The organism is Halomonas sp. MMSF_3323 (genome assembly GCF_030733595.1).
Lineage (GTDB): Bacteria > Pseudomonadota > Gammaproteobacteria > Pseudomonadales > Halomonadaceae > Halomonas > Halomonas litopenaei.
The window spans coordinates 1-56,778 of record NZ_JASHIT010000019.1; the positions used below are offsets into that span (position 1 = coordinate 1).

Below are 56,778 nucleotides of genomic sequence, written 5' to 3' on the forward strand. Positions count from 1 at the left end.
CCCCCCGCTTTTTTGTGCATCTTTTGCGCTTGAGGGGCGTGCCTTCTTGCGAGGGCACGCCTGTCGCCATCAGTCGATGTAGTCGAATACCTTGACGATACGCTCCATGCCGCCGGCGTTGGATACCACATTGACCGCACGGTCGGCCTCGGCGTGGGTCACCAGGCCCATCAGGTAGACGGTAGCGTTCTCGGTGACCACGGTGATGCGGCCGGAGTCGACCTGATCGCTGGTGGCGAGGGCGGTACGTGCCTTGGTGTCCAGCCAGGCGTCGTTGAGGCGCTGACTGGTGGGCAGGTTGGCCGCCACGCTGAGTTCATTGTGGACCCGGCGAACGTTGCGCACCTGGCTGACGATCTCTTCGGCGCGCTGCTTGAGCTCTTCGCTGGGGACCTGGCCGGTCAGCAGTACCACGCCGTTGTAGCTGTCGACGTTGATCCTGGCGTCCTTCAGGCGTGCATCGACGCGTCCCAGGTTGTGGGCGGCCTTGGTCTCGATGCTCTCGTCCTCGACGGTCGCGCCCAGGGTGCGCTCGCCGTAATCCTCGTCGATGGTGCCGGGGTTGGTCACCGAGGTTACGGTGGTGCAGCCGGCCAGCAGGGCGGACAGCAGCAGGGCGGTAATCAGGGGGCGTGTCGAACGGGAATCGCGTTGCGTCATGTTATTCACTCGCACCAAAGAGTTGTTCGTCGATAAGGTCACACAGGCAGTGGATCACCAGCAGGTGAACCTCCTGAATACGGGCCGTGGAGGTGGCCGGCACCCGGATCTCGCAATCGTCCTGTCCCAGCAGGGAGGCCATGTTGCCGCCGTCCCGTCCAGTCAGGGCCACCACCGTCATGTCACGGTCATGAGCGGCCTGGATGGCCTGGATGACATTGGCCGAGTTGCCGCTGGTGGAAATCGCCAGCAGCACGTCGCCAGGCTGGCCCAGGGCGCGCACCTGCTTGGAGAACACCTCGTTGTAGCTGTAATCGTTGGCGATGGAGGTCAACGTCGAGGTGTCGGTGGTCAAGGCCAGGGCCGGCAGACTGGGGCGCTCGCGCTCGAAGCGATTGAGCAGTTCGGAGGAGAAGTGCTGGCTGTCGCCGGCGCTGCCGCCGTTGCCACAGGCGAGAATCTTGCCGTCGGTGACCAGGCTCTGGACCATCATCTGGCTCGCGACCTCGATGAACGGTGGAAGCACTTCGCTGGCGTAGGTCTTGGTGTCGATACTGTCGTTGAACTGTCCGAGAATTCGGCTCTGGAAATCCATGCTGCCTTCCTGGTCCATGGGGGCTCGCCGGGAGCCCGCTGTGTCAGTTTGCTTCGAATGCACCGGCGATCCACTGGATGTCGAGGCTCGGTGACGAGCCGGTAACGGCCAGGACATCGAAGCGGCAAGGACATGATAGCCCGTTGCGGTGGAGATAAAAACGCGCCGCCCGGATCAGGCGGCGTTGTTTGGTGATGGTGATTGTTTCTGCAGGATGGCCGTGGCGGATGCTGCGGCGGTGGCGCACCTCGACGAACACCAGGGTCTCGCCGTCGCGCATCACCAGATCGATCTCGCCTCCCTTGGCGCGCTGGTTGCGCGAGATCGCTATCAGTCCACGCTGGCACAGCCAGGCCTCGGCGTGACGCTCGATGGCCTGGCCGCGGGCGACGGCGTCTATGGCGTCAGGGCGCCGCATCACCGAGGCCGTCACTGAACACGGGAGCCGGCACGCCGCTGCTGAACTGCGCCCATGGCAGTTCGCGGTAGATGCGGCCATCGCCGGCGGCGCTCAGGGTGCCGGTAGCGCCCTGCATGCGTGAACCCGGCAGGGCCTGGATCTGCGGCATGCGGCGTGCCAGTTCGTAGGCGTCGACGCCCATCGCCATCAGGCGGAAGATGGCTGGCTTGTCCTCGGCCTTGAGCTCTCGATAGGTGTCGTAGAACGGGAGAGCCTCGGCACCGCCCACGGCGGCGTCGGGAATGTTCCAGGGGACATCGGGGAACTGCACGCCGTCGAGGTCGCGGTCCAGGCGCGACTGAGGGGTGCCTTCGTAGAGGTGTGAGGTGGCGTACACCGGCAGATCGGAGGCCGAATAGTATTCCAGTGTCGGTGGCACCTGGCGGGCGAAGTCCGGCAGGGCCAGCAGGAACAGCATGTCCGGACGCGGGTTGCTGATGGCGCGGCGGGTGCTGTCGGTGGCCGAGGCGCCGGGGTTGTAGCGCACCGCCGTGGCGATATCGCCGCCCAGTTCGCTCCAGGTGTTCCAGAAGGCCTCGCCGACCCGCTGACCCCAGTCGTTGTCCGGTACCAGCATGGAGGCGCTGCGGTGGCCGTCCTGCCAGCCGCGGCGGGCCGCCTGGCGGGCTTCGTCTTCTGCCGACAGGCCGTACTCGTAGAGGTTCTTGGTCTGGTTGGAGGCGGACTGGCCGTAGTTCAGCGCCAGGGTCGGCAGGGGCACCTCGGCGCGGCTTTCGAGTCGGGTCACGTCGCTCTTGTCCAGCGGGCCGATGACCACCTGGGCGCCGCTGCTCTGGGCCTGCTGATAGAGTTCGTCGAGATTGCCGTTGGAGGCGTCGAAGAAGCTGAGCTGGGCCCCGTTTCCGCCGCCGTTGACCACATTGGCCTGGTGGCTGCGAATTCCCTTTTCGATGGCGTCGGCGACGCCGGAAAGCGGGCCCGACTCGGGCAGCAGCACCGCGATGCTCTGCACGCTCTTGCCACGCAGTTCACGCAACTGGGTGATCTGGGTAGGCAGGCGACGGTTGGCGGGGTGGTCCGGATTAGCCACGCGCCAGTCATCGAGACGAGCGAATAGTCTCTGGATGTCACCGCCGCTCTGGTTGACCAGGCGGGTCAGCTCGAGCCAGCCGGTGACGATGGCATTGCCGGGCTCTTCAAGTGCCTCGAGCTGGCGGCCGTTGAGTGCGCTCAACTGGTCCCAGATGGCGTCGTTGATGTCCTCGCGGCCGGTGGCGCTCTGCACCTGCATCAGCAGGCGAGCCGACTCGAGTGGTTCGCCCAGCTGGCCCAGCGCCAGCCCCTGGCGCAGGCGCAGCAGATTGGCTTCATCGTTGGGCAGCTGCATCTCGTCGAGCACGCTGGCGGCTCTGACGACCGCCTGGGGATCGCCCTCACTGTCCCCCAGTTCGGACAGCAGCAGTGCCCACTGACGCCGGCTGTCGCCGGAGAGCTGGCTGTCGTCCAGGCTGTTGAGGACTTCCAGTGCCTGGGGGCGGCGTCCGGAGCGTGCTAGGATGTCGGCCGCCCTCAGCCGGGTCTGCGCCGCTTCGGTGCCTTGTTGCTGGGCGGCTTGCGCCAGTAGTTGGTCCGGGTCGTCGTCCATGGCCCGCTGTACGATGCTCGGCGTGAAGCTGCAGCCGGCCAGCGTGATGGCCAGTACAGCGGCGGCCACGGGGCCGCGAGTCAAAGTCCTCATGAATCCTTCCTTGTCCGTGTTCCGGATGGCAGCCCAGGGAGCCAAGATGTCAGAAGCGAAAGCTGGTTCATTGTACGTGGTCGCCACGCCAATTGGGAATCTGGAAGATCTCAGTCCCCGCGCCGCCCAGGTGCTGGGCCTGGTGGCGTTGGTCGCGGCGGAGGATACCCGCCACAGTGGCCGCCTGATGCGTCATCTCGGTCTGTCGCCGGCGATGATTTCCGTGCACGACCATAACGAGGCGTCCCGAGTCGAGACGCTCAGGCAGCGGCTCGCCCAGGGCGACGACGTGGCGCTGATCAGTGATGCCGGGACTCCCTTGATCAGCGATCCCGGCTACGTCGTGGTGCGTGAGCTCAGGGCGGCGGGTTTTCGGGTGGTGCCGATCCCCGGTCCCTGCGCCCTGGTCACTGCGCTGTGTGCCGCCGGGCTGCCTACCGATCATTTCAGTTTTCATGGCTTCCTGCCGGCCAAGGGTGCGGGGCGGCGAGCGCGCATCGAGGCCTGGAGGAATTCACCCGTCACCCAGGTCTGTTACGAGTCTCCCCATCGTATCCGCGACACCCTGGCCGATCTGGCCGCCGTACTGGGCGAGCGCAGAGTGGTGCTCGGGCGTGAGTTGACCAAGACCTTCGAAACCTTCCTCGACGGCAGCGCCGCGGAGCTGCTGACACTGATGGAGTCTGACCCTGATCAGGCGCGTGGCGAATTCGTGGTGATGGTGGCCGGGGCCTCGGGGCCGGCACCGGACCAGCGAGCGGTGGATGATGAAGCGCTGCTGTGCGCGCTGCTGGCCGAAGGAGTGGGGGTCAAGCAGGCCGCGGCCGTGGCCGCGCGCGTGCTCGGCGGGCCGAAGAAGCAGTGGTACGCCCAGGCGCAGGCGTTGAAGGACGCCGATTGAATCCAGTCCCGGTTCGCTGCCAGGCGGTCGTTAGGACGAGCTATGGGGTGTCCCGGGCCCGTCACGGCAAGGCGGGGATTGAGGGCGTCGAGAGGGCGTCGAGAGGGCATCAGGAGTGATCGCCTGAAGAGGCTGGGGGTTGTCCCGGGCCCGTCACGGCGAGGCGGGGATTGAGGGGGTGGCAGGGCACTGGTATGCTTGCCGCGGGAGTTGGCCAGACAGTCGCCGCCGCTTGATGCGGGGGAGGAAAGTCCGGGCTCCATAGGGCGGAGTGCCAGGTAACCCCTGGGCGGCGTGAGCCGACGGAAAGTGCAGCAGAGAGTAGACCGCCTACGTCTCCCTCGGGAGGCCGGCAAGGGTGAAAGGGTGCGGTAAGAGCGCACCGCGCGCCTGGCAACAGTGCGTGGCACGGTAAACCCCACTCGGAGCAAGACCAAATAGGAACCCGTTGGCGTGGCCCGCGCTGGGTTCGGGTAGGTTGCTTGAGGGCAGTGGTGACACTGCTCCTAGAGGAATGACTGTCCTCGACAGAACCCGGCTTATCGGCCGACTCCCCATTTTTCTTGCGCGCTCGGGCCTGGCTCGAGCGGCGCGATCACTAGTTTGTGCGGCCAGGAGTCCAGTGGCGTGAGGGTTTTCCACCGCTGACGGCGCTGATGGCTGGCCGCGCGTAGGAACACCGCCGTCGAACGAGACCCGCATGCCGTCACCTTCCCCTGAATCCTCCGTGCGCGGCTTCGCTCATGAAAGCGTCCTGCTCGACGGTGCCGTCGACGCCCTGGTGCATGATCCCGCTGGCGTATATCTGGATGGCACCTTCGGACGAGGCGGTCATTCCCGCGCCATCCTTTCCCGCCTTGCACAAGACGGTGGCCTGCTGGCCCTTGATCGCGACCCCCAGGCGATCGCCGAGGCGGCCAGCATCGATGACCCACGCTTTACCATCGAACGTGCCGAGTTTGCGCGGCTGAGAGAGGTCGCCCGCGATCACGGTCTGGATGGCAAGCTGTCCGGTATCCTGCTCGACATTGGCGTGTCCTCCCCTCAGCTTGACGATCCCGATCGCGGTTTCAGCTTTCTGCGCGACGGCCCGCTGGACATGCGCATGGACCCGACCCAGGGCGAGAGCGCGGCCCAGTGGATTGCGCGTGTGGGCGAGGCCGAGATGGCTTCGGTGTTCAAGCGTTACGGCGAGGAGCGCTACGCTCGTCGGCTGGCGCGGGCCATCATCGCTCGGCGCCAGGAACGGCCTTTCACCCGCACGGCCGATCTTGCCGAGGTGGTCAAGGCCGCCCATCCCGCCTGGGAGAAGGGCAAGCATCCCGCCACTCGCGTGTTCCAGGCCATGCGTATCGAGATCAACGGTGAGCTCGATCAGCTCGATCAGGCGCTGGAAGCCGCGCTGGAGGCACTGGCGCCCGGCGGACACCTGGTGGTGATCAGCTTCCACTCGCTGGAGGATCGACGGGTGAAGCGATTTATCCGCGATCACGTCAAGGGCGATACCCAGGTGCCCCGGGGAATACCGCTGCGCGACGATCAGATCGCGCGACGGCTGGAGTCACTGGGCAAGGCGATGAAGGCCAGCGCCGAAGAGGTCGAGGCCAATCCACGCTCCCGCAGCGCCGTCATGCGCATGGCGCGCAAGCGCTACTGAGGACCTTCCATGGCTCAAGGACGACTGGATATCAACGCCTTTGGCTGGCCGCTGCCGCGCACCATGTCGCCGCGCCTTTTGCTGGTGGTGGCGCTGCTGCTGGCATGCCTGGTGTCGGCGCTGGCGGTGATCAGCGTCAGTCACCAGACTCGCCAGCAGTATGCTCGGCTCCAGGAGCTGGAGCGTGAACAGCAGCAGTTGCAGACGGAGTGGGGGCAGTTGCTGCTGGAGGAGAGCGCCTGGTCGACGCCGTCGCGTGTCGAACGCCTGGCGGTGGAGCGTCTGGAGATGCGGCTGCCCGATATCCATGACATCGAGGTGATCACGCCATGACCGCGGAACTTCCCCGGGGCGTGACACCTCGCCGCCCGCCGCCGATGGAACCGATGGGGCGGGCGCGCTACGTGGTGATGATGACGCTGATCCTGCTGGGCCTGGGTCTGCTGGCCGGGCGGATCGTCGATCTTCACGTCATCGATCGCAACTTTCTTCAGGTGCAGGGGGACGCCCGTACCCTCAGAACCGATCCGATCCCCGCCCACAGGGGCATGATCACCGATCGTCACGGCGAACCGCTGGCGATCTCGACCCCGGTGGTGACGCTGTGGGCCAACCCCCAGGACCTGCCCGCCGACGACATCCAGCGGTTGCGTCTGGCCCAGGCGTTGGGCCAGGACCTCGATGCCCTCAACGAGCGTATCGCCCGCTACAGCGAACGGGAATTCATGTACCTGCGTCGGCGCATGACCCCGGCCCAGGCCGAAGAAGTGCTCAAGCTGCGGGTGCCTGGCGTCCACGCCCGGGAAGAGTACAAGCGCTACTATCCTGCCGGCGAGGTGACCGCCCAGTTGCTGGGGGTCACTAACGTCGACGACCAGGGCCAGGAAGGACTGGAGCTGGCCTATCAATCCTACCTGTCCGGTGAGCCCGGCAAGCGCCGCGTGCTCAAGGACCGCCGTGGACGTCTGGTGCGCGACCTGGAGGTGCTGCAGGAGGCAGAGCCAGGCGGCAACCTGACGCTGTCCATCGATCAGCGACTGCAGTACATGGCCTACCGTGAGCTCAAGGCTGCCGTGGATGAGAACGACGCCGACGGCGGCGTACTGGTGATGATGGACGCGCGCAGCGGCGAGGTGCTGGCGATGGCCAATCAGCCCTCCTACAACCCCAACAACCGCGCCGGCCTGGACCCCCAGGGGCTGCGCAACCGGGCCATGGTCGACGTGTTCGAACCGGGCTCGGTGATGAAGCCGCTGGCCATGTCGGCGCTGCTCGAGACCGGTCGCTTTCCACGTGACACCGTGGTGGATACGTCGCCTGGCTGGATGCGAATCGACCGCTACACCATCCGCGACGTCTCCAACAATGGCGAGCTGACCCTGGCCGGGATCCTGCGCAAGTCCTCGAACATCGGCATGGCCAAGCTGACCCTGCAGCTCGACGACCCGGTGGTGCCAGATCGCTACCGCGCGCTGGGCTTCGGCCAGGCCCCGGGCACCGGCTTCCCCGGAGAGGCCACCGGCAACATGCCGGCGCCGGCGGTGTGGTCGAGCAGTCAGTGGGCCGCGCTGTCCTACGGTTACGGTCTGTCGGTCACCGCCTTGCAGCTGGCCAGTGCCTATACCTCCATCGCCAATCATGGCGAACGCCTGCCGCCGTCGCTGCTGCGCCTCAACCGCGCCGCCCAGGGCGAGCCGGTCATCGAGCCCGAGGTCGCCGACCGCGTCCTGGCCATGATGGATGAGGTGGTGGCTCCAGGCACCGGCGCCCGACGCGCGCTGGTGCCCGGCTACAGTGTGGCCGGCAAGACCGGCACCGTGCGCAAGAGCGGCAGCGGGGGCTACGAGCAGAACGCCTACCGGTCGTTGTTTGTCGGGATTACCCCGGTCTCCGACCCGCGCATCATCACCGTAGTAATGATCGACCATCCCCGGGGCGACGCCTACTACGGCGGCGCCATCGCTGCCCCGGTGTTCTCGCGGGTGGCGGGCAGTGCCCTGCGCATCCTCGACGTACCGCCGGATCGCCCCGAACAGGAGGGCGACAGCCCATGACGCAGAAGGCGACGGAATCCGCCATGACCTTATCCCTGGCGCGTCTTGACGACGTGCTGACCCAGTTCTGGAGTGAGCTTGCGCCGAACGCCGCGGTCGCCGGCGAGGTGGCGACCTGGCTCACTACCGACAGCCGCGAGGTGTCGCCCGGCGCGACCTTTGTCGCGATCCCCGGCGTCGCCGCCGATGGCCGCGACTACATCGACAAGGCACTGGATGCCGGCGCCTGCCTGGTGCTGGCGGAAGGTCCGCAAGATGCCCCGCCGCGGGTCGATGGTCGCGTGCTGTGGCTGCCCGGGCTGCGCGCCCGACTCGGCGAGCTCGCGCGCAACCTGTATCAGGTGCCCGATGGGCTCGAGCTGATCGGTGTCACCGGCACCAACGGCAAGAGTTCGGTGACCCACTATATTGCCGAGCTGTCCCGCGCGACGGGCAGCGACTGTGGCCTGATCGGTACCCTGGGTCACGGTCGCCCGGGTGCCTTGACCCAGGGCATGCTGACCACCCCCGAGCCACTGGCGCTGCAGCGCCAGCTGGGTGAGCTCGCCGACCAGGGCATCACTCGGGTAGCCATGGAAGTTTCCAGTCACGCCCTGGAGCAGGAGCGGGTGGCGGGCTGTCGCTTCACTGCCGCGGTATTTACCAACCTGAGCCGCGACCACCTCGACTATCACGGCAGCATGATCGCCTACGCCGCCTCCAAGGCGAAGCTGTTCAAGCGCCCGGAGATCAGTCTGGCCGTGGTCAATGGCGACGATCCCCTGGCCCGCCTGATGCTGGCGGGCATCGGCGAGGGCACCCGGGTGCTGGCCTGTGGTGAAGACGATGCCGTCTCGCTCAGGGTGCTGGATGTCGAGCCCGACGTCGGTGGGCAGCGTGCGCTGATCGCCACGCCGGAAGGCGAGAAGGTGGTGGTGTTGCCGCTGCTTGGTCGCTTCAATCTCGACAACGTCCTGCTGGCCATGGCCACCCTCTACGGTCTGGGTGTCGGCATCGACGAGCTGGTGACTGCCGCCGCGACCCTGACGCCGGTGCCGGGACGGATGCAGGCGTTGACGCGGCCCGGGGCTCCCACCGTGGTGATCGACTACGCCCACACGCCGGATGCGCTGGACAACGCCCTGGCGGCGCTTCGCGCCCACCTGCCCGGACGCGGGGCGCTGTGGTGCCTGGTCGGCTGCGGCGGTGATCGCGATAGCGGCAAGCGCCCGCTGATGGCCCAGGCGGCAGCAGGCCAGGCCGATCGCTTGGTGATCACCGACGACAACCCCAGAAGCGAGGACCCGGACGCCATTCGCCAGGCGATGCTCGCGGGGCTGGAGGGCCAGGCCCGCCAGCAGGCATGGAACATCGCCGGGCGCGGTGACGCCATCGCCCGTACCATCGCCGAGGCGAGCGCCGATGACGTGATTCTGATCGCCGGCAAGGGGCACGAGGCCTACCAGGAGATTCAGGGCGTGCGCCACGACTTCTCCGACCTGGCCGAGGCCGAAGCCGCCCTGGACCAGCGTCGACAGGGGCGGGACCAATGAGCGCGCCAGGGCTCGCGTCGCTGGGGTCGGTGTGCCGGGCGCTGGGTGTCGATGAAGAGGGCCGCGGCCTTCAGGGGCTTTCCAACTCGCCGATAGCCGCCATCGTCACCGACACCCGTCGGGTGGCGGCGGACACGCTGTTCGTGGCCTTGAAGGGCGAGCGCTTCGATGCCCATGACTTTATTGCCAAGGCCCGCGAAGGCGGTGCCGTGGCGGCGGTGGTCGAGCACCCGGTGGACGATCCCTTGCCCCAGTTGGTGGTGGGGGATACCCGCATGGCGCTGGGGCTGCTGGCCCGCGAGCGGCGCCGGGCCTGGGGCGGTCCGCTGGTGGCGGTAACCGGCAACAGTGGCAAGACCACGGTCAAGCAGATGCTGGCGACATTGCTGGCTCGTCAGGGCGAGACCCTCGCCACCCACGGCAACCTCAACAACGATATCGGCGCGCCCTTGACGCTGCTGGCGCTTGCCTCGGATCACCAGAGAGCCGTGGTGGAGCTCGGCGCCAATCACCTGGGCGAGATCGCCTGGACGGTAGCGCTGGCCGAACCCCAGGTCGCCATCATCACCAATGTCACCGGGGCCCACGTCGGCGAGTTCGGTGGCATGGGGCGCATCGCCCAGGCCAAGGGGGAGATTCTCGGCGGACTCGGCCCCGAGGGCGTCGCCGTACTCAACCGTGACGACCGTTACTTCTCGCTGTGGCAGAGTCTGGCGTCGCCCCGTGAGGTGATCGATTTCGGACTGACGCCCGAGGCGCGCCTCCATGCCGGGGAGCTGGTCTGCGATACGCTCGGGCGCTATGCTTTCACGCTGACTTTCGACGCTCAGGTGCTGGGGCGTGTCGAGCTGCCGCTGATGGGCCGTCACAACGTGTCCAATGCCCTGGCGGCTGCGGCAGGGGCGCTGGCCATGGGACTGCCCGCCGCCGACGTGGTGGCGGGGCTTGGCGAGGTGGTGCCGACGCCGGGACGCCTGACCGTGGAGGAGGGGTTACGCGGTGCGCGGCTGCTCGATGATACCTACAATGCCAACCCGGGGGCGATGAAGGCGGCCATCGACGCCCTGCTGGGACTGCCCGGCCCGCACTGGTGCCTGCTCGGCGCCATGGGAGAGCTGGGTGAAGCGTCTGCCGATCTGCACGCAGAGATCGGACGCTACGCGCGGGAACGCGGCATCACATTTCTCGGTACTCTGGGCGAGGCGGCCGAGACCGCCGCCCGAGCCTTCGGCGAAGGCGGGTACCATTTTTCTGATCAGGCGGCGATGGTCCGCCATGTGCGTCAACATCTGCCCGAGGCGGCCAGCGTGCTGGTCAAGGGCTCCCGCGCCGCGGGGATGGAAGGCGTCGTGGCGGCCTTGCGGCCGGATGTTTCAAGGTGAACCTGATACATGTTGCTTTTCCTGGCTGAATTGTTGGCGAACTATCAAAGCGCCTTCAACGTCTTTGGATACCTCACCCTGAGGATGATTCTGGCGACCATCACCGCGCTGGTGCTGTGTCTTTGGTTTGGCCCCCTGATGATCCGCCGTCTGGTGGAGCGTCAGATCGGCCAGGCGGTGCGCGACGACGGTCCCCAGTCCCACCTGTCCAAGGCCGGTACGCCGACCATGGGCGGCGCCATGATCCTGATGGCCATGGCCGTCAGTACCCTGCTGTGGGGCGATCTGACCAACCATTATGTGTGGGTGGTGCTGGTCGTCACGCTGGGCTTCGGCGCCATCGGCTGGGTCGACGACTATCGCAAGGTAGTGGAAAAGAACCCGCGCGGACTGCCGGCTCGCTGGAAGTACTGCTGGCAGTCGGTGATCGGCCTGGGGGCTGCCGTGGTGCTCTACCTGACCGCTGCCTCGCCGGTGGAAACCAGCCTGATCCTGCCGCTGCTCAAGGACTTCGTGCTGCCACTGGGTGGCTTCTACATCCTGCTGACCTACCTGGTGATCGTCGGCTCTTCCAACGCAGTCAACCTGACCGACGGCCTCGACGGCCTGGCGATCATGCCCACGGTGATGGTCGCCATGGGCCTTGGCGTCTTCGCCTACGCCAGCGGCAACGCGGTATTCTCCGAGTACCTGCAGATTCCGATGATCCCCGGTGCCGGCGAGCTGGCGGTATTCTGCGCCACCATTTCCGGCGCCGGACTCGGCTTTCTGTGGTTCAACACCTATCCCGCCCAGGTGTTCATGGGTGACGTCGGCGCCCTGGCGCTGGGTGCGGCCCTGGGCGTGGTCGCGGTGATCGTGCGCCAGGAAGTGGTGCTGTTCATCATGGGTGGCGTCTTCGTCATGGAGACCATCTCGGTGATCCTGCAGGTCGGCTCCTACAAGCTGACCGGTCGTCGTATCTTCCGCATGGCGCCGCTGCATCACCACTTCGAGCTCAAGGGCTGGCCCGAGCCTCGCGTGATCGTGCGCTTCTGGATCATCACCGTGGTGCTGGTCCTGCTGGGTCTGGCCACCCTCAAGATCCGCTGAGGTGGCCATGGACGCCAGTCAGGATGTGCGACTGCCGCAACGCCATGTCGTGCCCGCCCACCTGAGCGTGGTGGTAGGGCTCGGCCTGTCGGGGATGGCGATCTGTCGCCATCTCAAGCGTGAAGGCCGCGATTTCATGGTGGTGGACACCCGCGAGGCGCCGCCGGGACTCGACGTCTTCCTGGCGGACTTTCCGGGGGTGCCGGTGCGCCTGGGGCCGCTCGATGGATTGGTGCTGGACGACGCGCGGGAGGTGATCCTGAGCCCCGGCATCGACCCCCATCAGGCGTGCTTCGAGACGCCGGCCAGGCGCATCGATCCAGACACCGGCGAGCCCCGTCTGGTGGGTGAGATCGCGCTGTTCCGGCGGGCCTGTCGCGCGCCGCTGGCGGCTATCACCGGTGCCAACGCCAAGTCCACCGTGACCACCCTGGTCGGCGAGATGGCCCGCGAGGCGGGGCGGCGGGTGGCCGTGGGGGGTAACCTCGGTACCCCGGCGCTGGACCTGCTGGTGCAGGAACCCGAGGCGGATCTCTTTGTGCTGGAGCTGTCCAGCTTTCAGCTCGAGACGACCCCGTGTCTGGGGGCCGACAGTGCTGCCTTCCTTAACCTCAGCGAGGACCACCTCGATCGCCACGGCGACATGGCCGGCTATCGCCGCGCCAAGCTCGCGATCTTTCGTGGTGCCAGGCACGCGGTGGTCAACGCCGAGGACCCCCTGACCTGGCCGGACGAGGCGTTGCCTGCACTGTCGCGCTTCGGCGTGACGGCGCCGCAATCCGGCGACGACTGGGGCGTGGTGGAGCACCAGGGCGAGCCCTGGTTCTTCCACGCGGACCAACCGCTGTTGCCGGTGGCTCGCATGCGCCAGAGCGGCCGTCACCACCAGGCCAATGCGCTGGCCGCCCTGGCCATGGGCCAGCGGCTGGACTTTCCGCTGGAGGCCATGGCCCGGGTGCTCGAACGTTTCAGCGGGCTTGCCCACCGCAGCGAGTGGCTCGCCACCATCGACGACGTCGACTGGATCAACGACTCCAAGGGCACTAATGTGGGCGCGACCCTGGCCGCCATCGCCGGTCTCGGCCCGACCCTGGATGGGCGTCTGGTACTGCTGGCCGGCGGTGTCGGCAAGGGTGCCGATTTCTCGCCGCTGGCCGCCCCCCTGTCGCGCTACGCCCGTGAGGTGGTGCTGTTCGGCCGCGACGCCGAGGCGATGGCCCAGGCCCTGAAGGGCGCGGTCGCCATCACCCGCGTCGACGATCTGGACACCGCCATGTGTCGCGCACGGGAGGTGGCCAGGCCCGGTGATGCGGTGCTGCTGTCACCGGCCTGCGCCAGTCTCGATCAGTTCGTCAACTATCAGGCCAGGGGAGACGCCTTTCGCGCCTGGGTGCAGGATCTTTCCAGCGGAGCCAAGCCATGAGCCGTCTCGCCCGATCTCGCCAGCGCCTCGGTGCCCTGCGCGAGCGTCTTTCCACCCGCGACCATGCCTTCGATGGCTGGCTGGTGGTGGCTACTCTGTCGCTTCTGCTGATCGGCTGGGTGATGGTGACGTCGGCCTCCACCGAGGTGGCGTCGAGCCTGACCGGCAACGCCTGGTACTTCAGTATTCGCCACGGCATCTTCGTGCTGGGCGGGTTGACCGTGGGGTGCCTGGCGCTGCGCGTCCCCCTGGCCTGGTGGAAGGCCAATGGCCCGCTGTTGCTGGTGGTGGGACTGGTGCTGCTGTTGCTGGTACTGCTGGTGGGGCGCGAGGTCAACGGCAGCCGCCGCTGGCTGTCGATCCCCGGGGTGCCCTTCAATCTACAGGCCTCGGAGGTCGCCAAGCTCTGCTTGATCGCTTACATGGCGGGCTATCTGGAGCGCTTTCTGCCACAGGTCAGGCGTCAGTGGGGGGCCTTTCTGCGCCCGTTGGTAGTGGTCGGAGTGGTGGCCGTGCTGCTGATCCTCGAGCCCGACTACGGCGGTGTGGTGGTCATGACCAGCTGCGTCATGGGCATGTTGCTGATGGCCGGGGCGCCCTGGGGGCGCTTTCTGCTGTTGTTCGTGCTGGTGGGAACCCTGGGTGCCATCCTGGCGGTGGCCGAACCTTACCGCATGGCGAGACTGACAAGTTTCATCGATCCCTGGGCGGACCAGTTCGCCAGCGGTTACCAGCTGACCCAGGCGCTGATCGCCTTCGGTCGCGGCCACTTGATCGGCATGGGCCTCGGCAACAGCGTACAGAAGCTGTTCTACCTGCCGGAGGCCCACACCGACTTTGTCTTTGCGGTGCTCGCCGAAGAGCTCGGCATGGTCGGCGCGATCGCGGTGGTCGGCCTGTTCGCACTGCTGGTGTGGCGGGCCATGGCGGTTGGGCGTCGGGCCGAGCTTGCGAGGCTACCGTTTGCCGCCTACCTGAGCTATGGCATCGCCCTGGTGATCGGCGCCCAGGCCTTTATCAACATCGCGGTGAGTACTGGCATGTTGCCGACCAAGGGGTTGACCCTGCCGCTGTTGTCCTACGGTGGGTCGAGCCTGGTGGTGAGCTGTATCATGGTAGCGTTGTTGCTGCGGGTGGACATCGAGACGCGCGAGCGCCAGCGTCGGCAGTCGCCGGCGGCGCGGCGTGACCAGGCCCGCGAAGCGCCCAGGAGAACCAAGGCTGCAGGAGTGAAGCCGTGAGTGACACACAGGGAAGGCGAGCGCTGATCATGGCCGGCGGCACCGGGGGGCACGTCATCCCGGCGCTGTCGCTGGCCAGGGGATTGCAGCAGCAGGGCGTCGAGGTGGCGTGGCTGGGTAGCCCCAGAGGTATCGAGAATCGCCTGGTGCCCGAGGCCGGCATAGTGCTTCACCAGATCGCCATCAGTGGCCTGAGGGGCAACGGTCTGGCGGGCTGGCTCAAGGCGCCGGTGCGCCTTGGACGCGCCGTGTGCCAGGCGAGAAGCGTGATTCGCGAGTTCGACCCACAGCTGGTGGTTGGGCTCGGAGGCTTTGCCAGCGGCCCCGGCGGGCTTGCCGCCCGACTGTGCGGCAGACCGCTGGTCATCCACGAGCAGAACGCCGTGGCCGGGCTGACCAATCGTGCACTGTCGCACCTGGCCAAGCGAGTCTACGCCGCCTTTCCCCAGGCCTTCGGTGGCCGCGCCGAGGTCGTCGGCAATCCGGTCAGGGATGACATCGCCGCCCTCGGCGAGAGTGCACGCGTGGCCGACCAGATGCGCGGACGACGCCTGCGGCTGCTGGTGGTCGGCGGCTCCCTGGGGGCGCTGGCGCTTAACCAGCAGATGCCCAGAGCGCTGGCCGAGCTACCCCCCGAGTCGCGTCCCGAGGTGCGCCACCAGGCCGGTAGAGACAAGGACCAGGCGACCCGCGAGGGCTATCAGGCTGCCGGCGTTGACGCCGAGGTCAGCGACTTTATCGCTGACATGGCCGACGCCTACGATTGGGCGGATCTGGTGGTCTGTCGCTCCGGCGCGCTGACCGTGGCGGAGCTGGCGGCGGCGGCCAAGCCGGCGCTGTTCGTACCCTTTCCCCACGCCGTGGATGATCATCAGACGGCCAACGCCCAGGCGCTGGTCGGTGCCGGTGCCGCGGCGCTTATTCAGCAGCGTGACATGAATCCGACGTCCCTGGCCGAACGCCTGGGGACCTTGCTTGAGCCCGACACCCTGGCGGCCATGGCGAGCAAGGCAAGGGCCGAGGCCCACCTTGACGCTGTGGAACGGCTGGTGGCGGGCTGTATGGAGACAGGTTTTGAGTAATTCGACCCAAGGGCCGGTCCCCGGCCAACTGAGCTCATCCGCTGCCACCAGGCCCGGTCTCGGCATGCGGCGCATTCGTCGTATCCACTTCGTCGGCATCGGCGGCGCCGGCATGTGCGGCATCGCCGAGGTGCTGGCCAATCAGGGCTACCAGGTCAGCGGCAGCGATCTGCGTCATTCGTCGGTGGTGGCGCGACTCGAACAGTGCGGCGCCCAGGTGTTCATCGGACACGCTGCCGAGCACGCTGCCGGTGCCGATGTGGTGGTGGTATCCACCGCCGTGGACGCGGACAACCCGGAGCTTGTGTGGGCCCACGAGCATCGCGTGCCGGTGGTACGTCGCGCCGAGATGCTGGCCGAGCTGATGCGCTTCCGTCACGGCATCGCCGTGGCCGGGACCCATGGCAAGACCACCACCACCAGCCTGACCGCCACTCTGCTCGGCGAGGGCGGGCTGGACCCGACCTTCGTCATCGGCGGCAAGCTGACCAGCGCCGGTACCAACGCCCAGCTTGGGCAGGGCGACTACCTGGTGGCAGAGGCGGACGAGTCCGATGCCTCCTTTCTGCACCTGCAGCCGATGGTCAGCATCGTCACCAATATCGATGCCGACCATATGAGCACCTATGGTGGCGACTTCGAGCGTCTCAAGCACACCTTCATCGAGTTTCTGCATAACCTGCCGTTCTACGGACTGGCGATACTGTGCATCGATGACGACAACGTGCGTGGCCTGCTCGACCGCATCAATCGCCAGTTCGTCACCTACGGCTTCTCCGACGACGCCGACTATCGCATCGAGAACTTCACCCAGAGTGCCGGCGAAGTCCGCTTTACCGCAGTGCGGCCCGGCAACCTCGAGGATCTCGATGTCAGTCTGGCCATGCCGGGCCGTCACAATGCGCTCAATGCGCTGGCGGCGATCGCCGTGGCCAGCGACGCCGGGGTCGACGCCGAGGCGATTCTGCGGGGACTCGCGAGCTTTGCCGGGGTTGGCCGTCGCTTCCAGGTACACGGTCACTTCGCCGCGCCGAACGGTGAAGGTGAGGTGATGCTGGTGGACGACTATGGTCATCACCCCCGCGAGGTGGAGATGGTCATCAAGGCGGTGCGCGATGGCTGGTCCGAGCGCCGGCTGGTGATGGTCTACCAGCCCCATCGCTACTCACGCACGCGCGATCTCTACGAGGACTTCGTCAGGGTGCTGTCCGGCGTCGATACGCTGGTACTGCTCGACGTCTACAGTGCCGGCGAAGCCGCGCTGCCCGGCGCCGATGGTCGCAGCCTGGCGGGTTCCATCCGTCAGCGTGGCGAAGTCGATCCGATCTTTGCTCAGGACAAGGCGGAATTGCCGGCGCTGCTGGCCAAGGTGCTCAGACCCGGCGATATCCTGATTACTCAGGGCGCCGGTGACGTGGGTGGCATCTCCCAGCGTCTGGCGGATGCCCAGCTTCAGTTCGACGAGGTGATCCTGTGACACGACAAGTACAGTCCTACGGCCATGTGGTGGTCATCTACGGTGGCCATAGCGCCGAACGAGAAGTGTCGCTGAACAGCGGTGCCGCCGTGCTGGCGGCGTGTCAGCGCCAGGGCCTTGAAGTGACCGGCTATGACCTTGCCGAGGGCGGCGTTGCCGGGCTGCAGGCGCTGAACCCCGATCTGGTGTTCATTGCCTTGCACGGCAGGGGAGGGGAGGACGGCTGTCTGCAGGGGGCCCTTGAGCTGGCGGGAATCCCCTATACCGGCAGCGGTGTTCTGGCCTCGGCGCTGGGCATGGACAAGCTCAGGACCAAGGCGCTGTGGCAGACCCTGGGTCTGCCGACGCCCGAGAGCGTGCTGCTGTCGCCCGAAGCCGACTGGAACGAGGTGGCCGACCGACTGGGTCTGCCGCTGGTGGTCAAGCCGGTCCATGAAGGTTCGACCATCGGCATCAGCATCGTCAACAGCCGTGATGAACTCGAAACCGCCTATCGTGAGGCCGCCACCTTCGATACTCGGGTGATGGCCGAGCGTTTTGTGTCGGGAGACGAATTTACCTTGTCGGTACTTGGCGACAGCGCGCTGCCGGCCATTCGCGTCGAGGTGCCCAGCGGCTTCTACGACTACGAGGCCAAGTACCTGTCCAACGAGACGCTTTACCACCTGCCCTGTGGTCTGGATACCGAGCAGGAGACCGCGCTGGGCGAGCTGTGCCTGGCGGCGTTCGAAGCGGTGGGCTGTCAGGGCTGGGGCCGCGTCGATGTGATGCGCGACGCTGAAGGTCGGTTCTGGCTGCTCGAGGTCAATACCGTGCCCGGCATGACAGATCACAGTCTGGTGCCCCAGGCGGCGGCCCATGCAGGCATCGACTTCGACGAACTGGTCCTGCGTATTCTCGATACCGCCAGGGAGCGCGGCTGAGATGGCCAGGCGCGGCACCTGGCTTGGCGTCGTGCTGCTGGCTGCCCTGGTGGGCGCCGGTGGCAAGGCGCTGTGGTTGTGGCTGGATCGGCCCATCGAGCGGGTGTCCATCGGTGGTGAGTTGCACCACGTGGACGCCAGCTATCTCAAGGGCCAGCTGGCGCCGCTGGTCAGGGGCCGCACCTGGCTGTCGGTGGACCTGGAGGCGCTGCGTGAGCAGGCATTGCAGGTGGGCTGGCTCAAGGAGGTGCGTATTCGTCGCGAGTGGCCCAATGAACTGACCTTCGAGCTCGAGGAGCAGCGCCCGGTGGCGCGCTGGAACGACGATCAACTGCTCAACGGCGATGGCGAGCCCTTTGTCTATGCCCCGGTGGAGCCGCCCATGGGACTACCGGATATGGCGGGACCCGGTGGCGCCGGTCCCGAGGTGCTGGCCTACTTCGATGACCTGGGGCAGCGGCTGGACAAGATGGGGCTCGGGATCGACCAGCTACGTCTGGAAGCCCGCGGCGCCTGGCGCTTTCAGCTGGACAGCGGCGTCTGGATCATGCTCGGCCGTGGAGATCTGGACGCCCGCCTCGGGCGCCTCGAGGCGGCCTGGCGGCGTGAACTGGGTGAGGTCGCGTCGCACATTCGCTACATCGATCTGCGCTACCCCAACGGCGTCGCCGTGGCCTGGCATGGCGAGACGGAGCCGGTCGATGATGAGGCCGCGACTCGCGGTTAACGAAAAGACGGCATGGATCAGACGCGAGAACGGAATTATATGGCGACACTTTTCCGGCCATCGGCAAAGTTTTCTCGGTTTCTTTTGTTTAAATGTGTCCGTATCGTGGAATGAATGTACGCCCCGGGCTGGTCGAACAAGCGCTATTGTTCCTATAATCGTCCCAGGTTTTTTTATAACAGAGGCAGGTTCCGAGGTAACGGAATCCGTTCAAGGAGATTTCCCGGCTCATGGCAGGTCCATCCAACGTGTCCAATATGGTAGTCGGGCTGGATATCGGAACATCCAAGGTCGTCGCGATCGTGGGGCAACCCACCGACGATGGTGGTATCGAAATTGCCGGTATCGGCTCTCATCCCTCCCGTGGCATGAAGAAGGGAGTGGTGATCAATATCGAATCCACGGTCCAGTCGATTCAGCGTGCGGTTGAAGAAGCTGAGTTGATGGCCGGTTGCGACATACATTCGGTTTATGTGGGCATTGCCGGCAGTCATATCAGTTCCATGAATTCCGATGGGGTCGTGGCGATCAAGGAGCGCGAAGTTGCGCCTTCCGATATCGAGCGAGTGATCGACTCGGCGCGGGCCAGGGCCATTTCCGAAGGGCAGCGGGTGCTGCACGTGTTGCCCCAGGAGTTCGCCATCGACACCCAGGGCGGTATCCGTGAGCCGCTGGGCATGTCGGGTGTGCGTCTGGAGGCGCGAGTTCATCTGGTGACCGCCGCGCTCAACGCGGTACAGAACATCGAGAAGTGCGTGCGTCGCTGTGGGCTCGACGTCGACGCCATCATCCTCGAGCAGCTGGCTTCCAGTCATGCCGTGCTGACCGAGGATGAGCGTGAGCTGGGCGTCTGCATGGTCGACATTGGCGGGGGCACCACCGATATTGCGGTATTCACCGAGGGCGCCATTCGCCACACTGCGGTGATACCGATCGCCGGTGACCAGGTCACCAACGATATCGCCATGGCGCTGCGTACCCCGGCTCAGTATGCCGAGGAGATCAAGGTCAAGTACGCCTGTGCGCTGACCCAGCTGGCTTCCAGCGACGAAATGATCAAGGTACCGAGTGTCGGCGACCGTCCCGCCAGAGACCTGTCTCGACAGTCGCTGGCCGAAGTGGTTGAGCCGCGTTACGAGGAATTGTTCACCCTGGTGCGCGACGAACTGCGCCGCAGCGGCTTTGAGGATCTGGTCGCCGCAGGGGTGGTGTTGACCGGTGGCACATCACGCATGGAAGGTGTGGTGGAGCTTGCCGAAGAGATATTTCACATGCCGGTCAGGGTCGCTTGTCCGCAGAATGTGAGGGGCCTGGCTGACGTGGTGCGAAATCCGATTTATTCGACGGGTGTCGGTTTGTTACATTACGCTCTACATGAGGCCCGTCAGGGTCGTGTCCACCAGGGGCAGGGTGGCACCATCTCGTCGCAATCGAGACGCGAGGACGTCTCCCGGCGTGGACCAGAGGAAAGGACTCCGGCGCTGGAAAAGATCAAAGGCTGGTTCAAAGGAAATTTCTGAAAGGGCCGCACAAGCGGCTCAGGAGACGGGGCAAATGTTCGAAGTCGTAGATAGCGCGCCCTCAAGCAGCGCGGTCATAAAGGTCATCGGCGTCGGTGGCGGCGGCGGCAATGCCGTCAATCACATGGTCGAGAGCAGCATCGAAGGGGTGGAGTTCATCTGCGCCAATACCGATGCCCAGGCGCTCAAGCGCGTCTCCGCCAAGACCGTGTTGCAGCTCGGCAGCGAGATCACCAAGGGGCTTGGCGCCGGTGCCAACCCCGAAGTGGGTCGTCAGGCCGCGATGGAAGATCGTGAGCGGATCGCCGAGTTGCTCGGTGGCGCCGACATGGTCTTCATCACCGCCGGCATGGGTGGTGGTACCGGCACCGGCGGGGCACCGGTGGTCGCCCAGGTCGCCAAGGAGCTGGGCATCCTGACCGTCGCGGTGGTCACCCGCCCGTTCCCCTTCGAAGGCCCCAAGCGCATGCGCGCAGCGGAAGAGGGCATGAAGGAGCTGTCCGAGCATGTCGACTCGCTGATCACCATTCCCAACGAGAAGCTTCTGTCCGTGCTTGGCAAGAGCGCGACACTGCTGACTGCCTTCAGCGCCGCCAATGACGTCCTGCTGGGTGCCGTACAGGGTATCGCCGAGCTGATCACCAGCCCGGGCATCATCAACGTCGACTTCGCCGACGTGCGCACCGTGATGTCAGAGATGGGCATGGCGATGATGGGCACCGGTGGTGCCACCGGCGAAAATCGCGCACGCGAGGCCGCCGAGAAGGCGATCCGCAGCCCGCTGCTCGAGGATATCGATCTGCACGGCGCTCGCGGCATCCTGGTCAACATCACCGCTGGGCCGGATCTGTCGATCGGTGAGTTCAACGACGTCGGCGCCACGGTGCAGGAGTTCGCCTCCCAGGACGCCACCATCGTCGTGGGTACCTCCATCGACATGGACATGACCGACGAACTGCGGGTCACCGTGGTCGCGGCGGGTCTCGACAATCAGGTGTCACGCCAGCAGAAGCCGGCGGCGCAGCAGCAGGTTCGTCGTCCCGAGGCGCGCCAGCGTCCTCAGCAGAGTGCGATCAATCGCGCCCAGGGCGGCGCCGGTGTGGCCGCAGCGAGCAAGCCAGAGGCGCAGGAATCACCGCGACCGCAGGCCGAGAAGCGCAAGTCTCAGGAGTTGGACGATTATCTCGATATTCCCGCCTTCCTGCGGCGTCAGGCGGACTGATCGAGAGCAGAGTGCGCGAAATTTCCGGGGTGCAGGGATCGAAAGGCGATGTTTTTTTGTTGAAACGTCCGTTTGGTGTTATAGTGAACGGTGTTTGATAACCAACGACTGCCTGGCGACTGCACAATGATCAGACAACGTACCCTCAAGAATGTCATCCGCGCCACGGGCGTGGGACTGCACTCCGGCAAGAAGGTCTACCTGACGCTTCGCCCCGCGCCGGTGGACACGGGCATTGTGTTCGTGCGCACCGACCTCGAGCCGGAGGTCCGCATTCCCGCCCAGGCGTTGAATGTGACCGACACCACTCTCTGCACCGCCCTGTCTCAGAATGGTGAGAAGGTCGCGACCGTGGAGCACCTGATGTCCGCCTTCGCGGGTCTCGGCATCGACAATGCCTACGTCGATGTGAGCGCGCCCGAAGTGCCGATCATGGACGGTAGTGCCGGACCCTTTGTGTTCCTGATCCAGTCCGCCGGGATCCAGGAGCAGAGCGCGGCCAAGAAGTTCATCCGCATCAAGCGTGAGATCAAGGTCAGCGAAGGCGACAAGGAAGCCGTCTTCCTGCCCCATCAGGGCTTCAAGGTCTCCTTTGCCATCGACTTCGATCACCCGGTGTTCGAGGACCAGAAGCAGACCGCCATGGTCGACTTCTCCACGACGTCCTTCGTCAAGGAGGTGTCTCGCGCGCGGACCTTCGGCTTCATGCGTGATCTCGAGTACCTGCGCTCGAACAACCTGGCGCTTGGTGGGAGCCTCGACAATGCCATCGTGGTGGACGACTACCGCATCGTGAACGACGGTGGTCTGCGCTACGACGACGAGTTCGTCAAGCACAAGGTGCTGGACGCCATCGGTGACCTTTACCAGCTCGGTCACAGCCTGATCGGCGAGTTCCGTGGCGTGAAGTCCGGTCACGCGCTGAACAACCAGCTGTGTCGTGCGCTCATCGAGCAGCCCGAGGCCTGGGAGATCGTGACCTACGAGAGCGAAGCCGAATCGGCGCCGATTTCCTACGCGGCACCGGCCATGGCGTGATGCGAGCCTCGGTGATGGCCAGGCCAAGGTTAGCCCCGCAGATCGCCAGTCTTCCGTAGCAACTTGTCTTCGGCCATCACTCGCTTGAACGCCGCCCCTCGGGGCGGCGTTCTGCTGTCTGGGGTTTCATATTCGCGTCATGTTCACGTCGTGTTCGGCGTCACCAAGCGGCGCGGGCAGGGTCGGGAGGCCGCGGCGCTGCCTTGTGGGTACCCCCGTGAGTGGCCCGGGAGCGGCGATTCATGCGCGGGGAGCGCCGATGGGGCTAGGCGTCGTCTTTCCCTGAAGGCGACTCGGCGTGGGCCGCCAGGCGCTCCAGGGCGCGCTTGAGTCGCGGATCCTCGACATCGGCGGCGCAGCTCGAGAGCTCGTCACCGGCCTGGGCGGGCAGGCGCCTTACCTGGCGCGGCGCCACCTTGGCCGGGCGCACCGGGCGTACCTTGAGGTGGAAGCCGGTCACCGCCTGGAACTCCGGCAACTGGTGCAGGCAGTCGAGCAGACGTGGCTGTTCGTAGCGCAGACGGGTCAGCCAGGCTGCGCCATCGGTGATCAGGGTCAAACGGCCGTCACGGAAGCCACCGACAAACAGGTGTTCCGCCAGAGTGGGCGAGAGTTCATTGCGCAGATGCTCCTGAGCGCGCTCGATCAGGCGCGCCATGCGCATCAGTCCGCCCAGTTCGCCGCGGCCCTGAAGAAGCCCTGTCATGGACTGGGCGCGGAACCGCTTAACCTTTATACTCATGTGCTTGTGTCTTGGGATGCCCCAGGATCAATGAATTTGTCGCTCGGCGGCGTTCGTCTGTGGAACGCAGGTGTCATGGCCGTTTGCATGATGGCCGCTCGAGTGATGGGCAGCCGGCATGGCGCCGGCCCGAGACTAGCACGCCAGGGAGTTCCCCGACAGCATGACTGCCATCGACCCACATCGCTGCTGCCCCCGCGAGGCTCGTGCCCGTCGGGTGGCCAGATGGTGGTTGGCAGGGCTGCTGGTGGGCTGCCTGCTGCCGGCGAGCCTGAGCGCCGCCGAATCTCCTCGAGCCACCGAGCGACTGGTGCAGATCTGCATCATGGCGCCGGCGGTCATCCGGGCCCATACCATGCTCAAGGCCTGCCGCCATCGGCTGGCCCGACATCCCCTCAAGACCCTGCCCAAACCATCGTCCCCGTCGGTGGCCTGGTCGGCGCCGATACTGGTGCCGGTGGCCGCCCTCGACGTGGTGTCTCGCCGGGGTCCTCCTGACATCGCCTGAATTCGATGAAGCGTGACGGTCGCCAATGCCTGGCGGCCTCTTTTTCAGGTTCCAGATTTCAGGAAGTTTCATGATCAATTCTCTGCTGCGTAAAGTCGTCGGCTCCAAGAACGACCGCGACGTCAAGCGCATGTCCCGCCAGGTTCGCGCCGTCAATGAGCTCGAGCCGAGCCTCGAAGCCCTCGATGACGCTGCGCTGGCCGCCCGCACCGCTGAGTTCCGTGAGCGTCTGGCGGCCGGTGAGTCGCTCGATGCCCTGTTGCCCGAAGCCTTTGCCACCGTGCGCGAGGCCAGCAAGCGGGTGATGGGCATGCGTCACTTCGACGTACAGCTGATCGGCGGCATGACCTTGAACCGCGGCCGGATCGCCGAGATGAAGACCGGTGAGGGCAAGACCCTGGTCGCGACCCTGGCGGTGTACCTCAACGCCTTGCCCGGCAAGGGCGTGCACGTGGTCACGGTCAACGACTACCTGGCCCGGCGTGACGCCAACTGGATGCGCCCCCTGTACGAGTTCCTCGGCCTGTCGGTAGGCGTGATCTACTCCGGCCAGACCTCCGAGGAGAAGCGTGACTCCTACGCCTGCGACATCACCTACGGCACCAACAACGAGTTCGGCTTCGACTACCTGCGCGACAACATGGCGTTTTCGCTGGAAGACAAGGTTCAGCGGGAACTGCACTTTGCCATCGTCGACGAGGTGGACTCCATCCTTATCGATGAGGCGCGCACGCCGCTGATCATCTCCGGTGCGGTGGACGAGAACACCGAGCTGTACAAGGTGGTGGATCGGCTCGCCAGGGAGCTCACCCCCTGCACCGACGAGGAAGATCCCGAAAGCGGCGACTTCACCCTCGACGAGAAGCAGAAGCAGGTCGAGGTGACCGAGCGCGGCCACCACAAGGTCGAGGAGCTGATGCGCGCCCAGGGGCTGCTCGGCGAGGACGACTCGCTCTACGCCGCCCAGAACCTCAACCTGTTGCAGCATATGCACTCGGCGCTGCGTGCGCGCCACCTGTACCACCCTGACGTCGACTACATCGTCAGCGAGGGACAGGTGGTCATCGTCGACGAACACACCGGGCGTACCATGCCGGGACGTCGCTGGTCAGAGGGCCTGCACCAGGCGGTGGAAGCCAAGGAGGGTGTGACCGTCCAGCGCGAGAGCCAGACCCTGGCCTCCACCACCTTCCAGAACTACTTCCGCCTGTACGAGAAGCTGTCCGGGATGACCGGTACCGCCGATACCGAGGCCTTCGAATTCCGTCAGATCTACGGGCTCGATGTGGTGGTCATCCCCACCAACAGGCCGCTGGCGCGCAAGGACATGAACGACCTCGTCTACCTCAGCGCCGAAGAGAAGTTCGAGGCGATCATCGAGGACGTCAAGGTCCAGGTCGAGGCCGGCCGTCCGGTGCTGGTGGGTACCGCGTCCATCGAGACGTCCGAATACCTGGCCGAGTTGATGCGCAAGGCGGGCATCGACTTCAACGTGCTCAACGCCAAGCAGCACCAGCGCGAGGCCGAGGTTATCGCCCAGGCCGGGCGCCCAGGTGCGGTGACCATCGCGACCAACATGGCCGGTCGTGGTACCGATATCGTGCTCGGCGGCAACTGGGAGGCCGAAGCGGCCAAGCTGGAAAACGCCAGCGACGCCGAGGTCGAGGCATTGAAGGAGGCCTGGCGCGAACGCCACGAGGCGGTGCTGGCCGCCGGTGGTCTGCACGTCATCGGCTCCGAGCGCCATGAGTCACGGCGCATCGACAATCAGCTGCGTGGTCGTAGTGGCCGCCAGGGCGACCCGGGCTCGACCCGCTTCTTCCTGTCGCTGGAAGACAACCTGATGCGTCTGTTCGGTTCCGAACGGGTGCAGAAGCTGATGCAGGCGCTTGGCCTGGAGCGGGGCGAGGCCATCGAGCACAAGATGGTGTCCAACGCCGTCGAGCGTGCTCAGAAGAAGGTCGAGGGACGCAACTTCGATATCCGCAAGCAGCTGCTCGAGTACGATGACGTGGCCAACGATCAGCGTCGCGTGATCTACGAGCAGCGCAACGAGATCCTGGCCGCCAGCGACGTCTCCGACAACGTCATGGGCATTCGTGAAGAGGTGCTGGACGAGGCCATCAGTGCCTACGTGCCGCCCCAGAGCCTGCCCGAGCAGTGGGACCTGGCGGGGCTCGAGGCTCACCTCAAGAGCGAGTACCAGTTGGACGCGCCGGTGGTGCAGTGGGCCGAGGAGGACGAGCGCTTCCACGAGGAGCAGCTGCGCGAACGCCTGCAGACCCAGCATCGCGAGACCTACCAGGCCAAGGTCGCCATCGCTGGCGAGGAGCTGATGCGGCGCTTCGAGAAGCAGGTCATGCTGCAGGTGCTGGACACCCGCTGGAAGGAACACCTGCAGTCCATGGACCATCTGCGTCGTGGTATCCATCTGCGTGGCTACGCTCAGAAGAATCCGAAGCAGGAGTACAAGCGCGAATCCTTCGAGCTGTTCCAGAACCTGCTGACCAATATCAAGGCCGACGTCACCCGTATCCTCAGTCACGTGCAGGTGCGTGCCCCCGAGGAGGTGGACGCCCTGGAGCGTCAGCGTCGCGAGGCCCTTGCCCGCGAGAGCGCCCAGGCGGCCAGTCGCCACGACGCACCTGCCGCGACGGACGCCGAGATGGCCGACGAGGGCGGCGAGCGTCACGTCAACGAGGTTGCCGATCAGCGCCCGGTGCGTCGAGACGCCCCCAAGGTTGGCCGCAATGATCCCTGCCCCTGCGGCTCCGGCAAGAAGTACAAGCAGTGCTGCGGCAAGCTCAGCTGAGCAAGCCTCGCAACCCATGACGACGGCGACCCCGGGCTTCAAGGCCTGGGGTCGTCTTTGACGCAAGGAGAAAACAATGGCAGTCGGTGACAGCATTTTTCCGGCAATGGGGCCGATTCCCGGGGTTCGCCTGGGCAGTGCCATGGCGGGCATCAAGAAGCCGGGCCGGCGTGATCTGGTGGTGATCGAGGTGGCCACGGGCGCCAGGGTGTCCGGCACCTTCACCCGCAACGCCTTCTGCGCGGCGCCGGTCCATGTGGCCCGCCAGCATCTGGCCGCGGGCGACGCGGTTCGCTACCTGGTCATCAATACCGGCAATGCCAACGCCGGCACCGGCGAGATCGGCATGCGCGACGCCCACGCCACCTGTCAGGCGCTGGCCGAACTCGCCGAGGTGTCGGCCGACCAGGTGCTGCCGTTCTCCACCGGCGTGATCGGCGAACCGCTGCCGATGGAGCGACTTCTCGGTGGCCTGCCAGAGGCGCTCGATCAGCTCGACGACGGTGGCGACGCCTGGGCTCGGGCGGCCGAAGGCATCCTCACCACCGACACCCGGACCAAGGGCGCGACCCGCCAGGTGGCGCTCAAGCAGGGCACTGTCACCCTCAATGGCATCGCCAAGGGGTCGGGCATGATCCGTCCCGACATGGCCACCATGCTGGGTTTTGTCGCCACCGACGCGGCGATCGAGTCCGAGCGTCTTGATGCCCTGCTCAGGGAGGGCGTCAAGCGCTCGTTCAACAGCATCACCGTGGACTCCGATACCTCGACCAACGACGCCTGCATGCTGATCGCCACCGGCCAGGGCGCAGCGCTTGCCGATGACGATGACGAGCGGATATTTCGTCAGGCCCTCGATGAGGTGCTGGTGGAACTGGCCCAGGCGATCATTCGCGACGGCGAGGGTGCGACCAAGTTCGTCACCCTGGATGTCAGCGGTGCCCTGAGCGTCGAGGAGGCGCGCGAGGTAGCCTTTACGGTGGCCCATTCGCCGCTGGTAAAGACCGCTCTGTACGCCAGTGACGCCAACTGGGGCCGTATCCTCGCTGCGGTGGGGCGTGCCCGGGTCGAGGACTTCGATGTCGATCGGGTGACCATCGATCTGGGTGATGTGCGCCTGGTCGAGAACGGTGGGCGTGCAGAGGGCTACAGTGAGGACGCCGGCAGTGCGGTGATGGCGGCAGAAGAGATCACCATTGCCATCGATCTGGGGCGTGGTGACGCTGCCGCGCGGGTGTGGACCTCCGACCTGTCCCACGACTATGTATCGATCAACGCCGACTACCGCAGTTGATTCCGCATGGGTTCGTCGGCGGCAGATGAATCTCGGCCAGTGAATCGGTATCCTGTGTCGTCTTTTTTGCCTGTCCGGCGGGTAGCGGTGGAGCCGATCCATCGGCGATGCATCAGCGGCAGATGAATCTCGGCGAGCGAATCGGTATCCTATGCCGACTTTTATCGCCCTCCCGACTGAAAACTGGTGCGGGCGTGGCCCGCGAACCGAAGCTGGTATTGTTGAATGAACACTATGGTGAAGAGAAGGGTGCACGTGGCGGCGGCCGCCATCATCAGCCCGAACGGTGACGAAGTGCTGCTGGCCCGGCGTCCTTCCAATGTGGACCACGGCGGCCTGTGGGAGTTTCCCGGTGGCAAGCTGGCGCCCTACGAGACCGGGCTTGAGGCGCTCAAGCGCGAGCTGCACGAAGAACTCGGCATCGAGATTCGTCGCGCCCAACCGCTGATTCGCATCCACCACGAGTACTCCGACAAGCACATTCTGCTCGACGTCTGGCAGGTCAAGGACTTCTCCGGTGAGCCCTTCGGTCGAGAAGGACAGGCGGTACGCTGGGTGCCCATGGGCGAACTGATTGGCTATCCCTTCCCGGCCGCCAACCTGCCGATCCTGCGTGCGGTGATGCTGCCCTCGGAATACCTGATCAGTGACGAGGAAGCCGACGAGGACGCCTTCGACGCCAAGCTCGAGCGGGCCCTCGAGGAAGATGGCGTGCGTCTGGTTCAGCTGCGCGCCAAGACCCTCGACGAGGACGCCTACGTGGCCCGTGCGGAGCGTGCTCTGGCGCTGTGCCGTCGTTACGGTGCCAAGCTGATGCTCAACGGTGAACCGGAGCTGCTCGAGCGGATCGATGCCGATGGTATCCATCTGACCAGCGAGCGGCTGATGGGCCTGGAGCGTCGCCCCATCGCCGAGGCCAAGTGGTTGGCGGCCTCGACCCACGACAAGGCCCAGCTCGACCAGGCCCACGCCATTGGCTGCGACTTCGTGACCCTGTCACCGCTGCGCACCACTCCGTCCCATCCGGAAGTGGCACCGATCGGCTGGCATGACTTCCAGCAACTGGTCGAACGCGCCGGCATGCCGGTCTACGCGCTGGGGGGCATGACGCGCCACGACGCCAGCCATGCCCGCGCCGTGGGGGCCCAGGGGATCGCGTCCATCCGTGACTTCTGGCGCTAGGGCATTGGCGAAAAGGGCCAGCACCGGCCGTTAGCTACCAGATGCAAGAAACCCCGCCAGGGAGACCTGGCGGGGTTTCTTGCGTTCAGGGGCATGTCGTTCCATTGCCGCGTGGCTCTGTTCTCAAGCTCGACGAGCGTCGGCGCTTTTCGTACAAGCCCTGGGCTTTATGCGAGAAGTCGACGAAGCCCGGCTCTTTGGCGGCAAGCCCTAGTCGCGGTAGCGGCGGGTCAGATCTCCATAGGCGTCGATGCGCCGGTCCCGCAGGTAGGGCCAGATCCGCCGCACGTTTTCGCCATGGTCCAGATCCAGGGTCACCAGCAGGGTCTCGGGCTCGGTGCCGGCGTGGGCCAGCAGCTCACCCTGGGGCCCGGCGACAAAGCTGCCGCCCCAGAAGTCGATGCCTTCGCTGACCTTCGAGTGATCCTCCTCGTGGCCCACCCGGTTTGCGACCAGCACCGGGACACCGTTGGCCACGGCGTGGCTGCGCTGGATCAGCGTCCAGGCGTCCTTCTGGCGCGTCTTTTCGGCGTCGTCGTCGCCCGGCGCCCAGCCGATGGCGGTGGGGTAGAGCAGCAGTTCGGCACCGGCCAGGGCCATCAGGCGCGCGGCCTCCGGGTACCACTGATCCCAGCACACCAGTACCCCGAGCCGGCCCACCGAGGTGTCGATGGGGGTAAATCCCTGCTTGAGGCCGGCGTCATGATCTCCGGGGGTGAAGTAGAACTTCTCGTAGAAGCCCGGGTCGTCGGGGATATGCATCTTGCGGTAGTGACCCACCGCGCCCTTGGCGCCGTCGTAGACCACCGCCGTGTTGTGATAGATGCCCGGCGCGCGGCGCTCGAACAGCGAGCCCATCAGCACGATGTCGAGCTCCGCGGCGAGTTCGGCCAGTCGTGTGCCGGTGGGCCCGTCCAGCGGCTCCGCCAGGTCGAACAGGGCCGGATCCTCGTACTGACAGAAGTAGTGGGTGGCGTGGAGTTCCTGCAGCATCACCAGTCTGGCACCGCGGCCTGCGAGATCGCGGATGCTCGCTTCACTGGCGTCAAGGCTTCTGGCCTTGTCGGGCCAGGCGGGTTGCTGGACCAGGCCCACGGTCAATTGGCGTGTCATCGGCGGTCTCCTTCGGCGGTGGTGAGGGTGCCCTGGGGCCACTGCATGGTCAGGCAGTGCAGGCTGCCGTGTTGAACGATGGCGGCGCTGGCGTCCACCGGGATGATATCCCGGTCGGGGAAGGCCCCGGCCAGGGCGTCGAGCGCCGCCAGGTCGTGACGATCGCCGTAGACCGGCACCAGCACCGCCCCGTTGATGATCAGGAAGTTGGCGTAGGTGGCCGGCAGGCGGTGGCCATCCTCGGCGTCATGGCAGGCGCCAGGCCAGGGCAGCGGCACCAGACGATAGGGCGAGCCGTCCGCGCGGGTCAGCGCCTTGAGTTCGCGCTCCATGGCGGCGAGCTCGGCGTAGTGCGCGTCGCTCGGATCATCGCAGCGCACATAGGCGATGGTCTGGGGATCACAGAAGCGCGCCAGGGTATCGATATGGCTGTCGGTATCGTCGCCTTCGAGATGTCCGTGGCAGAGCCACAGCACCCGTTGGATGCCCAGCGTCTCGGCCAGCCAGGTCTCGATATCGGCCCGCGACATCGAGGGGTTGCGGTTGGGATTGAGCAGACAGGCCTCGGTGGTCAGCAGCGTCCCTTCGCCATCGGTCTCCAGGGCGCCGCCCTCCATGATCACCGCGCTCTCGCTTGTCGGGCAGGCGATCAAGCCGGCATCCTTGAGCTGGCGGGTCAGGGTGTTGTCGCGATCGGCCGGAAACTTGCCGCCCCAGCCGTTGAAGCCGAGGTCATGGAAGGTAACGCCGTCGCCGTCACCGGTCGCCAGCGGGCCATGGTCCCGGGCCCAGGTGTCGTCGGCGTCGACCACGGTCAGGCGCAGACGCTCGGGTGGCGCGCCTCGGGCCAGCAGGCGGCCTGACAGCGCCTCGCCGGTGTCACGGTCGGGCACCCCGATGATCACGCTCTGATAACGACTGATGATCAGGGCGAGCTGCTCGAGCATCGCCTCGATGGCGGGCAGCGTCGGCGCCCAGTCGCTGTCGCGGCGGGGCCAGGTCAGCTGGACGGCATCCTGAGGGTGCCATTCGGGTAGCAGGCGGGGCATGGGTGATGTCCTGGGGCCAAGAAACGGCGAAATGTAGGCGGCTGTGACCGAAGATGCAAGGATCTCGCAATTCCTCTGCCGTGGCGATGCAGTCGCTCGCAAAAAACCGTACCATGACGGCCCGCCGACAAGGAACGAGTCCATGCTTGATCGATTGCCCTTTCTGATCGGGTTGCGTTATGTGCGAGCCAAGCGACGCAACCACTTCATTTCGTTCATCTCGCTGACCTCCATGCTGGGTCTTACCCTGGGCGTGGCGGTGCTGATCCTGGTGCTCTCGGTGATGAACGGCTTCGACCGGGAGCTGCGCCAGCGGGTGCTGGGCATGGTGCCTCACACCCAGATCGAACAGGCCGGTGGGATGACCGACTGGCAGCCCCTGGCCGAGCGCCTGACCCAGCGCGAACATGTCATCGGGGCGGCGCCCTATATCCAGCAGCAGGGCATGTTCTCGGTGGCCGGGCGCAATCAGGGTGCCATGGTCAACGGCATCGAGCCCGAGTGGGAAAGCCGGGTGTCGATCGTCGACGAGAACATGTCGCGTGGCTCGCTGGACGACCTCAAGGCAGGGGAGTGGCACATCGTGCTCGGCTCCATCCTCGCCAACAACCTCAACGTCGACGTGGGGGACAGCGTGACCCTGCTGGTGCCGGAGGCCTCGATCACCCCGGCAGGCGTCTTTCCCAGGCTCAAGCGCTTCACCGTCAGCGGCATCTTCAGTGTCGGTGCCGACCTGGACGCCAACCTGGCCTACGCCAACATCGAGGACATGCAGACCCTGGCGCGCATGGGTGACAGCATTGGCGGGCTGCGTCTGGAGCTCGACGATCTGTTCCTGGCCGGTCAGGAGACCCAGGCCATCGTCAATGAACTGGGCGGTGGCTATCGCGGCTACGACTGGACCTTCACCCGGGGCAACCTGTTCCAGGCGATCCAGATGGAAAAGCGCATGATCGGCCTGCTGCTGACCGTGATCATCGCCGTGGCTGCCTTCAATATCGTCTCGACCCTGGTGATGGTGGTGACCGACAAGCACGCCGACATCGCCATCCTGCGGACCATCGGCGCCACCCCGGGTTCGATCATGGGCATCTTCATGGTGCAGGGTATCGCCATCGGGGTGATCGGTATCGTCATCGGGGTCGCGCTGGGTATTCTGCTGGCGCTGACGGTGTCCGATATCATTGCCTTCGTCGAGTCGACCCTGGGTATCCACTTCCTCGACGCGGGGGTCTACTTCATCAGTGACCTGCCGTCCCAGCTGATCTGGAGCGATGTCTATCAGATCGTGGGGGCCGCCTTCGTGCTGACCTTCCTGTCCACCCTGTATCCGGCCTGGCGCGCGGCGCGGGTCCAGCCTGCCGAGGTGCTGCGCTATGAATGATTCGGTAATCGCCAAGCCTGGTGTCGAGGCGTCGACCCCCGCCGGCAACGACCTGATGCTCGAGTGCCGCGAGTTGTCCCGGGTCTACGACGAAGGACCCGCCGACCTGGTGGTGCTCGACCAGCTCGAGCTCAAGGTGCACGCCGGCGAGCGAGTCGCGGTGGTCGGCAGTTCCGGCTCCGGCAAGACCACCCTGCTCAACCTGCTCGGTGGGCTCGACAGCCCCAGCGCCGGCGAAGTACGGGTGGCCGACACCGTGTTGCACAAGATGGGCGACGCCGAGATCGGGCGCTTCCGCAATCGCCACATCGGCTTCGTCTACCAGTTCCACCATCTGCTGGCGGAGTTCTCGGCGCTGGAGAACGTGGCGCTGCCGTTGATCATTCGCGGTAGCCGCAAGCGTGACGCCGAGGACAAGGCGCGTGCTCTGCTGGACAAGGTAGGGCTGGGCCCCAGGGCCGAACACAAGCCCGGCGAGCTGTCCGGCGGTGAGCGCCAGCGTGCGGCGATCGCCAGGGCCTTGGTCACCGATCCCAGCCTGATGCTGATGGACGAGCCCACCGGCAACCTCGACAAGCACACCGCCGCCAGCATCCTGGCGCTGATGGATGAGCTTGCCGCCAGCGCTCGCTGCGCCTTCGTCATCGTCACCCATGACCCGGCCCTGGCCGCCCATCAGGACCGCGTGCTGAGACTCGACAACGGCAAGCTGCACGCCGAGTAGGTCTTTCGCAGCGTCCAGAAGAAGCCAGAAGAAGGCCCCGATGCAATCGCATCGGGCCTTCTTTCGTCGGGGATTGCTTGTCCGGGCTTTCTCGTCCCGGCTTTTTCGTCCGGGCTTTGCAGACCAGCGGGAACGGCGCCGGGCCGAGCAGGGCCTTTTGCGCAGGCTGAGTCAGTGTGGCTGGGTCGATGCGGCTGAGTCAGTGCGGCTGGGTCCTGCGGCGTCGCCGGCGCGCGCGTGCCTTCCAGCTGCGTGCCACCTGCCAGCGCCATAGCAGGCGTATCACCAGGTTGGCCAGGCCGCCGACGGCGATCGCCGCCACAAGCGAGCCGATCAGCAGGGACGGCAGGATGTCCAGCAACTGGGACTGCAGCCAGTCGGTGGTCAGCCGATGGGGCGCCTCCAGCGCCGGGCGTTGCATCAGCCAGGCGCCGAGACAGTAGTTGGCGTAGAAGATGATCGGCATCGTCAGCGGGTTGGTGATCCACACCAGAGCCACCGACAGCGGCAGATTGCAGCGTCCGACACGGGCGCCGAGGGCGGCGACGACCATCTGACACGGGATCGGCAGCAGCGCGCTGAACAGGCCAACACTGAAGGCGTTGGCCACGCTGCGGCGCGTCAGCACCCACAGGGCGGGGTCGGCGATCAGGTGCGCCATGAAGCGTAGCGAGCGCTGCCGGCGCAGGGCGTCCGGCGAGGGCAGATAGCGCTTGAGTAGTCGACGCGGCATGGCGAATCAGCTCGAGGCTGCGGATGCGTGGCTATTATCCATACAAGCCGCCGCCCTTGCCATGACGTCGGCCAACGATGGGCATGCGCGACGCCGTCGACAGGTTGTCGGGCTCGAGGGCCCCAATCCTCCAGGGCTCCAATGCTCCAGGGCTTCGGGGCCCCAAGCCTCCAGGGCTCCAGAGAGAGGGCGATGGAATCTGACGAAGATTGGCAAAGATCGATGCGTCGGCCGTCAGGCCGCCTCTGGCAAGGCACCTGTTCTCTCTCGCTGGCATGGGCGCTGGCCTTGGGCTGCGTCCTTGGAGGCGTCGGTCTGACGCTGCCCGAGGCCGCCCTCGGCCTGAATCTGCTGACAGCGGCGGCACTGGTATCACTGGCCTTGCGTCGAACAGCGCCGCTGCTGGTGTGTCTGGCCGGGCTGTGGGTGCTTGGCTGTCTGTTGCAGCAGCAGGCGGCCCGCTTGCCCTCGGGGCTTGCCGGGGTACCGCTGACGGTCGAGGGGCGGGTGTTGGCAAGTCGCCAGAGCGATGGCCTGCAGCGTCTGACCATGAGGGTCGAGAGCTGCCGTCCGCTGGAAGCCGGACTGCCTGACTGCTCGGGACTCGAGCGGATACGGGTCAGTCGCTATAGCCCCATGGACGGCGAGGTCGGGGCCGCGTCGGCAACAGCGCGCACGATGATGGCCGTCGGTGAGCGCTGGCGGTTCGATGTACGACTGCGCCCACCTGGTGGCCTCGCGAATCCCGGGCGCTTCGACTATCGCCGCTGGCTGTGGCGTGAAGGGATTCACGCCACCGGATCGGTCCTCGCACAACCGCCGCCGCAACGCTTGGCCGCCGCCCCCCAGGACCCACGCCGGGCGTTGCTGCGACAGCTCGATGGCCAGCCGCTGCATGAGACGACGCAGCGCTGGCTGGCGGCCTTGACCCTGGGCCGTGGCGAGCGGCTCGAGGCCGACGACTGGGCGCTGCTCAACGCCACCGGGACGACCCATCTGGCGGTGGTGTCCGGGCTGCACGTGGGCCTGGTGGCAGCGCTGGCGCTGACCCTGTCGCGCCTGGTGGCGCGGTTGATTCAGCCGGGGCGCTGGCGGCTGTTGCGTTGGCCGTGGCTGGCCGCCGCAACGGCCACCACCGGCTTTGTCTGGCTGGTCGGCGCCGAACCGCCGGCGCTGCGGGCACTGGTGATGGTCCTTATTGCCCTTTGGGTGGCCGGGGGGCGGCATTCTCCTTCGCCGTGGCAGGGCTGGGCACTGGCCTGGGCGGTGGTCGTGCTGTGGGATCCTCTGGCGCTGTGGCGCCCCGGGCTTTGGCTGTCCTTCGGTGCTGTGGCCCTGCTGATCCTGATGTGGCAGGGCAGGCAGGCGACCTCCGGCATCAAGGGCGCCTTGACGGTGCTGCTGCGCACCCAGCTGTTGCTGGCGTTGCCCATGGCGGGCCTGGTGCTGCTGGCCCTGGGTACGATGTCGCCGCTGGCCCCCTTGGCCAATCTGGTCGCGGTACCCCTGGTGACGCTGGTGCTGGTGCCGCTGGGGATGCTGGGCTGGGTGCTGTCGACGGTGTCGTCTGAGGCGGCGATGGCGAGCTGGTGGCTGTTCGAAGCGGGCCTCGAGGTGATGCTGGCGTCGTTGCGGATGTTCGCCGAACTGTCACCCGGTCTGTCACTGCGAGAAGGAGGGCGCTGGACGCTGGGCATTCTGCTGCTGGGCCTGGGCGCGCTGCTGTTGCTGCCTGGCCTGGGTGCCGGGCTGCGATCAGCAAGCCTCCTGGCACTTGTTGCGGCCATGGCGATGATGCCGGCCTTCGGTGGCAGGCCTGGACCGGGCGAGGTACGGCTGATGGTCTGGGACGTGGGGCAGGGGCTGATGGTGGAGCTGATCACCGCCCGTCATCGACTGCTGTACGACAGCGGTCCTCGCTTTCGCTCCGGCTTTACGCCGCTGGCGTCCATCTGGGCAGCTCCGCAAGCCTTCGACGAGGTGGTGATCAGCCACGCCGACCAGGACCACGCAGGAGGACTCGCCAGCCTGGCGCGCGATCACCGGGTGGCTCATTGGAGGCACCCCGAGGGCGAGACGCTGGCGCTGTCGGCGCACGTGCCGCGACACCCTTGTCATGCCGGGGAGGGCTGGCGCTGGGACGGTGTCGACTTCACCTTTCTGTGGCCGCCTGCCTCGGCCGGCAGCGCAACGGCAAGCGACGTTGCCGGGCATGGCAGCAATGATCGCTCCTGCGTGCTGCTGGTGAGTACCGCCGGTGGCAGCGTGTTGCTTACCGGCGATGCGGGAAAACGCGTCGAGCGCTTCCTGATCCCGCGCTTGCCGCTGGCGCCTGCGGTTCTGGTGGTGGGGCATCATGGCAGCGCGGACAGCACCGGCGAGGCCCTGGTGACGGCCAGGCCGCCCCGCCTGGCGGTGATTTCCCGCGGTGCCTACAATGGCTTCGGTCATCCTGCCGACCAGGTGGTGCGTCGCCTGCGACGCGCCGGCAGTTGCCTGATGGACACCGCTGTGGATGGGCGAGTGAACATCCTCTTGTCCCAGGCCGGGATAGCGGCGGCGCAGGGTATCCATCCCCGTCTGACCGGTGGCGGTGTCGAAGGCCCCTGCCATGGGGTAGAATCGCGGCACTGAATCTCACTGCCCTGTGTGTCGGCCGGCCAGGAGCGACGCCGCGTCCGCTGTCGGCGGCAGACGGCCGTGCGGGCCCGGGTGATCGCCACCTGGACCATCCGCGGCGGCCAGACAGGACCGATTCCCTCGCAACTGGAGCCAACGTGATCGAATACTCCGGCTGGACGCTCTACAAGCGTCTTCTTGGTTACGTCAAACCCTTCTGGAAGTCCTTTCTCGTCGCCGTGGTCGGCTACGCCATCTACGCGGCGTCCAGTACCGCCCTGGCCGAGATGATGAAGCGCCTGATCGATGGCATCCAGAATCCCGATGCCGCCTTTCGTCTGTTTCTGCCGCTGTTCGTCGTCGGCATGTTCGGCGCCAGGGGTGTCGGCACCTTTCTCGGCACCTACTTCATGAGCAACGTCGCACGCAACATGGTGCACGCGCTGCGCTGTGACGTCTTCAACCATATGCTGCGCCTGCCGGGGCGCTTCTTTGACAATCATTCTTCCGGCCACCTGATCTCGCGGGTGACCTACCATGTGGAGCAGGTGACCGGCGCAGGCACCAAGGCGATCACGGTAATCCTCCAGGAGGGCCTGTTTGTACTCGGCCTGCTGGGCTATCTGCTGTGGACCAACTGGATGCTGACGCTCTTGTTCATGGCCGTGACGCCGCTGATTGGTGGCGTGGTGAGCTACGCCAGCAAGCGCTTTCGGCGCATTTCCAAGCGCATCCAGCGCTCCATGGGGGACGTCACCCACGTCGCCTCCGAGGCCTTGACCGGCTACCGCGTGGTGCGTACCCACGGCGCCGAGAAATACGAGATGGGGCGCTTCCACGACGCCAGTGAAGTCAACCGTCGCCAGAGCCTGAAGGAGGCCCTGACCAAGGCCACCAGCACCCCGGTCATCCAGATGCTGGTGGCACTGTCGCTGGCGCTGCTGGTGTGGCTTGCCATGTCACCGGCGCTGATGGACAACATGACGCCGGGCGAATTCGTGGCCTTCATCACCGCCGCCTCGCTGATGGCCAAGCCGATTCGCTCGCTCAGCGAGATAAACGGCACCATCCAGAAGGGTATCGCTGCCTCCAGTGAACTGTTCGGGCTGCTCGACGAGCCTGAGGAACGCGATACCGGAACCCTGATGCCCGAGCGCCTGCAGGGGCGGATACAGCTCGAACAGGTGCGTTTCGCCTACGGAGACGATCAGCCCGAGGTGCTCAAGGGCATCGACCTGGACGTGCGCAAGGGCGAGATGGTGGCCATCGTCGGCCGCTCGGGCAGCGGCAAGTCGACCCTGGTCAGCCTGTTGCCGCGCTTCTACCGACCGACGGGCGGGCGTATCCTGATCGATGGTACCCCCATCGAGGAGTACCAGCTGACGGCGCTACGACAGCAGATTGCGCTGGTGTCCCAGCAGGTCACCCTGTTCAACGCCACCATCGCCGAGAACATCGCCTACGGGGTCCCCGATGCCGATCCAGCTGACATCGAGGCAGCGGCCCGCGCCGCCCACGCCCATGAGTTCATCGAGCGCATGCCCGGCGGCTACCAGGCGCTGGTCGGAGATAACGGCGTGATGCTCTCCGGTGGTCAGCGTCAGCGCATGGCGATCGCTCGGGCGATCTTCAAGGATGCTCCCATCCTGATCCTCGACGAGGCGACCTCGGCGCTGGACACCGAGTCCGAGCGCCATATCCAGGCGGCCCTGGAAGAGGTCTGCAAGGATCGCACCACCCTGGTCATCGCCCACCGCCTGTCGACCATCGAACGGGCCGACCGCATCCTGGTCATGGAGCAGGGCGAGATCATCGAGCAGGGCTCCCACGCCGAGCTGCTGGAACGCGACGGCGGTGCCTACGCCGCGTTGCACCAGCTGCAATTCCAGGAGGCGTAGATGGGGCTTGGGCAGCGCTGGCTCGAGGCGGCCTATCGTGGGGCTCCCTGGCTTGCCGTCCTGCGGCCGCTGGAGGCGCTCTATCGCCGCGAGGTACGCCGGCGAGCCGACGCCTTTGCGCGTGGCGACAAGCCGGTGTGGCGCGCTTCGGTACCCGTCATCGTGGTCGGCAACCTGACTCTCGGCGGCACCGGCAAGTCGCCGCTGGTCGCCTGGATGGGGCGGCACCTGGCTGAACGCGGCTTTCGCCCCGGGATTCTGTCACGGGGCTACGGTGGCAAGGCCGATGGCTACCCGCTGCACCTTGCCGCCGATACACCAGTAGCGGCCAGCGGCGATGAGCCGCGAATGCTGGCCGATCAGACCGGACTGCCGGTGGTGGTCGACCCGGACCGCCCGCGTGGGGCCCAGTGCCTGATCGATGCCGGTTGTGACGTCATCGTCACCGACGACGGTCTTCAGCACCATGCCCTGGGGCGTGATCTCGAGGTGGTGGTGGTGGACGGCAAGCGAGGCTTCGGCAACGGGCGCTGCCTGCCGGCAGGGCCGCTGCGCGAACCGCTGGAGCGGCTGGAGCGCATCGACGCGCTGATCGTCAACGGCGAATCGTCGAGCGCGCTTGCCGCCGACGGCTTCACCATGCAACTGGAGCCCGCCTGCTGGCGCAGGGTCGGTGACGACGAGCGGCGTCCACTGACGCCGCTGCCTTTCGCCACGCCGGTCACCGCGGTGGCAGGGATCGGTCATCCGGAGCGTTTCTTTACCACCCTGTCGGAGCTGGGGGTCGCCCATCGACCGGCCCCCTTTTCCGACCACCACCGGTTCAGCCCGGCCGACCTGACGACCAGCGACCAGCGACCTGTGGTGATGACCGCCAAGGATGCGGTCAAGTGTCGAAGCTTTGTTCCCGACGATTGCTGGGCCCTGGATGTCGAGGCTAGACCCGAGGCGTCCTTCGTGGCCTGGTTCGATCGGCGAGTGTCCGCCTGGCGAGGCACCGACGATGCGCGGGTCGCTCATGATACCGGGATCGCGCAGCGGCAGAGTGACTGAGCACTGCCGCCGAAGGCTCAAATTCAACAGGAGAAACGATGATGGACAAGGAACTACTGGCGATGCTGGTGTGCCCCCAGTGCCAGGGCAAGCTGCGCTACGACCGCGATGCCGGCGAGCTATGCTGCCAGTTCGATGGCCTGGCCTATCCGATCCGTGACGGCATCCCGGTGATGCTGGTCGAGGAGGCGCGGGTCATGGAGGTCGACGAGACCCTCAAGACCAACCCCGGGCGGGGCGCCTCCAGCACGGACCAGACGTGAAGGAGCGCTAGCCGATGCAGGATTTTATCGTTGTCATACCGGCGCGTTACGGCTCGAGTCGTCTGCCCGGAAAGCCGCTGGCAGATATCGCCGGCCGCCCCATGGTCGCCCGGGTCTGGGACCAGGCCCGGCGCTCCTCGGCGAGTCGAGTGGTGATCGCCACCGACGATGCGCGCATCGAAAGCGTGATGCTCGAACTGGGCGCCGAGGTGGTGATGACCCGCGAGGACCATACCACCGGGACCGATCGGCTGGCGGAGGTGGTCGAGCGCCTGGCGCTGCCGGACGAGGCGGTGCTGGTCAACGTCCAGGGGGACGAACCGCTGTTGCCGCCCGAACTGATCGATCAGGTGGCGGGGCGGCTGATGCGCGACGAGGGCGCCTCGGTCGCGACCCTGGCCGAGTCCATTGGCGACGTCGACACCTTGTTCAACCCCAATGTGGTCAAGGTAACCCGGGCCGCATCGGGCAGGGCGCTGAGCTTTTCTCGCGCCCCGATGCCCTGGGACCGGGAGGGCTTTCGTGAGCCTCCGACGCTGCTCACCACCGACGCCTGGCTACGCCATATCGGCCTCTATGCCTATCGAGCGAGCTTTCTGCGGGCCTTCAGCCAGTGGCTGCCGGCTCCCATCGAACAGCTCGAACAGCTCGAGCAGTTGCGCGCGCTGCACTATGGGCACGCCATCCAGGTGGCGCTGGCCGAGCAGACGCCCGGGGCGGGGGTGGACACCGCCGAGGATCTTGAGCGGGTTCGCGCCCATTTCGCCGGCCAGCAGACGTCGCCGGACCAGTGAAGGCCAACGATCAGGAGACAAGCATGCGGGTACTGTTCGTATGTCTGGGCAATATCTGCCGCTCGCCCACCGCCGAGGGGGTAGTGAGGCAGCGACTCGAGGAGCACGGTCTGGCGGACCGGGTGGTGCTGGATTCCTGCGGCACCGGGCCCTGGCACGTGGGTGAGCCACCGGATGCCCGCGCCCAGCAGGCCGCGCGCAAGCGGGGAATCGATCTATCGAAGCTGCGCGGTCGCAAGCTAAAGGCCGCCGATTTCGAAACATGTGACTACCTGCTGGCGATGGACGCCGACAACCTGAGCGTGCTCGAGCGCCAGGCGCCGGCGAATTGCCAGGCCCATATCGGCCTCTTGATGGAGTTCGCCGGGGAGCCCGGCGTTGCGGTGCCGGACCCCTACTACGAGGGCGGCTTCGATGGCGTCTACGCGATGATCGAGCGAGCCGCCGATGGCCTGGTGGCCACCTTGTCGCAGCGTCTGGGGGCGTCCTCTTGAGGCCCGTCATAGGCCTCGATCAGGACTTGACCCGAGCCAATACCCTGGGGCTGCCCTGTGTCGCCGAAGAGGTCGTCGACGTCTTCAGTCGTGATCAGCTCGCCTCCCTGATCAGGCAGGTCGGAGACCGCCGATTGACCCTGCTCTCCGGCGGCAGCAATCTGATTCTGCCCGACTATCTGCCGGGGATGACGCTGCGACCGCGGCTCGATTACTGGTGGGTCGAGCGGCGCGGACAGGATGCGCTGGTGCATGTCGGTGCCGGGGTCAACTGGCATCGACTGGTCATGGCGCTGGCGTCGAAGGGGTGGTGGGGCATCGAGAATCTGGCGCTGATACCCGGGCACTGTGGTGCGGCACCGGTACAGAACATCGGTGCCTATGGGGTCGAACTGGCCGATGTGCTTGAGTCGGTGACCCTGGTCCATCGCGACAGTGGTGCGGTGGAAAGCTTGCCGGCTGGTGCCTGTGGCTTCGGCTATCGGGAGAGCCGCTTCAAGGGGGAGTGGGACGGCAAGGTCATCATCACCGACCTCACCTTGAGGGTCAGCCGTCACGGCGCGCCGAAGCTTGGCTACGGCGATCTGGCGTCCCGGCTGGGGGAGAGCCCCGGCCCTCTGGCGGTGGCCGAGGCGGTCTGCCAGGTGCGCCGCGAGAAGCTGCCCGACCCAGAGCAGCTCGGCAATGCCGGCAGCTTCTTCAAGAATCCTGTGGTCGAGGCAGCGCGTGCCGGGGCGCTGCGTGAGAGCTATCCGGGTATGCCGGCCTATGAACTGGAAGACGGACGGGTCAAGCTGGCGGCGGGGTGGCTGATCGATCAGTGCGGCCTCAAGGGCTGGCGACAGGGTCACTTTGGCGTCCATGATCGTCAGGCGCTGGTGCTGGTGCACCACGGTGGCGGCAATGCCACGGAATTGCTGGCGTTCGCCGACCAGGTGTCCGCGCGGGTCGCCGAACGCTTCGGTGTGACGCTCGAACGAGAGCCGCGTCTGGCCTGACCAGCATCTGGCCTGATTAGTAGCACCTGACTTGGCCAGCACCTGACTTGGCCGGCGCCGAAGGCGCTGTGTGACTATCGAAAGCGCATAAATGAAAACGCCCGCGTCCTTGGACGCGGGCGTTTTGCTTTCCGGCGAGTGATCAGCTGTTGTGGCCGTCACTTGCCTTTTCGGCCTCGAGCTTGCGACGCTCGCGCGGGTCGTTGTGGGCCCGGCGACGGCGACGGCGGCGAGGCGCCTGGCCATCATCAGTGGCGCCACTCAAGGCGTCGTCTTCTGCCTTGGCTTCTGTCCTGGCGTCGTCGGCCTTGGCGTCAGCCTTGGGCGCCTCGGCTTTCTCTTCCGCCTTGGTATCGGCCTTGGGTGCCTCCGCTTTCTCTGCAGCTTTCGCTACGGCTTTCTCTGCAGGTTGGGCGTCAGCCTTGGGCGTCTCGGCCTTGGGGGCCTCAGTCTTGGGAGCCTCGGCCTTGGGAGTCTCGGCCTTGAGGGCTTCAGCCTTGGCTTCGGCTTTCTCTGCAGCTTTCTCAGCAGGCCTGGTGTCAGCCTTTGGCGTCTCGGCCTTGGGGGCCTCAGTCTTGGGAGCCTCGGCCTTGGCTTCGGCTTTCGGCTCGGCTTTCTCGACGGCTTTCTCTGCAGCTTTCTCGACGGCTTTCTCTGCAGGCTGCGCGTCAGCCTTGGGAGTCTCGGCCTTGGCTTCGGCTTTCTCTCCAGGCTGGGCGTCAGCCTTGGGAGCTTTGGCTGCTGCTTCTGGCTGGGCGTCAGCCTTGGGAGCCTTGGCTGCAGCTTCAGGCTGGGCGTCAGCCTTGGGAGCCTCGGCCTCGGCCTTGGCTTCGGTCTTCGGCTCGTCTTTCTCTACGGGCTTGGCGTCGTCCGACTTGGGAGCCTCGGCGTTGGCGACGGGCTTGGTATCCGCCTTGGGGGCTTCGGCTTTGACGTCGGCCTTGTCGTCAGCCTTGGAAGTCTCGGCCTTGGCTTCGGCTTTTGGCTTGGCTTTCTCTGCAGCTTTCTCGACGGGCTTGTCGTCAGCCTTGGGAGCCTCGGCCTTGGCGTCAGTCTTGGGGGCTTCGGCTTTTGTTTCGGCTTTTGCTTCGGGCTGGGTCTGTTCGGCCGTAGCTTCCGTAGCGCTTGCCTGGCCCGCCTCGGGCTGAGCTTCCTGAGCCGCGGCCGCTTCCGCCTGCAGGCGTTGCTGCTCTTTCAGCGCCTCGGGGTTGATGGCCTGCTTGCGGCTGCGGTTGCGCGGATTGTTGCGGGTGCGCTTGGGCTTGCTGTCCTTGGCAGCATCGCTGCTGGCAGCATCTGCCTGCTGCGTTTCACCGCGGCTGGCCGAACGGGGCGACTTGTTGTCGTCGCTCTTGCGGCTATCCGGCTGGCGGCTTTCCTGTTGACGACCCTCTTGCTGACGACCCTCTTGCTGACGTCCTTCAGCCTGGCGGTTGTCCTGCTGACGATTGTCGTCACGGCGAGAGCGCTGGCGGTTGTCGTTGCCGTCATTTCTGTCGGCTCGAGTGTCTGCCTTGCTGTCGGTGCGTGCGTCGTTTCGAGTCTCGCTGCGGCCGTCGCTCTTGGCGGCCGGCTGGCGGCGATCCTGCTGGCGACGGTCCTGGCTGTTGCCATCGCTACGGTTGGATCTGTTGCTGCTCTGACGCTGGCCGTTCTGGCTGCCACCACGGCGATTGCGCTGGCGCGTGTCGCTACCGCGCTGCTGGCCGTTGTCGCTGCGCTGTTGGGCGCCGCGCTGAGCATTGTCGTCGCGACTCGAGGACTGAGTGCGTGTGCTGCTCGAGCCTTGGCTGCCGCTCGCGGCGCCGTTACTGGTTTCTTCCTCGCCGCCGAGGAAGCGAGCGAAGCCCTTGACCAGTCGACCGAACAGGCCGGCGTTCTGAACCGCCTGACGAGACTCTGCGGGGCTCTGACGGCCTGGCTGGCGATTAGCCTGAGGGCTGCTCTGCCTGCGGCTGGACGACGAGGCCTGGCGACCAGCTTGAGCGCCCTGAGCGCTGGGCTGGCGACTCGGCTGTGCGGGCTTGTCCTCGCTGGCGGCCTCTTCCTGGCTCAAGGAAGCGGGGGCAGGAGCGTTGTGGACCACGCTCTTGACCGCGGCTTCGGCGCGTTGCACCGGCTTGCCGAAGGCGGCGTCGGGCTCCTTGCCGACCTCGGTGTCGGTGGACAGCTCGAAACTGGAGGCGTTGGCGGTGCCTTCCTCGTCGACGTGGTCGTCGCGCAGACGCTGGACGTCGTAGTGGGGGGTGTCCATGTCCGGGCTTGGCAGGATGACCACGCGGACGCCCTGGCGACGCTCGATATCGGCCAGGATGGCGCGCTTCTCGTTAAGCAGATAGGTAGCGACAGGCACCGGCAGGATGGCGCGGATCTGAGCGCTGCGCTCCTTCATGGCCTCTTCTTCGATCAGGCGCATGACCGACAGCGAGAGCGAACGCACGTCACGGATGGTGCCCTGGCCGTCACAGCGGGGGCATACCACGCCGCTGGTTTCGCCGAGGGACGGACGCAGACGCTGACGCGACATTTCCATCAGGCCAAAGCGCGAAATACGGCCGATCTGTACCCGGGCGCGGTCGAGCTTGAGGGCATCGCGAGCGCGGTTTTCGACCTCGCGCTGGTTGCGTGCTGGCCCCATGTCGATGAAGTCGATGACCACCAGGCCGCCGATGTCACGCAGGCGCAACTGGCGAGCGATCTCGTCGGCCGCCTCCAGATTGGTCTGCAGCGCGGTCTCTTCGATGTCACTGCCGCGTGTCGCTCGCGCCGAGTTGATGTCGATGGACACCAGTGCCTCGGTGTGGTCGATCACGATGGAGCCGCCGGAGGGCAGCTTCACTTCACGCTCGTAGGCGGTCTCGATCTGCGACTCGATCTGGAAGCGCGAGAACAGCGGCACCTCGTCGGCGTAAAGCTTGATCTTCTGCTGGTAGGACGGCATCACCTGGCGAATGAAGGCCAGCGCCTCCTGGTGCACCTCGGGGCTGTCGATCAGTACCTCGCCGATATCCTGGCGCAGGTAGTCGCGCATGGCGCGAATGATGACATTGGACTCGCGGTAGATCAGGAAGGGGGCGGCGCGCTTGCCGGCTTCCTCGGTGATGGATTCCCACACCTGTACCAGGTAGTCGAGGTCCCACTGCAGCTCTTCGGGCGACCGACCGATACCGGCGGTGCGCACGATCAGGCCCATCTTGTCGGGCACGCTGAGCTGGCCCATGGCTTCCTTCAGCTGGGCGCGTTCCTCGCCCTCGATGCGACGCGAGATGCCGCCTGCGCGGGCGTTGTTGGGCATCAGCACCAGGAAGCGGCCGGCCAGGCTGACAAAGGTGGTCAGGGCAGCGCCCTTGTTGCCACGCTCTTCCTTGTCGACCTGAACGATGACTTCCTGACCTTCCTTCAGTACTTCCTTGATGCTGGGGCGGCCGGAAGGCTCCTTGACGAAGTACTCGCGAGCAATTTCCTTGAGGGGCAGAAAACCGTGGCGTTCGGCGCCGAAATCGACAAAGGCGGCTTCGAGGGAGGGTTCCACGCGGGTGATCTTGCCGCGATAGATATTGGCTTTTTTCTGTTCCCTGGCACCGGATTCGATGTCCAGGTCGTACAGGCGTTGTCCATCCACCAGGGCGACACGCAGCTCTTCGGGCTGGGTCGCGTTGATGAGCATCCGTTTCATGTTGTCTCGCAATATGGGCGCGCCGGAGGGCGCCCATGGGCAACGGCAAGGGTGAACCGTTGGTGCAGCGTGCTTGTGCTCAGCGCATGTCGCGGAAGCTGCGCCCGGCCGCGACGTTACTTCATCAGGAACGTCACGGCATGATCATGTTGAGTACGGGGCGGAGGGAGGACGTGTCTCGGTGGGGCCTTGCCCATCCGGTCCTGCCGTCACCGCCAACACCTGGCATTCATCGATTCACCGCTGCCGGCCTCCGGCACGGTGTTGTACGTCTCCCGGCGACGCCCCATCCCTTCGGAAAGGTATCCAGCTGGGGTGGGGCGCGCCGGGCTCGGTGTTGTCACTTGACATCGGCGGCGGGACCTCTGTGGGTCGTCGCGGCCTCTGTGGCAAACGCTGTGTCAGTCACGTTTCGCTCGGGCCTGCGTGTCTAGTCGTGCAGGCGCTTGCAGGGGTCAATCGGACCCGGGGAGCGAACAAGCAATATAACAGCAATGCCAGGGGTCAGCAATTGGCGACAAGCTGCGCTAGAATGGCGCTTTATTGCGGGTTTCGAGTGGGGTGACAGCGTGGCCGAAGGGCGTGAAGTGCAGTGGGTGGAAGTGACCGAAGGCCAGGTCGGCCAGCGCGTCGACAATTTTCTGATGAGTCGCCTCAAGGGCGCCCCCCGTTCGCTGGTGTATCGCATCGTGCGCAAGGGTGAGGTGCGCGTGAACAAGAAGCGGGTCAAGGCGGATACCCGTCTGGCGCTTGGCGATCTGGTGCGTATTCCCCCGCTCAAGCTGGCACCGCAGGAGGCAGTGCGCGAGGTCAGCGATAATCTGCGTAATCTGCTGGCCGGCAGCGTGCTGCTGGAAGGGCCAGACTGGATGGTCTTGAACAAGCCGTCGGGACTGGCGGTGCACGGCGGCAGTGGTGTCAAGATCGGACTGATCGAGGCGCTGCGGCAGGTGCGCGAGGACCTGGACTTCCTGGAGCTGGTGCATCGGCTGGATCGGGATACCTCAGGGTGTCTGCTGCTGGCCAAGTCCCGGCCGGCGCTGCTTGCGCTGAACCAGTCACTCAAGCAGCACAAGATGAACAAGCAGTATCTGGCGCTGGTGGCAGGCCGCTGGCCAGCCCGTCGGGATTTCGTCAGTGCCCGCCTGGATCGCTACGATGCCGGCAACGGCGAGCGTCGAGTCAGGGTCGATCCGCAGGGCAAGGTGGCTCGGACCCGCTTTGGTGTGCGTGAGACCTTTGCCGGTGCAACCCTGGTGGAGGCGGAGCCGATCACCGGGCGTACCCATCAGATTCGCGTCCACGCTGCCCACGCCGGACACGTGCTGTTGGGCGACGACAAGTACGGTACCCGAGAGGGCGCTCGCCTCGGTCGCGAACTGGGGCTGGATCGCCTGTTTCTGCATGCTGCCTCGCTGACCTTCCCCGAGCCGACCAGTCAGCGGCCGGTGCAGATTCGCGCTCCCCTCGACGATGCCCTGGAAACTGTGCTCGACAAGGCTCGGCGGCGACAGTGAAAGATGTCGCCGGCGGCCTTGCCTGGTGCCGGCCTTGTGGCAAGAAAGACTGAAATTACAGTGCGCTAAATGAGCAAGTGTGGGTGAATCGCTGTGTCTGGCGGACGTGGTGAGCCCGCGCCGGGCAGGCGAGCCAGGTTGCCAAACGATCGTCCTCGGCCAAGGATTCAGGTAAGGCATCGGCGGTTTGTGCCGGCGATGCGCCCATGAGTCTTCGGAGGGTAGGACGGTCATGCGTGTCATCAGCGAAAGAGAACAGTTTCCCGGCCACGACGGCAACCAGCTGGCAGCGAGGTTCGACCGGCCGGAGGTGGGTGAGCCCCAGGCGGTGGCGATCTTCGCCCATTGCTTTACCTGTACCAAGGATATCCTCGCCGCCAAGCGTATCGCGGCACGACTGGTGTCGCGGGGCGTGGCGGTATTGCGCTTCGATTTCACCGGTCTTGGTCATTCCGAGGGTGAGTTCGCCAATACCCATTTCAGCTCCAACGTGGATGACCTGGTGGCCGCTGCCAAGCATCTCGAGGGGCGTGGGCTGTCACCGTCTCTGCTGGTCGGCCATTCGCTGGGCGGTGCGGCGGTGATCGCCGCCGCCGAGCGACTGCCCGGGGTCAAGGCGGTAGCCACCGTCGGGGCGCCTTACGACCCGGCTCATGTGGTGCACAATTTCGGCTCGAACCTCGACGTCATCGAACGCGAAGGGGAGGCCGAGCTGGTCCTGGCAGGCCGTCCCTTTACCATCCGCAAGGCCTTTATCGAGGATCTCCAGAGTCAGCGTCAGCACGAGCGCATCGAGAACCTGGGGCGTCCGCTGCTGGTGCTGCACGCGCCCAACGACGAAACGGTGGAGATCGAAAACGCCTCGGCCATCTTCACCGCCGCCCGTCATCCCAGAAGTTTTGTTTCGCTGGATGACGCCGATCATCTGCTGACCCGGCCCCAGGACGCCGAGTACGCCGCCGAGGTCATCGTCGGCTGGGCGTCGCGCTATCTGGGCCTGGAGGCGCCGAAGCCCCCCGCGGGAGCGCCTGAAGGTGTCACCCGAGTATCCGAAGCCGATCCCGCAGGCTTTCGCCAGGACGTGGTGGCGGGTGCGCACCACCTGCTGGCCGACGAGCCGCTTTCCTACGGTGGGACCAATCTCGGTTTTACGCCGTACCAGTTGCTGGCGGCGGCGCTCGGCTCCTGCACGGCGATGACGGTGCGCAGCTATGCCAGGCGCAAGAAGCTGCCGCTCGATGATGTCACCGTGGACGTCTCCCATGACAAGATTCACGCCAAGGATTGTGGCGAGTGCGAGGCGACCAGTGGCAAAATCGACCACTTCGAACGTGTCCTTTTCCTGACGGGGGATCTCGACCAGGAGGCCCGCGACAAGCTCTTGGCCATCGCTGACCTGTGTCCGGTGCATCTGACGCTGGAGGGCAAGGCCAGGGTGGTGACTCGGCTGGCCGACTAGCCTTGGCGGGCGCAGGCCGCTGTCACTGCTAGTCGCGGCGTCTGGTTCTCTGGTGCTGCGCCGAGCCGGTCTGCGTGCTTGAGTGTCCCATCATCGGGGAAGAGGCATTTATCCATGGGCGATGGCGTGGACGCCGTCGTCTCTCGAGGAGTTGTCTCTTGCGCTATGACCTGACCATCTTTGACTGGGATGGCACCCTGATGGATTCCATCGCCCGGATCGTATCCTGCATGCAGGCGGCTGGCCGCGAGGCCGAGTGGGGCGAGCTGGGGGAGGGCGAGATTCGCGATATCATCGGTCTCGGCCTGCCGGAAGCCATCGCCACACTGTGTCCGGGTATCCAGTCGGAGCAGGCTGAGCGTTTGAAAGCACGCTATGCCTGGCACTTCGTCGAGGGTGATGCCACCCCGGTCACCTTCTATCCCGGCGTCGAGGCGGGTCTGGCCTCGCTATCCTCGACCTCGGCGCTGGCCGTGGCCACCGGCAAGAGCCGTCGCGGGCTCGATCGTATCTTCCGCCAGAGCGACACCGGTCGCTTCTTTCGTGCCAGTCGTACCGCCGACGAGACGCGTTCCAAGCCGGATCCCCTGATGCTGGTCGAGCTGCTCGAAGAGTGCGGCGTCGACGCCTCCCGCGCCGTCATGATCGGCGATACCGAGTACGATATGGAAATGGCGCGTGCCATCGGCATGCCGCGCATCGCTGTCTCGTATGGTGTGCACGATGTGCAGCGGCTGTCGCGCAGTGAGCCGCTGCTGGTGGCAGATCGCTTCGATCAGGTGCTGGATCACCTGGCTGGCTAGATCGCGTCGATCGTCTGGCAAATCGTTTTCTATTCCTGGTTGTCGCCAGGCTTGCAAGGAGTGGTGGGATGTCGGATACCCCCAAGGATGACCCCTGGACCCAGGGGGAGATGTCGTCTTCCAGCGGTAAGGGAGCGGCGGCAGCCGGCGGTAGTGGGCCGGACAAGAGCGGCGGCAGCGGGCCGGCTGAACCCGGCGGCACCGGGCCGGTTGGATCGTCCGGCGCCAGCGGGCCGGCTGGATCGTCCGGCGACAGCGCCGAAGTATTGCGGGAGCGCCAGCGCCTTGCCCAGATCGAGAGCATGGACCGATGGATCCAGAGCGTACTGGTCGAGCAGCGGCGTAGTCGGCGCTGGAAGCTGTTCTTTCGTTTCGCCTGGCTGGCGCTGCTGCTGGGAGTGGCGGCGCTGGTGGGCTTTGCACTGCTGATGGTGCCTGGCGATGAGCGAGAGCAGGCCAGGCATCTTGGGGTGGTCAAGGTCGACGGTGTGATCGATAGCGAGTCGCCGGCCAACGCCGAGCGCCTGATCGAAGGTATCGAAGCCGCCTGGGAGTCGCCCAGCAGCGCCGCGGTGGTATTGCATATCAACAGTCCGGGCGGCAGTCCGGTGCAGTCCCAGCGGGTCTACAAGGCGGTGATGGCCCTGCGCGAGCGCGGCGACAAGCCGATCGTCGCGGTGGTCGAGGACCTGGGGGCCAGCGGCGCCTATTACATGGCGTCTGCGGCGGACGAGATTGTCGCTGCGCCGTCCAGTCTGGTCGGCTCTATCGGCGTCATCTACGCCGGCTTCGGGCTGGAGGGGGCCATCGATGACCTGGGTGTGGAGCGGCGCGTCTTCACCGCAGGCGACAACAAGGCCTTTCTCGATCCCTTCTCCGAGATGCGTCCCGAACAGCAGGCGTTCTGGCAAGAGGTGCTGGATACGACCCATCAGCAGTTCATCGATGCGGTCAAGGCAGGGCGCGGTGATCGTCTGGCCGATGATCCCCGGATCTTCAGCGGCCTGATCTGGACCGGAGAGCAGGCGCTGGAGCTGGGCCTGGTGGATCGCCTGGGTACCCTGGACGAAGAGGCCCATGAATGGCTCGACCAGCCGCGAATCAAGGACTACACCCCATCCCAGGACCCCTTCGACCGCCTGGCTCGGCGCTTCGGTGTGGGCGTGGCCCAGTGGATGGGGCTGCCGCAGGCGTCATCGCCGGTGCGTTATCAGTTGCCCTGATCGCCGTTCGCGACATCGGTGGCGGATGCCGCCAGGGGGTCGGCGCCAGCCTCGCGCAGCCACCGGCACAGCAGAATCAGAGGGAGGCCGATCAGACTGTTCGGGTCGTCACCCTCCAGGCGCTCGAACAGGGTGATGCCGAGGCCCTCCATGCGAAAGCTGCCAGCGCACTGAAGCGGCTGCTCGCGGGCGACGTAGGTGCTGATCTCGGTGTCGGTGAGACGGCGAAAGACCACGTCATAGTGCTGGTAGCCGACCCAATGGCGATGCTCGGCGGTGTCGAGCAGCGCCAGTCCGGTGACAAAACGCACCCGTTGCCCCGAGAAGGCTCGCAGTTGTGCGCAGGCGCGCTCCTGGGTGTGGGGCTTGCCCAGGATCTGGTCGTCGAACAGGGCTACCTGGTCGGAGCCGATGATCAGGTGGCGCGAGTAGGCGTCGGCCAGCGCTTCGGCCTTGGTCAGCGACAGCCGCTGCACCAGTGATGTGGGCGTCTCGTCCGTTCGGCGGGTCTCGTCGATGTCCGGGCTCGCCCAGGAGAAGGGCAGGCCCAGCCGTTCAAGCAGTTCGCGGCGCCAGGGTGAGCTGGAGGCAAGCACCAGTGGGGTCATGCGTCCTTCCTTGCAATGTGTGGAGTCGTGTCGGGGAGGCCCGCTATGGGCAGGTTGTGCTCGTCGGGTTCGAGCGGATCCCGGGACATGGTAACCTATTGAGCACAGGGCTTTGACAGGGGCGGAACGAGTGCCTATCATTGCGCGCCTATGTTGACCTCACGATTGCCCGGCCGGGTCGAGCCCTACAAGCTCGCCGCCCAAGCCGAACACCTCGAAGGCCTGGTGGCGCTGGCCGACATGAGCCGCCTGACCGAAGAGGTCGGCGCTCAACAGGGCGATGCCAGCGCCTGGCTGGAATTCGCCATCGACGCTCAGGGGCGTCGGGTGATCCGGGGGCGCCTGGAGGCCGATCTGCAGCTGCCGTGTCGCCGCTGCCTCGAGCCCATGGCCCAACATGTCACGAGCGACTTCCTGCTCGGGCTCGTCAGCAGTGACGACCTGGCCGCCGATCTGCCGAGCACCCATGAACCGGTGCTGGTGGAGAATGAACAGCTGGACCTGCTGGGCGTGGTCGAGGATGAACTCATCCTCAGTCTGCCCCAGGTGGTCTACCACGACGAGTCAGAGTGTCCTGTCTCGCGCGACCAGCTGAGCAGCGGGGCGGATGCCGAAGTCTCGGAAGCGCCCTCTGGCAGTCCCTTTGACGTGCTCAAGCGCCTCAAGGGCAACACCGATACCTGATCGATTTTTTGTGGAGTGATTTCCCATGGCAGTTCAGCAGAACCGTAAGACCCGTTCCAAGCGCGGCATGCGTCGTAGCCACGACGCCCTGAGTGCACCGACCCTGTCCCAGGACAAGGAAACCGGCACCACTCACCTGCGTCACCACGTCTCCCCGGACGGTTTCTATCGCGGTCGCAAGGTCGTCGACGTATAAGTTGACGACGCCTCGATAGCGCCTGGCCGCCGGGATGCGGATTGCCGTAGATGCCATGGGCGGGGACAAGGGTCCCCGCGCCACCGTGGCGGGGGCGGCCAGGGCAGTCATCGAGGACCCGCAGCTCGACATTCAGCTGTTTGGCCCTGCGGGCCTGCTGGATGACGAGATTTCACGCCTGCCGCGGCGTCGCATCTGCACCTGTGTGACGCACCCGATATCATCCCCGCCGATATGCGCGCCTCTCAGGCGCTGCGCCGAGGCCATGCTTCAAGCATGGCTCGCATGCTTGACTGTGTGGCGGCGGGTGAGGCCGATGTCGGCGTCAGTTCCGGCAATACTGGCGCCTTGATGGCGCTGTCGCGCCGCGCCCTTGGCATGGTTCCGGGCGTGCCGCGCCCGGCCATCAGTACCGCGATTCCGACGCGAGGCGACGGACGCTGCTATTTGCTTGATCTGGGTGCCAATGTGGATGTGTCGGCGGAGCGCCTGGTGGACTTCGCCCTGATGGGCGATATCATGGCGCGCCACGTCGACGGTCTGGCGGCTCCGCGGATTGCCCTGCTCAACGTTGGGGTGGAGTCGACCAAAGGCTCCTTGGCGGTACAGCAGGCCGATGCGGCACTGCGCCAGGTGGCCGGGATCGACTATCTTGGCTTTATCGAGGGCGATGGCGTGTTTGCCGGTCAGGCGGACGTCGTGGTCTGTGACGGCTTTGTCGGCAATGTGCTGCTCAAGGCCAGCGAGGGCCTGGCCAAGATGCTGGTCGGTCGCGTCCAGGCGACCTTCGAGGCGCACTGGGGGAGTCGGCTGGTGGGGATGCTGGCCCGTCCAGCGCTCAGACGATTGAAGAGTGAACTGGATCCGGTTCGCTACAACGGCGCCAGCCTGCTGGGGCTGGCGGGTATTGTGATAAAGAGTCATGGCAGCTGTGACGCTCAGGGTTTTTACTACGCCCTGAAGCGCGCCTCCCAGGAGGTCAGCCGTGACTTGCCGAGCCGGCTGGAGGCCGAGCTCGACCATCGTCGTCCATCTTCCGGTCCCTTGTCAGGGGGCAGTGTGGATATGGATGATGGCCAACAAGAGCTATAGGTGATCAAGATGACTCAACCGCTTGCCCTTATCTTCCCTGGGCAGGGGTCGCAACAGGTCGGCATGCTGCGCGATCTGGCCGAACGCTACAGCGTGGTGAGGACGACCTTCGAGGAGGCCTCGGAGGCGCTGGGTTACGACCTGTGGCAGGTGGTCCAGGAAGGTCCTGCGGAGGCGCTCAATGCCACCGCCTGCACCCAGCCGGCACTGTTGGCCTCCAGCGTGGCGATCTGGCGCGTGTGGCAGGAACTCGAGGGCCCGCGCCCCGGTGCCATGGCCGGCCATAGTCTCGGCGAATACAGCGCCATGGTGTGCGCCGGCGCGCTTTCCTTTGCGGAAGGGGTTCGTCTGGTTCGCCTGCGCGGCGAAGCCATGCAGCAGGCCGTGCCGGCCGGGCAGGGCGCCATGGCAGCGATTCTCGGTCTGGACGACGCGGCCGTCGAGCAGGCCTGCGCCAAGGCGGCCGACGGGGACGTGGTCTCTGCTGTCAACTACAATGCTCCCGGGCAGGTGGTGATCGCCGGCAGCAAGGCCGCCGTGGATCGTGCCATCGCCGCCTGTCAGGAGGCCGGGGCCAAGCGCGCGATGCCGTTGCCGGTATCGGTGCCTTCCCACTGTGACCTGATGCGGCCGGCTGCCGAGCGGCTGGAGCAGGCGCTTGGTGATATCGAGCTCAAGGCGCCGCGCTATACCGTGGTGCAGAACGTCGATGCCCAGGCCCATGCCGATGTGGCCACCCTGCGCACTCGCCTGATCGAGCAGCTCTACCAGCCGGTGCGTTGGGTCTCCTGCGTCGAGAAGATGGTCGACGGCGGTGCCGAGGTGTTCATCGAGTGCGGGCCCGGCAAGGTCCTCACCGGCCTCAACAAGCGTATTGCCCGGGGCAGTCGCGGACTGGCGGTGAATGATCCCGACAGTCTCAGTGCCGCCCTGGAGCTGGCTCGCGAGATCAACTGATCGAAAGCCTCCTGGCCCGGCGCTGTGCCGGGCGACAACGACGAAGCAATGGAAGTGACCATGACAACCGAGCCTAGAGTCGCCCTGATTACCGGGGCCAGCCGCGGTATCGGCCGTGCCATCGCCCACGAGCTGGGGCGGCAGGGTCGCATCGTGATCGGCACCGCCACCACCGATGCCGGTGCCGACCGCATCGATGCGGACCTCAAGGAGCAGGGGTTTCAGGGCGCAGGGCGCCGCCTCGACGTCACCGATCCGACCAGCGTCGAAGCACTGCTGAAGTCGATCAATGACGAGTTTGGTGCGCCGACCATCCTGGTCAACAATGCCGGTATCACCCGTGACAATCTGCTGATGCGAATGAAGGAAGATGAGTGGGATGGTGTACTCGACGCCAACCTCAAGTCGGTCTTTCGCCTCAGCAAGGCGTGCCTGCGTGGCATGAGCAAGGCCCGTTGGGGCCGTATCGTATCCGTCAGTTCGGTGGTCGCCACCATGGGCAACGCCGGCCAAAGCAACTATGCTGCCGCCAAGGCGGGCATGGAAGGCTTCACCCGGGCGCTGGCGCGCGAGGTGGCCTCCCGTGCCATCACCGTCAACGCCGTGGCGCCTGGCTTTATCGCCACCGACATGACCCAGGCGCTGTCCGAGGATCAACAGACGATGCTCAAGGGGCAGGTGCCTCTGGCGCGTCTGGGGCAGCCCGAGGAAATCGCCGCGGCGGTCGGGTTCTTGACCAGCGATAGCGCAGCCTATATCACTGGCGAAACCCTGCACGTCAATGGCGGGATGAACATGCGCTGAATGCGCTTCCTGCGTGTGTTGCGTCGACCCGAAGGGGTCTATAAACTACCCCGCAGTTTACTTGCGGAATTAACCAGCTGGTCATCAGAACGGCTAACGTGAACGACTGGAGTATGTCTAAATGAGCACCATCGAAGAGCGCGTGAAGAAAGTTGTGGCAGAGCGCCTGAACGTCAAGGAAGAAGATATTCAGAACTCCTCTTCCTTCACCGAGGACCTGGGCGCTGATTCCCTGGACACCGTTGAGCTGGTGATGGCGCTGGAAGAGGAATTCGATACCGAAATTCCTGATGAAGAAGCCGAGAAGATTACCACCGTTCAGGAAGCGATCGACTACGTCAACGCCAACCAGTAAGACCGGCTCGGTGTTCCGAGTCAGTCTGCCGGTGGCGGCGATGGCCGCTTGCTGAAAGGCGGGGATGCAATCCCCGCGGAAGCCGTCCTGGTTCGCCAGGGCGGCTTTTGCGTGTCCAGGCCTCGAAGGCAGGGTCCTGTGCCAGCCTTCCCGGTAAAGCCTCGGCGCCGGGGGGAGCACAGCGGCCTGTGTCTCGGGTATAATGCGCGCAACCGACGGTCCTCCACAGTTGGGCCGTAACTTTTTGGATGTCTGGAGGAAAGCTGATGTCTCGTAGAAGGGTAGTGGTGACGGGCCTCGGCCTGGTCACACCGGTGGGCAACACCGTCAAGGAAAGCTGGGACAGCATCCTGGCCGGCAAGAGCGGTGTGGCGCCCATCGAGCACTTCGATGTCAGCGGCTTCAACACGCGCTTCGGCGGTTCGGTGAAGGACTTTGATATCAGCCCCTACCTGAACCCCAAGGATGCCAGGAAGATGGACCTGTTCATCCAGTACGGTATTGCCGCGGGGGCTCAGGCCATCGAGGACGCCGGTATCGAGTGCACCGAGGAAAATGCCGATCGCATCGGCGTGGCCATCGGCTCGGGAATCGGTGGGCTGCCGATGATCGAGCACAACCACAACGCACTCAACAAGAGCGGCGCCCGGCGTATCTCGCCGTTCTTCGTGCCCGGCTCCATCATCAACATGATCTCGGGCAATCTGGCGATTCAGCACGGCTTCCGTGGTCCCAATATCGCCATCACCACCGCCTGCACCACCGGTACCCACAATATCGGCTACAGCGCCCGCACCATCGCTTACGGCGACGCCGACGTGATGGTCTGTGGCGGTGCCGAGATGGCGACCACACCGTTGGGGCTGGGCGGCTTCTCCGCCGCGCGGGCACTGTCCACCCGCAATGACGATCCCCAGGCGGCCAGCCGCCCGTGGGACAAGGATCGCGACGGCTTCGTGCTGTCCGACGGCGCCGGCGTGGTGGTGCTGGAAGAGTACGAACACGCCAAGGCACGTGGGGCGACCATCTACGCCGAGCTGATCGGTTTCGGCATGAGCG

The 56,778-nt window shown here is 65.8% G+C and carries 49 protein-coding genes, 1 other RNA gene and 1 pseudogene (1 of these 51 only partly in view); 41 read left to right on the forward strand and 10 right to left on the reverse strand.

The window, feature by feature from the left end; all coding sequences use genetic code 11:
• Window positions 1-69: 69 nt before the first annotated feature.
• Genes RBB39_RS11130 through RBB39_RS11145 form a run of 4 tightly spaced genes read right to left on the reverse strand, consistent with a single transcriptional unit; the run spans window position 70 to window position 3,414 of the window.
• Complete coding sequence (locus RBB39_RS11130; RefSeq protein WP_045993369.1) at window positions 70-660, reverse strand: BON domain-containing protein; 591 nt, start codon at window positions 658-660, stop codon at window positions 70-72.
• A gap of 1 nt (window position 661) precedes the next feature.
• Window positions 662-1,255 (reverse strand): phosphoheptose isomerase, encoded by a 594-nt coding sequence (locus RBB39_RS11135; protein ID WP_045993370.1) that lies wholly within the window; start codon window positions 1,253-1,255, stop codon window positions 662-664.
• 43 nt (window positions 1,256-1,298) lie between these two features.
• Window positions 1,299-1,673 carry a YraN family protein gene (locus RBB39_RS11140; protein WP_045993371.1) on the reverse strand — a complete coding sequence of 125 codons (375 nt, stop codon included), beginning with the start codon at window positions 1,671-1,673 and terminating at the stop codon, window positions 1,299-1,301.
• Window positions 1,660-3,414: a penicillin-binding protein activator gene (locus RBB39_RS11145; RefSeq protein ID WP_045993372.1), complete on the reverse strand. Its 1,755-nt coding sequence runs from the start codon at window positions 3,412-3,414 to the stop codon at window positions 1,660-1,662. Before RBB39_RS11145 ends, RBB39_RS11140 begins: the two co-directional genes overlap by 14 nt.
• A gap of 46 nt (window positions 3,415-3,460) precedes the next feature.
• Between RBB39_RS11145 and rsmI the strand changes: the two genes are divergently transcribed.
• From rsmI to lpxC, 17 genes are all read left to right on the forward strand, one after another.
• Window positions 3,461-4,315: a 16S rRNA (cytidine(1402)-2'-O)-methyltransferase gene (rsmI, locus tag RBB39_RS11150; RefSeq protein ID WP_045993373.1), complete on the forward strand. Its 855-nt coding sequence runs from the start codon at window positions 3,461-3,463 to the stop codon at window positions 4,313-4,315.
• Window positions 4,316-4,521: 206 nt separating this feature from the next.
• An RNA gene (rnpB, locus tag RBB39_RS11155) (RNase P RNA component class A) lies at window positions 4,522-4,873 on the forward strand.
• Window positions 4,874-5,015: 142 nt separating this feature from the next.
• Entirely contained in the window at window positions 5,016-5,972 is a 957-nt protein-coding gene (gene rsmH / locus RBB39_RS11160) for a 16S rRNA (cytosine(1402)-N(4))-methyltransferase RsmH (protein WP_045993374.1), read from the forward strand.
• Between the two features lie 9 nt (window positions 5,973-5,981).
• Entirely contained in the window at window positions 5,982-6,305 is a 324-nt protein-coding gene (gene ftsL, locus RBB39_RS11165; RefSeq protein WP_052704393.1) for a cell division protein FtsL, read from the forward strand.
• A 53-nt stretch (window positions 6,306-6,358) separates the two neighbouring features.
• The gene (locus tag RBB39_RS11170) at window positions 6,359-8,026 is read left to right on the forward strand and encodes a peptidoglycan D,D-transpeptidase FtsI family protein (protein ID WP_371931872.1); all 1,668 of its coding nucleotides are present in this window, start codon (window positions 6,359-6,361) and stop codon (window positions 8,024-8,026) included.
• Between the two features lie 23 nt (window positions 8,027-8,049).
• Window positions 8,050-9,558 carry a UDP-N-acetylmuramoyl-L-alanyl-D-glutamate--2,6-diaminopimelate ligase gene (locus tag RBB39_RS11175; RefSeq protein ID WP_045993424.1) on the forward strand — a complete coding sequence of 503 codons (1,509 nt, stop codon included), beginning with the start codon at window positions 8,050-8,052 and terminating at the stop codon, window positions 9,556-9,558.
• The gene (gene murF / locus RBB39_RS11180; protein WP_045993376.1) at window positions 9,555-10,940 is read left to right on the forward strand and encodes a UDP-N-acetylmuramoyl-tripeptide--D-alanyl-D-alanine ligase; all 1,386 of its coding nucleotides are present in this window, start codon (window positions 9,555-9,557) and stop codon (window positions 10,938-10,940) included. Before RBB39_RS11175 ends, murF begins: the two co-directional genes overlap by 4 nt.
• Before the next feature lie 9 nt (window positions 10,941-10,949).
• A complete protein-coding gene (mraY, locus tag RBB39_RS11185) occupies window positions 10,950-12,032 on the forward strand; it encodes a phospho-N-acetylmuramoyl-pentapeptide-transferase (protein WP_045993377.1) in 1,083 nt (360 codons plus the stop codon).
• Between the two features lie 7 nt (window positions 12,033-12,039).
• Window positions 12,040-13,455: a UDP-N-acetylmuramoyl-L-alanine--D-glutamate ligase gene (gene murD / locus RBB39_RS11190; protein ID WP_045993425.1), complete on the forward strand. Its 1,416-nt coding sequence runs from the start codon at window positions 12,040-12,042 to the stop codon at window positions 13,453-13,455.
• The gene (ftsW, locus tag RBB39_RS11195) at window positions 13,452-14,696 is read left to right on the forward strand and encodes a putative lipid II flippase FtsW (RefSeq protein ID WP_045993378.1); all 1,245 of its coding nucleotides are present in this window, start codon (window positions 13,452-13,454) and stop codon (window positions 14,694-14,696) included. The genes murD and ftsW overlap by 4 nt, the downstream gene beginning before the upstream one ends.
• Before the next feature lie 29 nt (window positions 14,697-14,725).
• Window positions 14,726-15,778 carry an undecaprenyldiphospho-muramoylpentapeptide beta-N-acetylglucosaminyltransferase gene (gene murG / locus RBB39_RS11200; protein WP_108132806.1) on the forward strand — a complete coding sequence of 351 codons (1,053 nt, stop codon included), beginning with the start codon at window positions 14,726-14,728 and terminating at the stop codon, window positions 15,776-15,778.
• Between the two features lie 64 nt (window positions 15,779-15,842).
• Entirely contained in the window at window positions 15,843-17,255 is a 1,413-nt protein-coding gene (gene murC, locus RBB39_RS11205) for a UDP-N-acetylmuramate--L-alanine ligase (protein ID WP_045993379.1), read from the forward strand.
• On the forward strand, window positions 17,252-18,178 hold the full coding sequence (locus RBB39_RS11210; RefSeq protein ID WP_045993380.1) for a D-alanine--D-alanine ligase: 927 nt from the start codon (window positions 17,252-17,254) through the stop codon (window positions 18,176-18,178). The genes murC and RBB39_RS11210 overlap by 4 nt, the downstream gene beginning before the upstream one ends.
• Before the next feature lies 1 nt (window position 18,179).
• Window positions 18,180-18,905 (forward strand): cell division protein FtsQ/DivIB, encoded by a 726-nt coding sequence (locus tag RBB39_RS11215; protein WP_045993381.1) that lies wholly within the window; start codon window positions 18,180-18,182, stop codon window positions 18,903-18,905.
• 230 nt (window positions 18,906-19,135) lie between these two features.
• The gene (gene ftsA / locus RBB39_RS11220; protein WP_045993382.1) at window positions 19,136-20,425 is read left to right on the forward strand and encodes a cell division protein FtsA; all 1,290 of its coding nucleotides are present in this window, start codon (window positions 19,136-19,138) and stop codon (window positions 20,423-20,425) included.
• Window positions 20,426-20,459: 34 nt separating this feature from the next.
• Window positions 20,460-21,647 carry a cell division protein FtsZ gene (ftsZ, locus tag RBB39_RS11225; RefSeq protein WP_045993383.1) on the forward strand — a complete coding sequence of 396 codons (1,188 nt, stop codon included), beginning with the start codon at window positions 20,460-20,462 and terminating at the stop codon, window positions 21,645-21,647.
• A 126-nt stretch (window positions 21,648-21,773) separates the two neighbouring features.
• The gene (gene lpxC / locus RBB39_RS11230) at window positions 21,774-22,685 is read left to right on the forward strand and encodes a UDP-3-O-acyl-N-acetylglucosamine deacetylase (protein WP_045993384.1); all 912 of its coding nucleotides are present in this window, start codon (window positions 21,774-21,776) and stop codon (window positions 22,683-22,685) included.
• 265 nt (window positions 22,686-22,950) lie between these two features.
• Here the strand turns inward: lpxC and RBB39_RS11235 are convergent, their stop codons facing one another.
• Entirely contained in the window at window positions 22,951-23,427 is a 477-nt protein-coding gene (locus RBB39_RS11235) for a DUF721 domain-containing protein (protein WP_045993385.1), read from the reverse strand.
• A 163-nt stretch (window positions 23,428-23,590) separates the two neighbouring features.
• On the opposite strand from RBB39_RS11235, the gene RBB39_RS11240 reads away from it, so the two are divergent.
• The 4 genes from RBB39_RS11240 to RBB39_RS11255 all read left to right on the forward strand — a co-directional run bounded on the left by RBB39_RS11240 (window position 23,591) and on the right by RBB39_RS11255 (window position 29,223).
• Window positions 23,591-23,935, forward strand: coding sequence for a hypothetical protein (locus RBB39_RS11240; RefSeq protein WP_045993386.1), 345 nt, complete (start codon window positions 23,591-23,593; stop codon window positions 23,933-23,935).
• 70 nt (window positions 23,936-24,005) lie between these two features.
• Window positions 24,006-26,747 carry a preprotein translocase subunit SecA gene (secA, locus tag RBB39_RS11245; RefSeq protein WP_045993387.1) on the forward strand — a complete coding sequence of 914 codons (2,742 nt, stop codon included), beginning with the start codon at window positions 24,006-24,008 and terminating at the stop codon, window positions 26,745-26,747.
• Between the two features lie 76 nt (window positions 26,748-26,823).
• Window positions 26,824-28,041: a bifunctional glutamate N-acetyltransferase/amino-acid acetyltransferase ArgJ gene (gene argJ, locus RBB39_RS11250; protein ID WP_045993388.1), complete on the forward strand. Its 1,218-nt coding sequence runs from the start codon at window positions 26,824-26,826 to the stop codon at window positions 28,039-28,041.
• A gap of 234 nt (window positions 28,042-28,275) precedes the next feature.
• Window positions 28,276-29,223 carry a Nudix family hydrolase gene (locus RBB39_RS11255; protein ID WP_045993389.1) on the forward strand — a complete coding sequence of 316 codons (948 nt, stop codon included), beginning with the start codon at window positions 28,276-28,278 and terminating at the stop codon, window positions 29,221-29,223.
• A gap of 210 nt (window positions 29,224-29,433) precedes the next feature.
• On the opposite strand, the gene RBB39_RS11260 is transcribed toward RBB39_RS11255, so the two are convergent.
• Together RBB39_RS11260 and RBB39_RS11265 are read right to left on the reverse strand one after the other, a co-directional pair.
• Window positions 29,434-30,336: a carbon-nitrogen hydrolase gene (locus tag RBB39_RS11260; protein WP_045993390.1), complete on the reverse strand. Its 903-nt coding sequence runs from the start codon at window positions 30,334-30,336 to the stop codon at window positions 29,434-29,436.
• Window positions 30,333-31,385, reverse strand: a complete 1,053-nt coding sequence (locus RBB39_RS11265; protein WP_045993391.1) for an agmatine deiminase family protein — start codon at window positions 31,383-31,385, stop codon at window positions 30,333-30,335. The genes RBB39_RS11260 and RBB39_RS11265 overlap by 4 nt, the downstream gene beginning before the upstream one ends.
• Before the next feature lie 142 nt (window positions 31,386-31,527).
• On the opposite strand from RBB39_RS11265, the gene RBB39_RS11270 reads away from it, so the two are divergent.
• Together RBB39_RS11270 and RBB39_RS11275 are read left to right on the forward strand one after the other, a co-directional pair.
• Window positions 31,528-32,769 (forward strand): lipoprotein-releasing ABC transporter permease subunit, encoded by a 1,242-nt coding sequence (locus tag RBB39_RS11270; RefSeq protein WP_045993392.1) that lies wholly within the window; start codon window positions 31,528-31,530, stop codon window positions 32,767-32,769.
• A complete protein-coding gene (locus tag RBB39_RS11275; protein ID WP_045993393.1) occupies window positions 32,762-33,493 on the forward strand; it encodes an ABC transporter ATP-binding protein in 732 nt (243 codons plus the stop codon). The genes RBB39_RS11270 and RBB39_RS11275 overlap by 8 nt, the downstream gene beginning before the upstream one ends.
• 199 nt (window positions 33,494-33,692) lie before the next feature.
• Here RBB39_RS11275 and RBB39_RS11280 read toward each other — a convergent pair whose 3' ends face one another.
• Entirely contained in the window at window positions 33,693-34,226 is a 534-nt protein-coding gene (locus tag RBB39_RS11280) for a DUF2062 domain-containing protein (protein WP_045993394.1), read from the reverse strand.
• Between the two features lie 192 nt (window positions 34,227-34,418).
• Between RBB39_RS11280 and RBB39_RS11285 the strand changes: the two genes are divergently transcribed.
• The 7 genes from RBB39_RS11285 to murB all read left to right on the forward strand — a co-directional run bounded on the left by RBB39_RS11285 (window position 34,419) and on the right by murB (window position 42,345).
• Window positions 34,419-36,860 carry a DNA internalization-related competence protein ComEC/Rec2 gene (locus RBB39_RS11285; protein ID WP_306169094.1) on the forward strand — a complete coding sequence of 814 codons (2,442 nt, stop codon included), beginning with the start codon at window positions 34,419-34,421 and terminating at the stop codon, window positions 36,858-36,860.
• Between the two features lie 146 nt (window positions 36,861-37,006).
• On the forward strand, window positions 37,007-38,743 hold the full coding sequence (msbA, locus tag RBB39_RS11290) for a lipid A export permease/ATP-binding protein MsbA (RefSeq protein WP_045993428.1): 1,737 nt from the start codon (window positions 37,007-37,009) through the stop codon (window positions 38,741-38,743).
• Window positions 38,744-39,796: a tetraacyldisaccharide 4'-kinase gene (gene lpxK, locus RBB39_RS11295; RefSeq protein WP_045993395.1), complete on the forward strand. Its 1,053-nt coding sequence runs from the start codon at window positions 38,744-38,746 to the stop codon at window positions 39,794-39,796.
• A gap of 41 nt (window positions 39,797-39,837) precedes the next feature.
• The gene (locus RBB39_RS11300) at window positions 39,838-40,059 is read left to right on the forward strand and encodes a Trm112 family protein (protein ID WP_045993429.1); all 222 of its coding nucleotides are present in this window, start codon (window positions 39,838-39,840) and stop codon (window positions 40,057-40,059) included.
• A gap of 14 nt (window positions 40,060-40,073) precedes the next feature.
• On the forward strand, window positions 40,074-40,853 hold the full coding sequence (gene kdsB / locus RBB39_RS11305; RefSeq protein WP_045993396.1) for a 3-deoxy-manno-octulosonate cytidylyltransferase: 780 nt from the start codon (window positions 40,074-40,076) through the stop codon (window positions 40,851-40,853).
• A gap of 23 nt (window positions 40,854-40,876) precedes the next feature.
• Window positions 40,877-41,347, forward strand: coding sequence for a low molecular weight protein-tyrosine-phosphatase (locus RBB39_RS11310; RefSeq protein ID WP_045993397.1), 471 nt, complete (start codon window positions 40,877-40,879; stop codon window positions 41,345-41,347).
• A 26-nt stretch (window positions 41,348-41,373) separates the two neighbouring features.
• Window positions 41,374-42,345 (forward strand): UDP-N-acetylmuramate dehydrogenase, encoded by a 972-nt coding sequence (gene murB / locus RBB39_RS11315; protein WP_239452566.1) that lies wholly within the window; start codon window positions 41,374-41,376, stop codon window positions 42,343-42,345.
• A 142-nt stretch (window positions 42,346-42,487) separates the two neighbouring features.
• On the opposite strand, the gene RBB39_RS11320 is transcribed toward murB, so the two are convergent.
• Complete coding sequence (locus tag RBB39_RS11320; protein ID WP_306169095.1) at window positions 42,488-46,021, reverse strand: Rne/Rng family ribonuclease; 3,534 nt, start codon at window positions 46,019-46,021, stop codon at window positions 42,488-42,490.
• A 569-nt stretch (window positions 46,022-46,590) separates the two neighbouring features.
• Between RBB39_RS11320 and RBB39_RS11325 the strand changes: the two genes are divergently transcribed.
• The 4 genes from RBB39_RS11325 (at window position 46,591) to sppA (ending at window position 51,023) form a co-directional block, all read left to right on the forward strand.
• On the forward strand, window positions 46,591-47,538 hold the full coding sequence (locus tag RBB39_RS11325) for an RluA family pseudouridine synthase (protein ID WP_045993400.1): 948 nt from the start codon (window positions 46,591-46,593) through the stop codon (window positions 47,536-47,538).
• A gap of 232 nt (window positions 47,539-47,770) precedes the next feature.
• Complete coding sequence (locus tag RBB39_RS11330) at window positions 47,771-48,997, forward strand: bifunctional alpha/beta hydrolase/OsmC family protein (RefSeq protein ID WP_045993401.1); 1,227 nt, start codon at window positions 47,771-47,773, stop codon at window positions 48,995-48,997.
• 158 nt (window positions 48,998-49,155) lie between these two features.
• On the forward strand, window positions 49,156-49,800 hold the full coding sequence (locus tag RBB39_RS11335; RefSeq protein WP_045993402.1) for an HAD-IA family hydrolase: 645 nt from the start codon (window positions 49,156-49,158) through the stop codon (window positions 49,798-49,800).
• A 68-nt stretch (window positions 49,801-49,868) separates the two neighbouring features.
• Window positions 49,869-51,023, forward strand: coding sequence for a signal peptide peptidase SppA (gene sppA / locus RBB39_RS11340; protein WP_045993403.1), 1,155 nt, complete (start codon window positions 49,869-49,871; stop codon window positions 51,021-51,023).
• On the opposite strand, the gene RBB39_RS11345 is transcribed toward sppA, so the two are convergent.
• Window positions 51,011-51,631 carry a nucleoside triphosphate pyrophosphatase gene (locus RBB39_RS11345; RefSeq protein ID WP_045993404.1) on the reverse strand — a complete coding sequence of 207 codons (621 nt, stop codon included), beginning with the start codon at window positions 51,629-51,631 and terminating at the stop codon, window positions 51,011-51,013. The two genes, sppA and RBB39_RS11345, sit on opposite strands and share 13 nt — an antisense overlap.
• 150 nt (window positions 51,632-51,781) lie before the next feature.
• On the opposite strand from RBB39_RS11345, the gene RBB39_RS11350 reads away from it, so the two are divergent.
• The 7 genes and pseudogenes from RBB39_RS11350 to fabF all read left to right on the forward strand — a co-directional run.
• Complete coding sequence (locus tag RBB39_RS11350) at window positions 51,782-52,315, forward strand: YceD family protein (protein WP_045993405.1); 534 nt, start codon at window positions 51,782-51,784, stop codon at window positions 52,313-52,315.
• A gap of 25 nt (window positions 52,316-52,340) precedes the next feature.
• On the forward strand, window positions 52,341-52,511 hold the full coding sequence (gene rpmF, locus RBB39_RS11355; protein ID WP_010627954.1) for a 50S ribosomal protein L32: 171 nt from the start codon (window positions 52,341-52,343) through the stop codon (window positions 52,509-52,511).
• A 34-nt stretch (window positions 52,512-52,545) separates the two neighbouring features.
• Window positions 52,546-53,603, forward strand: a pseudogene (gene plsX, locus RBB39_RS11360) (phosphate acyltransferase PlsX).
• Window positions 53,604-53,612: 9 nt separating this feature from the next.
• A complete protein-coding gene (gene fabD, locus RBB39_RS11365; protein WP_045993431.1) occupies window positions 53,613-54,560 on the forward strand; it encodes an ACP S-malonyltransferase in 948 nt (315 codons plus the stop codon).
• Between the two features lie 60 nt (window positions 54,561-54,620).
• The gene (fabG, locus tag RBB39_RS11370; protein ID WP_045993432.1) at window positions 54,621-55,364 is read left to right on the forward strand and encodes a 3-oxoacyl-ACP reductase FabG; all 744 of its coding nucleotides are present in this window, start codon (window positions 54,621-54,623) and stop codon (window positions 55,362-55,364) included.
• 121 nt (window positions 55,365-55,485) lie between these two features.
• Window positions 55,486-55,719 carry an acyl carrier protein gene (gene acpP, locus RBB39_RS11375; RefSeq protein WP_021820799.1) on the forward strand — a complete coding sequence of 78 codons (234 nt, stop codon included), beginning with the start codon at window positions 55,486-55,488 and terminating at the stop codon, window positions 55,717-55,719.
• 266 nt (window positions 55,720-55,985) lie between these two features.
• A protein-coding gene (gene fabF / locus RBB39_RS11380) for a beta-ketoacyl-ACP synthase II (RefSeq protein ID WP_045993406.1) crosses the window boundary here: on the forward strand, window positions 55,986-56,778 show its 5' portion. It continues 446 nt past the right edge of the window; only the first 793 of its 1,239 coding nucleotides appear in the window; the start codon lies at window positions 55,986-55,988; its stop codon lies off the right edge, out of view.

Bases quoted from the DNA above. Each gene is read 5' to 3' on its own strand.
- ftsZ (WP_045993383.1), top strand. From the start codon at position 20,460: ATGTTCGAAGTCGTAGATAGCGCGCCCTCAAGCAGCGCGGTCATAAAG.
- lpxC (WP_045993384.1), top strand. From the start codon at position 21,774: ATGATCAGACAACGTACCCTCAAGAATGTCATCCGCGCCACGGGCGTG.
- RBB39_RS11280 (WP_045993394.1), bottom strand. From the start codon at position 34,226: ATGCCGCGTCGACTACTCAAGCGCTATCTGCCCTCGCCGGACGCCCTG.
- murF (WP_045993376.1), top strand. From the start codon at position 9,555: ATGAGCGCGCCAGGGCTCGCGTCGCTGGGGTCGGTGTGCCGGGCGCTG.
- RBB39_RS11260 (WP_045993390.1), bottom strand. From the start codon at position 30,336: ATGACACGCCAATTGACCGTGGGCCTGGTCCAGCAACCCGCCTGGCCC.
- fabD (WP_045993431.1), top strand. From the start codon at position 53,613: ATGACTCAACCGCTTGCCCTTATCTTCCCTGGGCAGGGGTCGCAACAG.
- rpmF (WP_010627954.1), top strand. From the start codon at position 52,341: ATGGCAGTTCAGCAGAACCGTAAGACCCGTTCCAAGCGCGGCATGCGT.
- RBB39_RS11275 (WP_045993393.1), top strand. From the start codon at position 32,762: ATGAATGATTCGGTAATCGCCAAGCCTGGTGTCGAGGCGTCGACCCCC.
- mraY (WP_045993377.1), top strand. From the start codon at position 10,950: ATGTTGCTTTTCCTGGCTGAATTGTTGGCGAACTATCAAAGCGCCTTC.
- fabG (WP_045993432.1), top strand. From the start codon at position 54,621: ATGACAACCGAGCCTAGAGTCGCCCTGATTACCGGGGCCAGCCGCGGT.
- lpxK (WP_045993395.1), top strand. From the start codon at position 38,744: ATGGGGCTTGGGCAGCGCTGGCTCGAGGCGGCCTATCGTGGGGCTCCC.
- RBB39_RS11345 (WP_045993404.1), bottom strand. From the start codon at position 51,631: ATGACCCCACTGGTGCTTGCCTCCAGCTCACCCTGGCGCCGCGAACTG.
- rsmH (WP_045993374.1), top strand. From the start codon at position 5,016: ATGCCGTCACCTTCCCCTGAATCCTCCGTGCGCGGCTTCGCTCATGAA.
- RBB39_RS11175 (WP_045993424.1), top strand. From the start codon at position 8,050: ATGACCTTATCCCTGGCGCGTCTTGACGACGTGCTGACCCAGTTCTGG.
- murC (WP_045993379.1), top strand. From the start codon at position 15,843: ATGCGGCGCATTCGTCGTATCCACTTCGTCGGCATCGGCGGCGCCGGC.
- RBB39_RS11285 (WP_306169094.1), top strand. From the start codon at position 34,419: ATGGAATCTGACGAAGATTGGCAAAGATCGATGCGTCGGCCGTCAGGC.
- murD (WP_045993425.1), top strand. From the start codon at position 12,040: ATGGACGCCAGTCAGGATGTGCGACTGCCGCAACGCCATGTCGTGCCC.
- ftsL (WP_052704393.1), top strand. From the start codon at position 5,982: ATGGCTCAAGGACGACTGGATATCAACGCCTTTGGCTGGCCGCTGCCG.
- RBB39_RS11255 (WP_045993389.1), top strand. From the start codon at position 28,276: ATGGTGAAGAGAAGGGTGCACGTGGCGGCGGCCGCCATCATCAGCCCG.
- RBB39_RS11330 (WP_045993401.1), top strand. From the start codon at position 47,771: ATGCGTGTCATCAGCGAAAGAGAACAGTTTCCCGGCCACGACGGCAAC.
- secA (WP_045993387.1), top strand. From the start codon at position 24,006: ATGATCAATTCTCTGCTGCGTAAAGTCGTCGGCTCCAAGAACGACCGC.
- RBB39_RS11310 (WP_045993397.1), top strand. From the start codon at position 40,877: ATGCGGGTACTGTTCGTATGTCTGGGCAATATCTGCCGCTCGCCCACC.
- RBB39_RS11320 (WP_306169095.1), bottom strand. From the start codon at position 46,021: ATGAAACGGATGCTCATCAACGCGACCCAGCCCGAAGAGCTGCGTGTC.
- RBB39_RS11265 (WP_045993391.1), bottom strand. From the start codon at position 31,385: ATGCCCCGCCTGCTACCCGAATGGCACCCTCAGGATGCCGTCCAGCTG.
- RBB39_RS11240 (WP_045993386.1), top strand. From the start codon at position 23,591: ATGACTGCCATCGACCCACATCGCTGCTGCCCCCGCGAGGCTCGTGCC.
- RBB39_RS11145 (WP_045993372.1), bottom strand. From the start codon at position 3,414: ATGAGGACTTTGACTCGCGGCCCCGTGGCCGCCGCTGTACTGGCCATC.
- RBB39_RS11235 (WP_045993385.1), bottom strand. From the start codon at position 23,427: ATGAGTATAAAGGTTAAGCGGTTCCGCGCCCAGTCCATGACAGGGCTT.
- RBB39_RS11300 (WP_045993429.1), top strand. From the start codon at position 39,838: ATGGACAAGGAACTACTGGCGATGCTGGTGTGCCCCCAGTGCCAGGGC.
- ftsW (WP_045993378.1), top strand. From the start codon at position 13,452: ATGAGCCGTCTCGCCCGATCTCGCCAGCGCCTCGGTGCCCTGCGCGAG.
- RBB39_RS11215 (WP_045993381.1), top strand. From the start codon at position 18,180: ATGGCCAGGCGCGGCACCTGGCTTGGCGTCGTGCTGCTGGCTGCCCTG.
- RBB39_RS11135 (WP_045993370.1), bottom strand. From the start codon at position 1,255: ATGGATTTCCAGAGCCGAATTCTCGGACAGTTCAACGACAGTATCGAC.
- RBB39_RS11350 (WP_045993405.1), top strand. From the start codon at position 51,782: ATGTTGACCTCACGATTGCCCGGCCGGGTCGAGCCCTACAAGCTCGCC.
- RBB39_RS11130 (WP_045993369.1), bottom strand. From the start codon at position 660: ATGACGCAACGCGATTCCCGTTCGACACGCCCCCTGATTACCGCCCTG.
- acpP (WP_021820799.1), top strand. From the start codon at position 55,486: ATGAGCACCATCGAAGAGCGCGTGAAGAAAGTTGTGGCAGAGCGCCTG.
- sppA (WP_045993403.1), top strand. From the start codon at position 49,869: ATGTCGGATACCCCCAAGGATGACCCCTGGACCCAGGGGGAGATGTCG.
- rsmI (WP_045993373.1), top strand. From the start codon at position 3,461: ATGTCAGAAGCGAAAGCTGGTTCATTGTACGTGGTCGCCACGCCAATT.
- RBB39_RS11270 (WP_045993392.1), top strand. From the start codon at position 31,528: ATGCTTGATCGATTGCCCTTTCTGATCGGGTTGCGTTATGTGCGAGCC.
- RBB39_RS11170 (WP_371931872.1), top strand. From the start codon at position 6,359: ATGGGGCGGGCGCGCTACGTGGTGATGATGACGCTGATCCTGCTGGGC.
- kdsB (WP_045993396.1), top strand. From the start codon at position 40,074: ATGCAGGATTTTATCGTTGTCATACCGGCGCGTTACGGCTCGAGTCGT.
- RBB39_RS11140 (WP_045993371.1), bottom strand. From the start codon at position 1,673: ATGCGGCGCCCTGACGCCATAGACGCCGTCGCCCGCGGCCAGGCCATC.
- argJ (WP_045993388.1), top strand. From the start codon at position 26,824: ATGGCAGTCGGTGACAGCATTTTTCCGGCAATGGGGCCGATTCCCGGG.
- murG (WP_108132806.1), top strand. From the start codon at position 14,726: ATGGCCGGCGGCACCGGGGGGCACGTCATCCCGGCGCTGTCGCTGGCC.
- ftsA (WP_045993382.1), top strand. From the start codon at position 19,136: ATGGCAGGTCCATCCAACGTGTCCAATATGGTAGTCGGGCTGGATATC.